This window comes from Paenibacillus sp. Marseille-Q4541 (assembly GCF_018310695.1).
GTDB lineage: Bacteria > Bacillota > Bacilli > Paenibacillales > Paenibacillaceae > Paenibacillus.
Map to the genome: position 1 here is coordinate 173,015 of NZ_JAGXCY010000007.1, position 46,239 is coordinate 219,253.

Annotated in this window: 48 protein-coding genes, 2 pseudogenes and 2 riboswitches (1 of these 52 running past the window's edge); of the genes and pseudogenes, 39 read left to right on the plus strand and 11 right to left on the minus strand. The window is 44.1% G+C overall.

What is annotated here, in order from left to right; translation table 11 throughout:
* The 8 genes from KFT32_RS10950 to KFT32_RS10985 all read left to right on the plus strand — a co-directional run.
* Window positions 1-19: the final stretch of an MTH1187 family thiamine-binding protein gene (locus KFT32_RS10950; protein WP_211747224.1), read on the plus strand. 284 nt of this gene lie to the left of the window's left edge; the window shows 19 of its 303 coding nt (coding positions 285-303); its start codon lies off the left edge, out of view; its stop codon occupies window positions 17-19.
* A 194-nt stretch (window positions 20-213) separates the two neighbouring features.
* Window positions 214-336 (plus strand): YjcZ family sporulation protein, encoded by a 123-nt coding sequence (locus tag KFT32_RS10955; RefSeq protein WP_211747225.1) that lies wholly within the window; start codon window positions 214-216, stop codon window positions 334-336.
* Between the two features lie 303 nt (window positions 337-639).
* Complete coding sequence (locus KFT32_RS10960) at window positions 640-1,800, plus strand: ROK family protein (protein WP_211747226.1); 1,161 nt, start codon at window positions 640-642, stop codon at window positions 1,798-1,800.
* Between the two features lie 38 nt (window positions 1,801-1,838).
* Entirely contained in the window at window positions 1,839-2,843 is a 1,005-nt protein-coding gene (locus KFT32_RS10965; RefSeq protein ID WP_211747227.1) for an asparaginase, read from the plus strand.
* Between the two features lie 65 nt (window positions 2,844-2,908).
* Window positions 2,909-4,378, plus strand: coding sequence for a leucyl aminopeptidase family protein (locus KFT32_RS10970; protein WP_211747228.1), 1,470 nt, complete (start codon window positions 2,909-2,911; stop codon window positions 4,376-4,378).
* Between the two features lie 27 nt (window positions 4,379-4,405).
* Window positions 4,406-5,089 carry a copper homeostasis protein CutC gene (locus KFT32_RS10975; protein WP_211747229.1) on the plus strand — a complete coding sequence of 228 codons (684 nt, stop codon included), beginning with the start codon at window positions 4,406-4,408 and terminating at the stop codon, window positions 5,087-5,089.
* A 61-nt stretch (window positions 5,090-5,150) separates the two neighbouring features.
* A riboswitch (guanidine-I (ykkC/yxkD leader) is annotated at window positions 5,151-5,264 on the plus strand.
* A gap of 110 nt (window positions 5,265-5,374) precedes the next feature.
* On the plus strand, window positions 5,375-5,713 hold the full coding sequence (locus KFT32_RS10980; protein WP_211747230.1) for a DMT family transporter: 339 nt from the start codon (window positions 5,375-5,377) through the stop codon (window positions 5,711-5,713).
* A gap of 1 nt (window position 5,714) precedes the next feature.
* Window positions 5,715-6,029: a DMT family transporter gene (locus KFT32_RS10985; RefSeq protein WP_211747231.1), complete on the plus strand. Its 315-nt coding sequence runs from the start codon at window positions 5,715-5,717 to the stop codon at window positions 6,027-6,029.
* A 139-nt stretch (window positions 6,030-6,168) separates the two neighbouring features.
* Here KFT32_RS10985 and KFT32_RS10990 read toward each other — a convergent pair whose 3' ends face one another.
* The gene (locus KFT32_RS10990) at window positions 6,169-6,369 is read right to left on the minus strand and encodes a hypothetical protein (RefSeq protein ID WP_211747232.1); all 201 of its coding nucleotides are present in this window, start codon (window positions 6,367-6,369) and stop codon (window positions 6,169-6,171) included.
* A 183-nt stretch (window positions 6,370-6,552) separates the two neighbouring features.
* The gene (locus KFT32_RS10995) at window positions 6,553-6,807 is read right to left on the minus strand and encodes a hypothetical protein (RefSeq protein WP_211747233.1); all 255 of its coding nucleotides are present in this window, start codon (window positions 6,805-6,807) and stop codon (window positions 6,553-6,555) included.
* A 279-nt stretch (window positions 6,808-7,086) separates the two neighbouring features.
* On the opposite strand from KFT32_RS10995, the pseudogene KFT32_RS11000 reads away from it, so the two are divergent.
* The 5 genes and pseudogenes from KFT32_RS11000 to KFT32_RS11020 form a co-directional block, all read left to right on the plus strand.
* Window positions 7,087-7,188 (plus strand): annotated as a pseudogene (locus tag KFT32_RS11000) (YjcZ family sporulation protein); the annotation flags it as partial.
* A gap of 184 nt (window positions 7,189-7,372) precedes the next feature.
* On the plus strand, window positions 7,373-7,597 hold the full coding sequence (locus KFT32_RS11005; protein ID WP_211747235.1) for a hypothetical protein: 225 nt from the start codon (window positions 7,373-7,375) through the stop codon (window positions 7,595-7,597).
* Between the two features lie 592 nt (window positions 7,598-8,189).
* Window positions 8,190-8,393 carry a CsbD family protein gene (locus tag KFT32_RS11010; RefSeq protein ID WP_211747236.1) on the plus strand — a complete coding sequence of 68 codons (204 nt, stop codon included), beginning with the start codon at window positions 8,190-8,192 and terminating at the stop codon, window positions 8,391-8,393.
* Window positions 8,394-8,544: 151 nt separating this feature from the next.
* Window positions 8,545-9,234 (plus strand): oxidoreductase, encoded by a 690-nt coding sequence (locus KFT32_RS11015; protein WP_249435808.1) that lies wholly within the window; start codon window positions 8,545-8,547, stop codon window positions 9,232-9,234.
* A 76-nt stretch (window positions 9,235-9,310) separates the two neighbouring features.
* A complete protein-coding gene (locus KFT32_RS11020) occupies window positions 9,311-9,691 on the plus strand; it encodes a RidA family protein (protein WP_211747237.1) in 381 nt (126 codons plus the stop codon).
* Window positions 9,692-9,757: 66 nt separating this feature from the next.
* Here KFT32_RS11020 and KFT32_RS11025 read toward each other — a convergent pair whose 3' ends face one another.
* The gene (locus KFT32_RS11025) at window positions 9,758-10,516 is read right to left on the minus strand and encodes a tryptophan-rich sensory protein (RefSeq protein WP_211747238.1); all 759 of its coding nucleotides are present in this window, start codon (window positions 10,514-10,516) and stop codon (window positions 9,758-9,760) included.
* Between the two features lie 269 nt (window positions 10,517-10,785).
* Between KFT32_RS11025 and KFT32_RS11030 the strand changes: the two genes are divergently transcribed.
* The 7 genes from KFT32_RS11030 (at window position 10,786) to KFT32_RS11060 (ending at window position 19,733) form a co-directional block, all read left to right on the plus strand.
* Entirely contained in the window at window positions 10,786-11,664 is an 879-nt protein-coding gene (locus tag KFT32_RS11030) for a carbohydrate ABC transporter permease (RefSeq protein ID WP_211747239.1), read from the plus strand.
* Window positions 11,664-12,500, plus strand: a complete 837-nt coding sequence (locus KFT32_RS11035) for a carbohydrate ABC transporter permease (RefSeq protein WP_211747240.1) — start codon at window positions 11,664-11,666, stop codon at window positions 12,498-12,500. Before KFT32_RS11030 ends, KFT32_RS11035 begins: the two co-directional genes overlap by 1 nt.
* Window positions 12,501-12,531: 31 nt before the next feature.
* Window positions 12,532-13,797: an ABC transporter substrate-binding protein gene (locus tag KFT32_RS11040; RefSeq protein WP_249435809.1), complete on the plus strand. Its 1,266-nt coding sequence runs from the start codon at window positions 12,532-12,534 to the stop codon at window positions 13,795-13,797.
* A 131-nt stretch (window positions 13,798-13,928) separates the two neighbouring features.
* Entirely contained in the window at window positions 13,929-14,567 is a 639-nt protein-coding gene (locus KFT32_RS11045) for a histidine phosphatase family protein (protein WP_211747241.1), read from the plus strand.
* Window positions 14,568-14,775: 208 nt separating this feature from the next.
* The gene (locus tag KFT32_RS11050) at window positions 14,776-17,943 is read left to right on the plus strand and encodes a DEAD/DEAH box helicase (protein WP_211747242.1); all 3,168 of its coding nucleotides are present in this window, start codon (window positions 14,776-14,778) and stop codon (window positions 17,941-17,943) included.
* A 30-nt stretch (window positions 17,944-17,973) separates the two neighbouring features.
* On the plus strand, window positions 17,974-18,702 hold the full coding sequence (locus KFT32_RS11055; RefSeq protein ID WP_211747243.1) for a hypothetical protein: 729 nt from the start codon (window positions 17,974-17,976) through the stop codon (window positions 18,700-18,702).
* A 149-nt stretch (window positions 18,703-18,851) separates the two neighbouring features.
* The gene (locus KFT32_RS11060) at window positions 18,852-19,733 is read left to right on the plus strand and encodes a M15 family metallopeptidase (RefSeq protein ID WP_211747292.1); all 882 of its coding nucleotides are present in this window, start codon (window positions 18,852-18,854) and stop codon (window positions 19,731-19,733) included.
* A gap of 127 nt (window positions 19,734-19,860) precedes the next feature.
* On the opposite strand, the gene KFT32_RS11065 is transcribed toward KFT32_RS11060, so the two are convergent.
* From KFT32_RS11065 to KFT32_RS11080, 4 genes are all read right to left on the minus strand, one after another.
* A complete protein-coding gene (locus KFT32_RS11065; protein ID WP_211747244.1) occupies window positions 19,861-20,892 on the minus strand; it encodes a copper amine oxidase N-terminal domain-containing protein in 1,032 nt (343 codons plus the stop codon).
* 413 nt (window positions 20,893-21,305) lie between these two features.
* Window positions 21,306-23,594 (minus strand): Ig-like domain-containing protein, encoded by a 2,289-nt coding sequence (locus KFT32_RS11070; protein WP_211747245.1) that lies wholly within the window; start codon window positions 23,592-23,594, stop codon window positions 21,306-21,308.
* Between the two features lie 231 nt (window positions 23,595-23,825).
* The gene (locus tag KFT32_RS11075; RefSeq protein ID WP_211747246.1) at window positions 23,826-24,182 is read right to left on the minus strand and encodes a hypothetical protein; all 357 of its coding nucleotides are present in this window, start codon (window positions 24,180-24,182) and stop codon (window positions 23,826-23,828) included.
* Between the two features lie 128 nt (window positions 24,183-24,310).
* Complete coding sequence (locus KFT32_RS11080; protein ID WP_211747247.1) at window positions 24,311-26,665, minus strand: UvrD-helicase domain-containing protein; 2,355 nt, start codon at window positions 26,663-26,665, stop codon at window positions 24,311-24,313.
* A gap of 324 nt (window positions 26,666-26,989) precedes the next feature.
* Between KFT32_RS11080 and KFT32_RS11085 the strand changes: the two genes are divergently transcribed.
* Entirely contained in the window at window positions 26,990-27,748 is a 759-nt protein-coding gene (locus KFT32_RS11085) for a zinc ribbon domain-containing protein (protein ID WP_211747248.1), read from the plus strand.
* Window positions 27,749-27,859: 111 nt separating this feature from the next.
* Entirely contained in the window at window positions 27,860-28,645 is a 786-nt protein-coding gene (locus KFT32_RS11090) for a TrmB family transcriptional regulator (protein ID WP_211747249.1), read from the plus strand.
* Between the two features lie 83 nt (window positions 28,646-28,728).
* Here the strand turns inward: KFT32_RS11090 and KFT32_RS11095 are convergent, their stop codons facing one another.
* Window positions 28,729-29,364: an NUDIX hydrolase gene (locus tag KFT32_RS11095; protein WP_211747250.1), complete on the minus strand. Its 636-nt coding sequence runs from the start codon at window positions 29,362-29,364 to the stop codon at window positions 28,729-28,731.
* A gap of 138 nt (window positions 29,365-29,502) precedes the next feature.
* Between KFT32_RS11095 and KFT32_RS11100 the strand changes: the two genes are divergently transcribed.
* Entirely contained in the window at window positions 29,503-29,808 is a 306-nt protein-coding gene (locus KFT32_RS11100) for a hypothetical protein (protein ID WP_211747251.1), read from the plus strand.
* On the opposite strand, the gene mscL is transcribed toward KFT32_RS11100, so the two are convergent.
* Window positions 29,805-30,302, minus strand: coding sequence for a large conductance mechanosensitive channel protein MscL (gene mscL, locus KFT32_RS11105; protein ID WP_211747252.1), 498 nt, complete (start codon window positions 30,300-30,302; stop codon window positions 29,805-29,807). The genes KFT32_RS11100 and mscL overlap by 4 nt on opposite strands.
* Before the next feature lie 204 nt (window positions 30,303-30,506).
* Window positions 30,507-30,607: riboswitch (purine riboswitch) on the plus strand.
* A gap of 190 nt (window positions 30,608-30,797) precedes the next feature.
* On the opposite strand from mscL, the gene KFT32_RS11110 reads away from it, so the two are divergent.
* Together KFT32_RS11110 and KFT32_RS11115 are read left to right on the plus strand one after the other, a co-directional pair.
* Window positions 30,798-31,385, plus strand: a complete 588-nt coding sequence (locus KFT32_RS11110; protein ID WP_211747253.1) for a xanthine phosphoribosyltransferase — start codon at window positions 30,798-30,800, stop codon at window positions 31,383-31,385.
* Window positions 31,385-32,722, plus strand: coding sequence for a nucleobase:cation symporter-2 family protein (locus tag KFT32_RS11115; protein ID WP_211747254.1), 1,338 nt, complete (start codon window positions 31,385-31,387; stop codon window positions 32,720-32,722). Before KFT32_RS11110 ends, KFT32_RS11115 begins: the two co-directional genes overlap by 1 nt.
* Window positions 32,723-32,844: 122 nt before the next feature.
* Here the strand turns inward: KFT32_RS11115 and KFT32_RS11120 are convergent, their stop codons facing one another.
* Window positions 32,845-33,183 (minus strand): DUF4870 domain-containing protein, encoded by a 339-nt coding sequence (locus KFT32_RS11120; RefSeq protein ID WP_211747255.1) that lies wholly within the window; start codon window positions 33,181-33,183, stop codon window positions 32,845-32,847.
* Window positions 33,184-33,361: 178 nt separating this feature from the next.
* On the opposite strand from KFT32_RS11120, the pseudogene KFT32_RS11125 reads away from it, so the two are divergent.
* Window positions 33,362-33,481, plus strand: a pseudogene (locus KFT32_RS11125) (RNA polymerase factor sigma-54); the annotation flags it as partial.
* 204 nt (window positions 33,482-33,685) lie between these two features.
* On the opposite strand, the gene KFT32_RS11130 reads toward KFT32_RS11125, so the two are convergent.
* A complete protein-coding gene (locus KFT32_RS11130; protein WP_211747256.1) occupies window positions 33,686-33,970 on the minus strand; it encodes a transposase in 285 nt (94 codons plus the stop codon).
* 405 nt (window positions 33,971-34,375) lie between these two features.
* On the opposite strand from KFT32_RS11130, the gene KFT32_RS11135 reads away from it, so the two are divergent.
* The 13 genes from KFT32_RS11135 to KFT32_RS11195 all read left to right on the plus strand — a co-directional run bounded on the left by KFT32_RS11135 (window position 34,376) and on the right by KFT32_RS11195 (window position 46,057).
* Window positions 34,376-34,564 (plus strand): hypothetical protein, encoded by a 189-nt coding sequence (locus KFT32_RS11135; protein WP_047911489.1) that lies wholly within the window; start codon window positions 34,376-34,378, stop codon window positions 34,562-34,564.
* 163 nt (window positions 34,565-34,727) lie between these two features.
* The gene (map, locus tag KFT32_RS11140; RefSeq protein WP_211747257.1) at window positions 34,728-35,477 is read left to right on the plus strand and encodes a type I methionyl aminopeptidase; all 750 of its coding nucleotides are present in this window, start codon (window positions 34,728-34,730) and stop codon (window positions 35,475-35,477) included.
* A gap of 499 nt (window positions 35,478-35,976) precedes the next feature.
* Window positions 35,977-37,062, plus strand: coding sequence for a cytochrome c oxidase subunit II (coxB, locus tag KFT32_RS11145; RefSeq protein ID WP_211747258.1), 1,086 nt, complete (start codon window positions 35,977-35,979; stop codon window positions 37,060-37,062).
* A 56-nt stretch (window positions 37,063-37,118) separates the two neighbouring features.
* The gene (ctaD, locus tag KFT32_RS11150) at window positions 37,119-38,969 is read left to right on the plus strand and encodes a cytochrome c oxidase subunit I (RefSeq protein WP_211747293.1); all 1,851 of its coding nucleotides are present in this window, start codon (window positions 37,119-37,121) and stop codon (window positions 38,967-38,969) included.
* The gene (locus KFT32_RS11155) at window positions 38,966-39,592 is read left to right on the plus strand and encodes a cytochrome (ubi)quinol oxidase subunit III (RefSeq protein WP_211747259.1); all 627 of its coding nucleotides are present in this window, start codon (window positions 38,966-38,968) and stop codon (window positions 39,590-39,592) included. Before ctaD ends, KFT32_RS11155 begins: the two co-directional genes overlap by 4 nt.
* Window positions 39,593-39,595: 3 nt before the next feature.
* Window positions 39,596-39,916: a cytochrome C oxidase subunit IV family protein gene (locus tag KFT32_RS11160; protein ID WP_211747260.1), complete on the plus strand. Its 321-nt coding sequence runs from the start codon at window positions 39,596-39,598 to the stop codon at window positions 39,914-39,916.
* A gap of 92 nt (window positions 39,917-40,008) precedes the next feature.
* A complete protein-coding gene (ctaG, locus tag KFT32_RS11165; RefSeq protein ID WP_211747261.1) occupies window positions 40,009-40,920 on the plus strand; it encodes a cytochrome c oxidase assembly factor CtaG in 912 nt (303 codons plus the stop codon).
* Between the two features lie 52 nt (window positions 40,921-40,972).
* Window positions 40,973-41,437, plus strand: coding sequence for a DUF420 domain-containing protein (locus KFT32_RS11170; protein ID WP_211747262.1), 465 nt, complete (start codon window positions 40,973-40,975; stop codon window positions 41,435-41,437).
* A gap of 309 nt (window positions 41,438-41,746) precedes the next feature.
* Complete coding sequence (locus KFT32_RS11175; protein ID WP_211747263.1) at window positions 41,747-42,478, plus strand: hypothetical protein; 732 nt, start codon at window positions 41,747-41,749, stop codon at window positions 42,476-42,478.
* A gap of 40 nt (window positions 42,479-42,518) precedes the next feature.
* Window positions 42,519-42,920, plus strand: coding sequence for a GntR family transcriptional regulator (locus KFT32_RS11180; protein WP_211747264.1), 402 nt, complete (start codon window positions 42,519-42,521; stop codon window positions 42,918-42,920).
* Between the two features lie 2 nt (window positions 42,921-42,922).
* Window positions 42,923-43,849 carry an ATP-binding cassette domain-containing protein gene (locus KFT32_RS11185; protein WP_211747265.1) on the plus strand — a complete coding sequence of 309 codons (927 nt, stop codon included), beginning with the start codon at window positions 42,923-42,925 and terminating at the stop codon, window positions 43,847-43,849.
* Complete coding sequence (locus tag KFT32_RS11190) at window positions 43,846-44,748, plus strand: ABC transporter ATP-binding protein (protein ID WP_211747266.1); 903 nt, start codon at window positions 43,846-43,848, stop codon at window positions 44,746-44,748. Before KFT32_RS11185 ends, KFT32_RS11190 begins: the two co-directional genes overlap by 4 nt.
* A complete protein-coding gene (locus KFT32_RS11195; RefSeq protein WP_211747267.1) occupies window positions 44,741-46,057 on the plus strand; it encodes an ABC transporter permease in 1,317 nt (438 codons plus the stop codon). The genes KFT32_RS11190 and KFT32_RS11195 overlap by 8 nt, the downstream gene beginning before the upstream one ends.
* The last annotated feature ends 182 nt before the right edge of the window (window positions 46,058-46,239 follow it).

Consider the following 46,239-nt stretch of genomic DNA (forward strand, 5'->3'; position numbering starts at 1 on the left):
CAAAGAAAAGTTAAAATAAAGCTACATTCTGGACATTTTCTTCAATAAACAGTTATATATTCAGCCTTCCAAAAAGGCGTGTTCATGTATAAGTCCTGCTATCCGTATTCAGCTTCTAAAAGCCCAAATTGTATTCTTTTTCCTTTGAACCCAGTCATCTTCTCGAAACCCGCATAAGATGAATTGTACCTTAGCAAAAAGGAGGAATTACAAATGAGTGAAGTTGGATACGGTGGCGGAAGTTACGGTGGATTTGGTGGAGGTTTCACTTCCACAGCAGGAATCTTGGTATTGTTTATCCTTTTGGTAATCATCTCCAAAGCATTTCTTTACTAAGAAATTGCATTAGAAAATTTCTTAAACGCCCGTTCGGTTTTTACCGAATGGGTGTTTTTTATTATTATGATCAAGCGATAATAGCAGATAGGAACGAGCATGGGTGCAGTAGATTGCAGTCCTGCTTTTTTTATGTTACATGAAGATTGACACACCTCTAAAACAAACTTTATTATTAAACCCATTGGAGCAAAAAAAGAGAATGATTGAATTTTTTAGCTATAGAATGAAGTTAAATTCTTATTTTTTGTTTTGTATTTACATTTTTTGTTCCAATGGTGAAATTAATTAGGAGAAATGAAGATGAACAAGCACGATCAAGATTTTTTGAAGCAACAAAATCGTCTTACCGTCTTTCAGATCATTAAAAAAGAACAACCTGTTTCTCGTGCTAGCATTGCAAAGAGAACAGGGATGAGTGCAACCACGATCAGTCGAATTATTTCTGAGTTTATAGAGGAAAGACTGGTGCAGGAAACCGAGGAACAAACTTCTACTGGCAGGGGAAGGAAATCAACCCTCGTTCGGCTTCGAGATCACGCTATTTTATCCATAGGAGTTGAGCTGGATCAGAGTCAGGTACTCGTTGGTATTGTTGATGTACTTGGTCATATCGTCTGCAGGTGTTGTTTTTCAAGAACAACAGAGGATGACGCAGATGCCACCATGACATCAATCTCGGTCCATATTAACGAGCTGATTGAGCAACATGGGATTGATCGTACTCGTATCGTAGGCATAGGTGTGGGTCTTCCAGGAATTATTGATATCGACAGTGGAACGGTTCAATTCTCTGTCCAGCTCGGATGGAAGAATGTGAATTTGACGACAAGACTTGAGGAGTTAACAGGATTCAAGACGGTTGTAGATAATGAACTGAAGCTCAAAGCACTAGCTGAACAGCGAAATGGATCTGCCTATGGATCTGAACGTACCGTGCTTCTCGGTTTTGGTAACGGTGTAGGCTCTGCTCTTATTCTTCAAGGAGAGATCTACCGCGGGGCAACGAACAGTGCCGGAGAGATCGGTCATACGACGATGGATCCGGATGGGATGATATGTGACTGCGGAAAAGCAGGGTGTCTGCAAACCTATATCACGATTCCCTCTCTCCTAGCGGAAGCAAGTAAGGCACATCCGGTAAGGAACATCGAAGAATTGTTTAAAGCCAGGGCGGAGGGGAAACGCTGGGCGTGTTATTTAATTGACCGAGCGTTAGCTTACATGGCCATTACTATTAATAATGTGGCTACAACGTATAACCCGGACAGCATTATTTTGAGTGGTGAATTTCTGGACAAGTTTCCTGAAGTGTACGAAGAAATTATCGATTTATGTTACACCAGATATATTTGGGAGCCGATCCGTGATTCTTTTACTATCGTTACGTCTGAGCTACACGAAGACGGAGTATTAATTGGATCAGGCCTTGCGGCACAGGATCGTTTCTTTATTTTGCATTAATAAACAGCACGATCAAGCGAAAATAGGGGGAGTTAAATATGGGTTTTGTACCTTTGGCTTACGAGTATCGCGGAGGAATTTTGGAAAATGTGCATTATGGTGCAATCAGTATTGTAGATGAGCATGGAAATGTCATTCATGCAGCTGGAGATGCACATCATATGACTTTCTTAAGATCAGCAGCGAAACCTTTTCAGGCTATGCCGGCCATGAGACGTAATATCGATCACCTATATGGGCTTAGCGATAAAGAAACAGCGTTATTCGCAGCATCCCACCGAGGAGAAGCATTCCATATTGATGCTCTTACATCTATCTTGGAGAAAACGGGAATCGAAGAGTCACAGCTTCACTGCTGTGCTACTTATCCACTGAATGAAGATGCAAAAGCAATACGCCATCAGAACCATGAAAGCAAGCGTCGCATTTTCCATAACTGTTCAGGTAAACACAGTGGACTTATTGCAGCCTGCAAACAAATGGGCTGGGATGAAAATACATACTATAAGCCAGAGCATCCGGTACAGAAAGAAATTCGCGAAACCCTTGCTTATTTTGCAGAGGTGCCGGTGTCGTCCATCCCTGAGGGAATCGATGGCTGCGGATTGCCTATTCATGCGCTCCCACTTGATAAAATCGGCTACAGTTTCTTGAAACTAGCTTGTCCAGACCTGATCGAAGATCAAGAGATCGCAGCAGCTGCCGAGCGGATGGCAAAACGGATGAATGAATACCCTGAGATGATTGCAGATAGCCACTTTGTTTGCACGGAACTACTGAAAGATTCAAATATAGCTGCTAAAGGCGGTGCCAAAGGTGTTTATGGTATCGGACTTCGAAAGGAACGAATTGGAATTTCGCTTAAAGTATCGGATGGATCGGAGCAAGTGTGGCCATGTATTATCGCATCTATCCTTGAAAGAATCGGATATGAGAACCAGTCGACGATCGACAGACTGTACAAGCTTGTTCCGAATGAGATCGTAAATGACGGGGGAACACCGGTCGGAGAACGTAAAGCCGTATTTGAGTGGAATAAGTAAAAGACCGCTGCTGACCTACGGTGAGGCCAAGAGGATAATGCAGGAGATCAAGGAGGGAACCTATAATGCATATTATTATCAACAGACTGGACGAAAAAGATGTACATATCCAGCCCGTATCCATAGGAGCGGAGACTTCTTTTCGCCTGCCTGAGCATCGTAAACAACAACAGGTGTTAACCTGGCTTTATGGACGTACAGAAATGGAACAGGACATTCTAAGTGTCGGTTTGGGCAAGGAAGAGAAGCTCTCTTACGAAGCGATTCGCAGGGCAGGAGCGAGCAGTGCAAGAGAATTGCTACGGGAGAACAAGACTAGCGGAAGTCTGAAACGGATCATACCTTGGACAAGTCATCTGACAGCTCGGGAAGAGCTTAGAGCATGGGCAGAGGGTTGGCTGTACGGATCGTATCAATTTAATAAGCATAGAGGAATAACCGCGAGCAAGCAGGTAACAGAACTCCACCTCCAAAGTAATGAATGGCCAGAACTATCTTTAGAAGAAATGGAACAGACGATTGCTGAGGCAGCTATTCGTAATGAAGGAACTAGCCTGACCAGAGATCTGGTTAATGAAGCGCCGGAATCGCTCCATCCAGAAGCTTTTGTGAAGAGGGTAGAGGAATTATTCCGTGATGCTCCTGGTGTAAAACTCCATGTGTATCAAGGTGAAGAACTGGTACAGCATCAGATGAATGGCCTCATCGCCGTAGGTGGGGGCAGTAAATATAAACCGGCTCTAGTGGAAATACAATATGATGGAACTGTTCATGGTGCGGTATCCTCAAATGAAGAATGCCAGGCAGAGCCTCTTGTACTCATTGGTAAAGGGATTACTTTTGATATGGGCGGTATGAATGTGAAAACCGGACATGACATCAGTGATGCACGGATGGATATGGGTGGTGCTGCTGCGATTGTAGGCGCCATGAACATACTAGTCCAAACAAAAGCTTCTGTTCAGGTTACGGCCCTGTTAGCTATTGCCGATAACCTGTCCGGTTCGGATGCGATGATGCCTGCTTCTGTCGTTACTTATCCGAATGGAATGAGTGTGCAGGTTGCCAATACCGATGGGGAAGGTAGACTTATTATTGCAGATGCGCTGCTGCATGCGGAGCGTATAGGCGCCCGGAAAGTAATTGATATTGCGACATTGACTGGGAATGTCGGTGCAGCTCTTGGACTTGAACTTGCTGGCATATGGGGCAACGAAGAACTTACTTCCGAGCTGGTCGAGCTAGGCTTGTATAATGGGGAGAAACTGTGGCCTATGCCGCTTGTAGACGAATATGAATCCGAGCTAAGAAGCGATTATGCGGATCTACGAAATATAGGTACCGGCAGTCTTGCAGGGGCCATTACAGCGGCATTATTTATTCGCCATTTTGTAGCAGATACAATGAAGTGGGTCCATATAGATATGGCCGGAACTGTGCAATATAAAAGAGAATATCCTTATGCAGCAGCAGGAGCAACGGGATATGGTGCAAGATTGCTTGCTGATTATGTAGAGCGACAATATAACGCATAACAAAATTGTAAATAGGGAGAGATAGCTTTGCTGTTAGAAGTGATTGCTACTTGTATGGACGATGCTCGGAAAGCTGAAGCAAGCGGAGCAGACCGTTTGGAGCTGATTACAGCCATAACCGAAGGAGGGCTGACTCCAGGGATTGGACTTGTTGAAGAAGTGGTACAGAAGATTAACATTCCTGTCCACGTTATGGTAAGACCTCATAGTCGCTCTTTTGTATATGATGAAGATGATGTGAATACGATGATTGCTGAAATCAAGGCCATTCGCAGAGCAGGTGCGGCAGGGGTTGTGCTCGGCGCATTGACAGAGGCAGGCAGGATTGATGAGCAAGCGCTTGCTGCATTACTTGCCCACACCGGAGAGATGCAGGTTACGTTTCATCGAGCCTTTGATGAACTGAAAGATCAATTTGCGGGACTTACTGTTCTTAGCAAGTACAAAGAGATTACAAGAATCCTCACTTCAGGCGGTACACAGCCAGCTCCTCAGGCCATTCCGCAAATACAAAAACTGGTGGATCATTCACAGGGCAGTCATATTAAAATACTTGCTGGGAATGGTCTTACTCCGGAAGGGATTCGTCAATTTGTCACGCAGACAGGCGTAGAAGAAGTACATTTTGGATCGGCTGTGCGTCTGGAACGTTCCGGACTTTTGCCAATTGATTCCGATGCTGTACGTCGTCTTGCAGACAGTTTGAAATAAAATGTAAGAATAGCCTTGAACCTGATCTGCATCTGTGCTAGATTATAGGGAATTCAATAAGAGAAACGTTTTCTAGGGTTCCGCAGATGATAGATGATCATCTGGACTGGTCCGAGGGAAAACGCACGAACCAACTGGATTCGTGTTATCACGGAGGGACAAAAGCCCGGGAGATCTTGTCATTATGACAAGTCTCCCGGGCTTTTTTTATTTGGACCTTGAACAGTGTGTCCTCCGGTACATTTTCTTGATATGAATACGATGAAATGAAAGGGTGAATGAAAAATGAATTCAAATTGGTTGAAAGTGCTGATAGCTGTGTTTTTTGAGATTGGATGGGCTGCGGGACTGAAACATGCACAAAATTTCTGGGAGTGGGGCGCAACAGGAGTAGCTATCTTCCTGAGTTTCTATTTACTCATCTCCGCAACTAAAGTTTTGCCTGTGGGTACAGCCTATGCCATATTTGTCGGGCTAGGGACAGTGGGCACGATGCTTGTTGATGTCATGATTTTCGGCGTAGCACTGAATGCCGGGAAAGTTCTATTCGTGATTACATTGCTGACAGGCGTCGTAGGCTTGAAGCTTGTGACCAAAGATCATACAGAAAAGGAGGTGTCCTGATATGGACTGGGTCTATCTAATTTTGGCTGGATTGTTTGAAATGGCGGGCGTCGGAATGATCAATCAGTGGAACCAGAAACGTAGTGCTCGTGTGCTACTGTTTTTGGTTGGAAGTTTCGGACTCAGTTTTGCTTTCCTTGCACTTGCTATGATGACACTGCCTATGGGTACAGCCTACGCAGTATGGACAGGGATTGGCGCTTCTGGGGGAGCCTTGCTTGGGATGATATTTTATGGGGAAGCTAGAGATACAAAACGTATCTTGTTTATTGCACTGGTACTCGTTTCTGCCGTTGGTCTGAAGTTCGTATCCTAACCTATGTTGTCCGGAATAATATATCTGTATAAAAAAGGAGCCAGGATCAGTGTTCGCAAGGAATCACCGACTGGCTCCAAAGAGGATAACTTCATCTATGTTGGATTTCATGTATTTAAGCTCGTTTGGTCCCCTGAGACTAGAAGTGTGCTGCAACAATGGTTGAAGAATGTTTGATCTGATTCAGTGGTGTCCATATCTTTCCTTGATCGCAATTGATAACAAGGCTCTCCGAATTGTTATTGATTTCGATCTCGCCTACGTAGGATTTGCCGTTCTGCATAACGAGACACACAGTATATCCCTTGTCCTCCGCATATTTAAGCGAGTCCAACAGCATATGATCCCTCCATTCCAAAGAATAAGGCCTACGATATGTATCGACCAAATGGTCGTAAATGATAATATTGGAACAAAAATAAGGTAGTGGATAAACCTTACAATATACAATGTATCATTTTTATTTTTATAAAGTAAATGAAAAAATTGGTTGAATTGAGGGATAAATTTATATAGATCTATATTAAACGTCCGAAGGGGATGACCGTGTAACAATTACGTCTTCGGCTTGTTCTTCACCGGGTTCGGGTTGAGACAACTGTTTCAAGGCAATGAAAAGCCCTATGCCAGATACAATAAGGCTGAGAATGGCAGCAATCACCGTAAGTTTATCCAGTGAAACAAGTGTGGATTCCTCGCTTTTGTTATTTTGTCTGCTAGATGTTTTACTTTTTTTGTTTTTGACAGAGGCCTTCACATGATTCACCTTCCCGCTCATCAAGTTCTTTCTTCTATATCTTATGTGATTAAGTGGTAGGAGTTCATAAAAAGGGTGATCTCCTACGCCTTGAAATATTGCGTTTATTAGCGTACGTACTGCATTTTTCATGAAGCGAGATAAAAGTAAGTACTTGGGTAGTGGCCCAAAATGAGGAAGATGGGAGAAACGCCCGGTCCGAAGAGACCTGAATGACATAAGTTATGGTGTAGGAAGCGGAAAGGAGGAGTTAAAATGGGTGAATACGGATACTGTGGTGGCAACAACGGATGCGGAAACGTAGGCGGAGTTGGATACGGAGGCGGAGGCTGGACATCGACTGGCGCAATTCTCGTACTGTTCATTCTCTTGGTTATCATCTCTAAAGCATTTCTTTGCTAGTCACATTCCCTAGTTTTAACTGAAAAAGAGTCTGCCTGTAATCAGGCAGACTCTTTTTTATAGAAAAAATCCAAGTGGATTACCTATTTTTTGCGAGTTCAAGGCAGGAGCCCGGACGCAATGAAACCATTTTACATATGTATAGGGGGAAGCCTAATAGGCAGACATAAAGGGAGGAAGACAAATGAATGAACAATATGGCTATCAGATGAATTACGGTTATATATCAGGCTACCCTGTATCCGATTATGATCGGATGTATCAAACTTATGGAGGCAACTGGCAGGAACCCGTGCATTGTATGTCAATGCCTGTAGCTCCGTGTGTAAATAAACATGCAGACTATATGGCAGGAATTCTGCTCGTATTATTCATCTTGCTCGTTATCATTACAAAAACCTTTTTCTAGAACGATTGCTATATAAAATTGGATAGCCCCCGTACCTTTGGTTCGGGGGCTGCATTGTATGCTTGCAAGGTCACCCGCGTCATGATCGATCACGAGCAGCTTGCGCTTATTTTTAGATTTAACCTGTGGTTGCTAACTGTAGCAATTACAGCAAGCTAACGATTCCTCTGGTGAACTTGATGTTCACTCTTGCCGAGAATAACTGACTTTCACACAACAAAAGCCCTACCTCTCTTTTGTCCTTGCGGCTCCGAAGACCGCGCCAGTTTGAATGAAAATAAAAAATGAAATCTGTGTTTGGGTTATAACGCGATTCTTACTCTTCATGGGGTTAAAATGAAGGAATTATTCTACTTTGAGGAATATAAATGGGGTTAAATACTACAACAGGACTTATTATACCATAGTACAAGCTATATTACAAATCCACATCAAATGCTATACCAGATTGATATATTGTTCGATTCACATTTATGTTCTCTGGTTAATAATAAAACAAGCAAGTAATGACATCCCTTGAGCTCAGGGTAATGGATTACAAATAAAAATATTACAGCAACATTACTATAAATAGACGAGGAGATGAAGGATCATGGATAACAACGTAATGAAAGGGAAATGGACCCAAATGAAAGGTGAAGCCAAAAAACAATGGGGTAAACTGACAGATGACGATCTGGATGTGATTAACGGTGAGAAAGACAAGTTGATCGGTAAACTCCAAGAAAAATACGGTCATACACGTGAGCAAGCTGAAATCGAGTATAATAACTGGAATAATACGAGCGTACGCTAATAATCCATACGTTATGTACCTTATATATACAAAGAAAAGAGTAGGTTCTACGGAATCTACTCTTTTCTTTGTTCTGTTATGGAAAGGGATGTGTTCATGATATGATTTGTTCAAAATAGGAGAAACTCAGCCTACTAGGAGGGAACCAATTTTGGAATCGACTCGTAAAGCAGTTGTTATCGGAGCAACCGGGATGGTTGGAAAACAATTGGTTACACAGCTGCTTGAACAGCATACCTACGCTGAAGTCATTATTTTAGTAAGAAAACCGACGGAAATGACTCATCCCAAGCTGAAACAACAAGTGGTCGTAAATTGGGATGAGCTTCAAGAATATGAAGCTGTATTTCAGCAAGCCGATGTATTGTTCTGCTGTATAGGTACAACCATCAAGAAGGCTGGATCACAAGAGGCTTTCCGCAAAGTAGATTTGGAATATCCAGTTGCAGCTGCGAAGATCGCATATCGCCATGGAGTGCGGCAATTTATTGGAATTTCTTCTATGGGTGCGAATTCCCAATCTCGCATTTTCTATTCGCGCACGAAAGGTCAGTTTGAAGAAGAGATTGCAAAGATCGGTATACCAGGTGTACATTTTGTACGACCTTCCTTATTGCTCGGAGAACGTAAAGAACGAAGAGCAGGGGAAAAGTTTGGTGAAGTTATCTTAAGGTGGATGGATCCTCTTTTGAAGCTTGGAATAGGTCAGAATTATCGTGCTATATCCGGGACGATGGTCGCGAGAGCAATGATTTGTATTGCGCGGCGTGACCAGACAGGAGTATATCATTATTCCAACCAACAGATTCGTAAGATAGCGGAAGAACTTTCCCAGGAGTAGAAATAGACAAGCATCTATCAATTGACTACAATAAAGCGTATAGAAAAGTGTGGAAAAATAAAGGAGGATCATCCAGATGAGTAAAAGCACAATCTCGACTGAAAAAGCACCAGGCGCAATTGGGCCTTATAGCCAAGCAGTAGAAGCAGGCGGTTTTATTTTTACATCCGGACAGCTCGGTATCGACCCAGCAACAGGAGAATTTGGGGCTACTGTAGAAGAGCAGACTCGTTTGTCCCTTGAGAACGTAAAAGCAATTCTGGAAGCAGCAGGTGCAAGTTTGAACCAAGTTGTGAAGACAACTGTTTTCTTAAAAGATATGAACGATTTTGTACGTGTTAACGAAGTGTACAGTTCATTTTTTGAACAGCCGTATCCAGCACGCAGTGCAGTAGAAGTGGCACGACTGCCGAAAGATGCGCTCGTAGAAATCGAGACGATCACGTTAAAAGGATAAGTACATTCATTAATACAGTACTTTATTACAGACAAAAGACCATCGCTTAAGCGATGGTCTTTTTGCTTATTTTCTCTTCCGAAGGAAAATCCAAACCGCAAACAGGAAGATCAGAATGGCGAGTCCAATGGAAGTATAGGAAACGGAAAGAATATCCGATTGTTTTACACCGATAGCGATGTAAGCCCATACGAATACAAGTGGCATGACGAAATCGCTGTACCGATAGCTGATTACGAAGGCTACAATGCTTCCTAGCAGAAGCAGAATGATCGCCCATGTCTCGTCTCCAAGATTGAATCCGCGAAAACCTACTTTACTGAGCCACACGGTCACGTTAATGAGCGTAGCCACACTGACCCATCCTATATAAACGCTAAAGGGGAGTTTTACGAACCAAGTTTCCCCCATTGTAGGTGAAGCGAGATTACGTGTACGTAAATACATTTGAATGAGAGAGAGTAATAAAATAAAGATGACTATGACCGACCAGCCAGTCAGAAGATTCTGCCAAAGAATAATCCAGCCTGCATTAGCGATGCAACTGATCAAAAACCAAATCCCCGTACGCTCTGTCGTATGCCGCTGTCGCTGAGAAGGCAGGAATTGTAGAATGATAAAACCGGCAAGAAGGATATAAATGAAAGACCAAATCATAAATGCGTACCCTGCTGGAGTAATGAGTACCGGATATAGTTCTGAAACTTCACCCGTTGTTCTTCCTCCGATCGGCAAAATATTCGCAAGTGCGTTAACTACAACAACAAGAATAAAGCCGATCACATTCAGCCACTTATAGGGGCTGTGTTTGCTGCTTAACTGCATCTTATGTCCTCCTTAATTGTTTATGTAAAGGATATGCTGAATGACCAAAGGGTCATGAGTTTACTTACCCATAACCTATGTTTCTCAACCTGATAAGACTTACATTCAAGCAATGCGCTCAACTAATATAACCCGCAAATTGCCTGCAGAAGAAGGACCTTTTTCTCGAGCTATTTCTATATTATGTAATTATTTACCTTAAATATCATTCATTTCCCTTCATATGGGTTACATATACAATAAAGTGGTCAAGAAAAGGGGGTTCAGCGATGAATCGAAAGTCGTCACAGATGATGCAGCAATGGGTTTTTGTTGGTCCGGCTTTATTTTTCTTTTTACTTATTATTGCGGCTCCGTTTTTGCTAGGGATGTATTACTCCTTCACTGAATGGAACGGAGCGACCAAAGATCCAACTTGGGTGGGGTTTGCTAACTTCACCAAAATACTTACGGATGACCCGGCTTTCTTGAAATCGTTTACATTTACAGCTTGGTTCACACTAGCGGGGGTTGTACTTACCAATGTCATCGGATTTTTTCTAGCGTACTTCCTGACCAAGCCGCTAAAGACGAAAAACGTGCTGCGAACTGTTTTTTTTATGCCGAATGTCATCGGAGGGTTGTTACTCGGGTTTATCTGGCAGTTTATTTTTGTTCGCGGGTTTGCTTCTGTCGGGGAAGTAACCGGACTGTCCTTTTTCAACCTACCGTGGCTTGGAGATGAAATAACAGCTTTTTGGGCTATTGTCATTGTATTCGTATGGCAAACCGCAGGTTATCTGATGGTCATCTACATCTCCTCACTGAACAATGTGCCAACAGAAGTTATCGAAGCGGCGCAGATTGATGGGGCGAGCAGAGGCCAGATTCTAAAAAGCATTATTGTACCGCTCATTATGCCGGGGGTGACCGTCTGTCTGTTTCTTGCCATCTCTTGGTCATTCAAAATGTTTGATCTAAACCTTTCCTTGACCAAAGGAGGACCGTTCCGTTCAACAGAGTCTTTAGCTCTGAACATTTATAACGAGGCATTCGTTAACGGAAGGTACGGACTCGGTACGGCGAAGGCGCTGATCTTCTTCATCGTTGTTGCTGTCATTACGAGTATTCAGGTCCGCCTCACGAAGAGTAAGGAGGTGGAAGCCTAATGGAGACGAGTAAAAATTATCGTTTTGGAACTCTGCTTACGGAAATTGTCATGATTTTGATAGCCATCCTGTTTCTCGTTCCATTTTACTTTCTGTTTGTGAACTCGGTCAAAAGTTTTGGGGATTTGTTATCCAATGCAGCTGCGTGGCCGCAAGCTTTTGAATGGGGGAACTACCAGCGGGCTTGGGAAATTACAAAGTTTCCGAAAGTGCTATTCAATTCACTCTTTGTCACCGTAATTAGTAACTTGTTGCTAGTTTTGTTTAGTTCCATGACAGCTTACCGGATGGTAAGGCATAACTCGAGATTTAATCGTGTGCTCTTCACACTGTTTGTTGCCGCAATGGTTATTCCATTTCAATCTATTATGATCCCGCTAGTTAAGGTGACAAGTACCGTTGGGCTAATGAACAGCCACTATGGGCTCATTATTTGTTACCTAGGTTTTGGTATACCGATGTCCGTGTTTCTGTTCCATGGTTTTGTAAAATCGGTTCCAATGGAGATTGAAGAAGCGGCTAAAGTCGATGGCAGTAACGCGTATGGCGTATTTTTTCGGATCGTTTATCCGCTGATGCGCCCCATGTATGTCACGATCATTATTCTGAATACATTGTGGATCTGGAATGACTATCTGCTGCCGTCCATTATTTTGCAGAACAGTTCGCTTCATACCATTCCGATTGCCACCTATGCCTTTTTTGGACAATACACCAAACAATGGGACTTGGCGTTGCCCGCATTAGTGCTTGGAATTACGCCCATCATTATATTCTTTTTGCTAATGCAAAAATATATCATTCAAGGGATCACCGCAGGTTCTGTAAAAGGCTAACCACCATTTTCCAATACGGGAGGGATTTATTTTGAAGAAAAAAGGGATGCTTGCACTTACTTCATTATTACTATGTTCACTGGTTGCAGCGGGGTGTAGTGGGGATAATGGTAGCGGAGCTGAGGCTGGAAAGAAAACGATTAAAATCTTTCAATATAAGGTAGAGATCGCCGCAGCTTATGATCGCCTGATCGCCGAATATGAGGAAGAACATCCAGATATCAATATCGAGATTGAAACCGTCGGAGGCGGAAGTGATTATGGCGCAGCGCTGAAAACCAAATTTGCAGGTACTGAGCATCCGGATATTTTTAATGTCGGGGGTTATCGTGAACTGGATACGTGGATTGACAGTCTGGAGGACTTATCTGGTGAACCTTGGGTAAGTGATGTACTGGACGTTGCTAAAGAGCCGATGACTAAAGACGGCAAACTGTACGGTCAGCCTTTGGGACTTGAAGGGTATGGGTTTATCTATAACAAAGATTTGTTTGAGAAAGCAGGGATTACGGAATTGCCGAAGACGCTGAGTCAGCTGCAGGCTGCGGCTCAGAAGCTACAGGATGCAGGAATTACTCCTTTTTCGAATGGATATCAGGAATGGTGGGTACTTGGAAATCATAATGTAAATGTACCGTTTGCCAATCAGGCGGATCCCGTTGCCTTTATTCAGGGATTAAATGATGGAACGGAAAAAATTCCGGGCAATCCTGTATTTCAGGATTGGATCAAGCTTTTGGATTTGACGTTGCAGTACAGTAACAAAAATCCCCTGACGACAGATTACAATACACAGGTTACGACCTTTGCCACAGGAGAGGCAGCCATGATGCAGCAGGGGAACTGGACACAGGTACAAATTGACGGAATTAATCCAGATTTAAACCTAGGTATCCTCCCGATGCCAATTGGAGAAGATGCAGCGGCTTCAGATAAACTGTTCGTCGGTGTACCCAATAACTATGTAGTGAATAAAGAGTCTGAAGTGAAGGAAGAAGCAAAAGATTTTCTAGAATGGCTAGTTACCTCAGAAACAGGGAAAAGATATATGACGGAAGAGTTTAAATTTATTCCTGCTTTCAAAAGCATTTCAGCTGATACAGAGGCTCTTGGGGATCTTGCCGCTGATCTCATTAAATATAGTGATGAAGATAAGGTACTAAGCTGGAACTTCAACCGATTCCCAGAGGGAGTGCCACAAGAATTCGGATCTGTAATGCAAGCGTACATTGCGAAACCTGATCCTGTAAAATTACTCGAAGATATGCAGAAAAGCTGGGATAGTCTAAAGCAATAAATATTACAACGTGAAGATGGTTTCGGTATTGGTCCGGAGCCATCTTCTTTAAAAGACTGTTTTATATTTTTTCTTCTTGCGCATACTAAACCTTACAAATTTTGTACTCAAGCAGGAGGGAATTTAAGTAGATGAAAAAGTTGATTTTTATGTGTATGTTTGCTCTACTCCTTATCATACAGACTCCCGTCGTCTCGGTAGCAGAAAGTACCACGAATGCTGGTTTAGTAAACCCATCACTCGTGAATTCACTCCGTCAGGGAGGATATATTCTTTATGTAAGGCATGGGGAGGCCACTATCGGAGAAGATCAGCCGAATCTCATTTTCAGCGACTGTGCAACTCAAAGAAACCTTACGGAGGAAGGAAAAAGACAAGCCTCACTTTATGGGCAAAAGCTAAGGGTTTTGCAAATACCGGTACTAACTCCAGTATCGGCGAGTCCTTTTTGTCGAACAAGGGAAACCGCAGAGCTTGCTTTTGGAGCAGGAAATGTTCAAGTCGATTCCTTTTGGACTAAAGTTTACAATTTAAGTGGGAATGTAACCACAGAAGAACGGGAAAATACATTAGCCACTCTTACCACTATATTAGAGAAGGAGCCCCCTACTGGATTGAATAAAGTGATCATTGCTCACAGTTTCCCTTCGGGGACTGGATTAGGTGAAATTCCTTTCTTAGGTACCGTAATCCTCAAACCTAAAGGACAGGGCAACGGATACGACATTGTAGATAGACTTTCTTTTAACGAGTTGTCGAGCTTACAGTAATAAACTTCACCGCTACAAATAAGGTCTTCCAGATAACAAGCGAACTGCATTTAATAGGTATGAGAAATACAATCGGTTCAAGCTTAAAGGCTATAGCCGATTGTTTTTTCGTATTCTTTTGGAAAAAATGCAGTTTCGATTTTTAAATTGATCGATTTTCGTATATGATGGAGAGTAACAATCTAAAAGGGCTAACGGGTGACTTGCGATGAATCAACCTCTTTATGGAATTTGGCTCGGAGACGTGTTTTTTTGTTTTTCTGGAGAAACGTCTGAACCCAGGGTCGATGCCTGGAGCCATGGAATACGGAAAATGAAATTAAAGGGCGGTACTTACCGTCCGTTTCAACATGCAGCTTTACGTCTTGCTGAGCTGAGATGGCAGACAAAGGTACAGAACTTAAGCGCAGATACAACGAAGAAAAAACGAGCAGGAATGGGGCGAACACTGGAAGGGCTTGCTTTAGCTCCGAAAGATACGTTCGAATTGTTGATCCATTGGAACAAAGAAGAGGCTGCAGGAGCAGGATTTGAAGCAGGAGAGGAAATGGAATACTGGTCCAAAGCGGCTTTATTTGCATTGGATCTGCTTCTTCGCGGCCAGATCGCTCCAGGAGTAGCTCCGGTAACTGCTACCGGAGGAAGAAGACGTGGCAATCAATCTGCAATAAAGGGAGCATGGCTCCCTAGACTTACAGAGCAAGAAGATGTGGAGCGTTTCGCTATTCTTGCGGAATCCATCCCTCCGATCGCACTGACGTCTACCGTGGTTTATACCGAAGTGGAGGCAGAATCAGTGAAAGAGGCAGGAGCAGCGGTACTTTACTCCTTCCTTTGCCAGATGATTCATGCCGCTGTTTCTTCCGAGGTAGCTGCGGTCGAAAGCAGTCTGTCTAAATATCGTGTGAATTATCGCAGAGGGTACTCTCCGTTGTCTGAACTGTGGTGGAATAGTCTGCTTACCGGTTCTCGAGAGCTGAGTGTGCAAGGAACTATACAGGAAATTGAGGAACTATCTGAGGCTGTCAGAGAGGCGGGGGAGAGTTCCCCTCCACTGATAGAGAATGAATCCTCTGGCCCCGAACCTGGGAGACTGCGGCTTGGACTTCGATTAGAACCTCCAGAGAATGGAGGAGGTTCGATATGGAATGTAAGCTTCTGGGCTGAAAGCGAAAGTGAGTCCGATTTTCGTCTGCCTATTCAGGCAATCTGGTCGCACCCGTCGAAGGACGTTGACCGGGGCTCGACCTTGTATTTATCTGTACAGGAACAGATGCTAATCGCGCTTGGGAAAGCCTGTGAACTAGCCCCTGCTTTAGTACCTGGAATGGGAGCTTCTCCAACTTCAGTTGAAATGAATACAGAGACGTTCTATGATTTTATGGCAAATTCTGTGCCCAAACTGCAAAAGAGCGGCGTTACGGTTATGATGCCATCAAAATGGAGTAAGGAAGGCAAACGCAGAACGGGACTTAAGCTGAAGATGCTGCAAAATGCGGATGGAGGCGGAGCTGTGAAACGCAGTTCTGCACTCGGGATGGAGCAGCTTGTCACTTTTGAAGCAGAAGCGATGCTGGATGGGATTCCTGTATCTCAGGAAGAACTAGCGAGAATTGCGGCTTCGACTTTTCCTTTAGTGGAATTTCGTGGTGAGTGGATTGAGATTGATCCCAAAGAAATTCGCCAGGTGCTCAGGTTCATGAAGAAGAATGACGAAGGTACGATGGCTTTATCGGAATGGATGCATCTCGTTGCCGAAGATGAGGAAGATGCAAACTGGAAGGGACTTTCTATATTCGATACAGAATCCTATGGGATGTTGTCTTTCTTGCTTGAAGGGCAAGTACTCAAAGGGATAGAGCCTAGATATATACCGCCTTCCTTGCACGGGAATTTACGGCCGTATCAGGAACGTGGATTCCAGTGGCTTGCTGCGATGCGTGATCTTGGATTCGGGGTATGTCTTGCTGATGATATGGGGCTAGGAAAAACCATACAGGTTATTACATGTTTGCTTGATTCCAAGCTTGCAGCTAGGGCGATCAGGGAAGAAGAACGGCAGCTCGAAGGAACGACCGAGGATGAATTCGATGCGGAAGGTCCTGCGCTCATCGTATGTCCTACTTCGCTGCTCGGAAACTGGCAGCGGGAACTGGCTCGGTTCGCACCGGATTTCAAATTATATATACATCACGGCACTCAGCGTTTGCATGGGGACCGCTTTCGCGAGCAGGCGGAAGAACATGATATTGTGCTGACGACGTATCATTTAGCAGGTAGAGATGGTTCGGACCTAGCTTCTATACATTGGTCATCCGTTGTACTCGATGAAGCACAATATATTAAGAACTACCGCACGAAACAGGCACAGAGTGTGATGAAGTTGTCTGCGCCTCACCGCATTGCGATGACGGGAACTCCAGTGGAGAACCGACTGAGTGAGCTATGGTCTATTTTTCAATTTCTTAACCCAGGGTACCTCGGTACTGCCGCCTCATTCCGCCAGCGTTACGTTGCCGGAGGTGAGGAAGGGGCTCAGACCCTTCGTGAACTGCACAAGCTTGTGTCTCCCTTTATGCTAAGAAGGCTCAAGAGTGATCCTGATATACGTAAGGATCTTCCAGAGAAGTTGGAGTTGAAATCGTATTGTGCTTTAACGGTTGAACAAACAGCGATGTATAAAGGTGTGGTGGATCAGCTGCTTACGGGTATTGAAGGTCAGACCGGCTTTACCCGCAAAGGCGTCGTTCTGTCTTCTCTAACAAAACTCAAGCAGATTTGTGATCATCCTGTTCTGCTAGAGCAGAATCGTAAGGAACATAGTGGACGTGTGGAGCTGTCAGGCAAGCTGGAACGTCTGATGGAGCTCACCGATGCCATACGGGATAATGGAGAGTCAGCGCTTATCTTTACGCAATATGTATCCATGGGCGATATTTTGGTTCATCAGTTGACTCAGCGGTACGAAGAGAAGCCTTATTTCCTTCATGGCGGTATCTCTAAAGCAGAACGTGATGCGATGGTAGAGAGCTTCCAAAAAGGAGAAGGCCCATCTATCTTTGTCCTGTCATTAAGAGCAGGGGGCGTGGGTCTTAACCTTACTCATGCCAGTCATGTAATTCACTATGATCGCTGGTGGAATCCGGCGGTAGAGAATCAGGCTACAGACCGTGTGTTCCGAATTGGACAGAAGAAAAACGTCCAGGTTCATAAATTAATATGCCAGGGAACATTAGAAGAGCGAATAGATGAACTGATCGAAAGCAAGAAACAGCTGTCTGAGCAAGTCGTAGGTTCCGGTGAAAACTGGCTTACCGAGATGTCCGATGATGAACTGAAGGGTCTTGTTACCTTACAGGGAGAAATGTGGATGTAAGTATAGATTTTGATTCAGGAAAGGGGTGAGGTGAAGGTGAGCATCGAAGTGAAGGAATTTCAGCTGGAGCCTCACGGATGGAAGGCAATCGTGTCTGATTCACAAGGGGTAGAGACAGGCGATGTGGAATGCAGCGGAATGATTAAACCGATTGATGAGGCAGACAGGGCTGAGCTATTGGAACAGCTAGCTGAATCCGCATATACCGTGTATACGCTAATTCAGCAGCGGCCGCTTCCATCAGCAGCAGCCGAAACCTTGGTTCGCTTCGCCACAGAGGTGCAGGTGACCTGCACTTGCGGTGACGAAGCTTGTCCGCACATAGAAGCGGCAAAATTAGCGGCCGCTTCCTGGGCAATGGCCGAGCCGCTTGCGCTGCTCGGTGCACTGGGCATTGCACGCCCTATGCTGCTCGATGGCGTATTCGGCTCCTGGGAGGCCGAATCGGCGGGAGCATCGCTTCCTCAGGCAACGATGCTGCAACGTCCGGCTGCGCGGGCGGGCGGAAACGTCTCTGCGATCATGGATTATATCGCGGAGAGTGTCAAAGACAGCGCACTCCATAAGCCTGGCCATAGGCTGGCAGAGGTGGAGCTGCGCTTAAAGGCACCGGCTAAGTTTGTGCCTCCTCAAGACCTAACGGCTTTGCTGCCACAAGCACCTACGAAGGCGGCGCTTACACACTTGCGCGAGCAATTGTCTAAGCGTGCTTCAGAGTGGCTGCCTACAGCAAAGACCGGGAGTAAGAAGAAGCAATAGGGAAATAGATAGAGCATTAGGAGGTTTGCGTTCATGACAACCGTTGTCATGGAGTGCCAGCCTTCTTTTGCTCTGTTTATTTTTAGGCTACAATAGAATGATGGACAAGCCACATGTGGATAGGAGAGTAAGACATGACAATAACAAAAATGAAGAGACACCGCTGGACGATCGTCCTGCTGTCCACATTGCTGCTCGGCTCCGTTCTATTAACGGGGTGTGAAGAAGGCGGGCAAGGGCAGAAGGAAGGGCAGAACCTGAATTCCCCATCGACAGGTGATACTTCGCAGGAAGTAACGCCGGAAGCGCCGACAGAAGGAACAGGCAATACCTCAGACGGATCTGAGATCGGAGAGGGCGATACAGAAGTAGACAGCATCATGGCTATGCGTGCACAAAATTCGTTACAGAGCAATGTTGAAAAGCAAGGTGACTTAAGTGTTGTAACGAATGCAGAAGCAATGACGGTCATTGTAAATAAACAGCGAAGCTTACCTGAGGGGTATGAGCCAAGTGATTTAGTGGAGCCGAATGTTCCGTTTTCCTTTGACGGGCCTCATGAGAAACGTCATTTACGTAAGGAAGCAGCAGGCGCACTCGAACAACTGTTTGCTGCAGCAGAGAATGATGGCATAGAGCTTCGTGCTGTATCCGGGTATCGTTCTTACCAGCGACAAGTTTCCGTATACAACAGCAGTGTAGAACGCAACGGTGAAGAATATGCAGCTAGGGTAAGTGCGAAACCAGGTTATAGTGAACATCAGACGGGGTTATCGATTGATGTATCCAGCCCAAGTGTCGGCAATGTGATCGAAGAGGTGTTTGGCGACTCAGAAGAGGGCAAGTGGCTGAAAGAGCATGCGCCGGAGTACGGATTTGTGATTCGTTATCCAGAAGGCCGGGAAGAGACGACAGGCTATGTGTATGAGCCATGGCATATCCGATATGTGGGTAAAGAGCTTGCTCCGGATATCGCGGAGAGCGGTCTTACACTCGAAGAGTATTTTGATGAAGATAACATTAAGCTGTAATCTGAAATCCAGTGACACAATTCAAAAAAGCAGCCCCAATGGGAGCTGCTTTTTTTATCTGGATAGGAGAAATTTATGATTTCACCTTTCGTATAGCTAGTTCGAGTACAATGTTACGAATTTTCAATTATTCAGCTACTCTATCTTGATCTACTACAATTTTCATCGCATTCGCAATAGGAGGCAGGCTACGGGTAGTGACTCCGTTATGGAATCCAATCACGTAATCATCTTTTTTAAGAGTAGAAGGGTCAACTTCTTCCCCTTTTGTATTCACTACTTTTGTATTTTCACCAATTTGGAATACGATATCATTAGCAGCTTCTTCTCCTGTTCCCTTCACGAGGAAACTAAGTTCTCCTGCATCAGAATTGCGAACTTCACCGATGGAACCCTCGGCAACGACCATTTCCGCATCCGCTTGTTCCGTTACTGTAATTTTGTAAACAGGAGATTGCGGCGGAAGGCTGAGTGTAGAAAACATTGCATGCTCAACGTCTACTTGATCTCCTACTTTAAGATCTTTGAGTTCCAGTTTGTTTCCATTAGAAAGTACGAACTCCGTATCTTCCCCTACGTTCAATACGATCCCAGTAGAACTATATCCGTTAATATGAATACTGGAGTTTCCATTATAGTTATTCAGGGAAGTAATGACGCCACTAGCTTTCGTCACTTCTTGTTCGGATTCATTTCCGTTATCTGTTGTGATTGTAACTTTACTCCCTTCTACATTCACGTTTCCGTGTAGCACTTTGCTAACAAAGTTCAAAGGAACATATTGTATATTATTAACAATTTCAGGAGCTTGGCCTAGAGTAACAAGCATCTTATTTACGTTATATTGATCTTTCCCCGTTGCGATCGAAGTCCATACATTTCCTTTGGTAAGTTCACTTGCTTTGGTGTCTTTTACCCAAGTGAGTTCCATTCCGAGTGCTTCTGCCAGAGAGCGAACCGGGATCATCGGCTGATCTGCTGTAGAAATTTGGTAACCGTCTTCAATTGCTTGTCCATTTACCGTAATCGTAACCGTCTCTTGAAGGTTACTTGAGATAGGTACAGGGGTGCTAGCGTCTGCGTAAGCGTAGAGGGAACTACCGCCTAAAGCCACGGTTAAAGCTGCAGCAGCTACGCCAGTTTTCATTTTGTTTTTCATGTGTCTTCTCTCCTTCACTGATGTTTTGTCATAAGCTGATGACATGTTCTAGACGACCACAATTTGGATAAAGTTGCATGTTGACAAAAGTACATATATCTAAAACTACCAAGCTAGGGAGACTTAGTATGTAATTAACCTGCTCATAAGAAATGAATATTTTATTTGATATTGTTCGCAAAATTGCCACATGAAATGACCGTGTCTTAGAATGAGATATTTACATACTGCGTAAAACAACTTGTTGACTAAGCATATAAATGCCTATTGAAGACTCAAAAAAAGTCCAGGCTGGGTAGCCAGCCTGGACGAATCGATTACGATTTTTCACTTTTGATAAATAGTTGCTAAATGATCTGCCATGGAATTTATTCCTCGCATTAAATACTTTCCAATCTTAATTTAGAAGTCAACTACGGTTCCCAGACTATGGTTTCATAAGGGAGCTGATCATAGCTGCTGGCCCAATAATATCCTGGGGCCATGATCCGGCGGGGGAGAAATCCAATTTCTCCTGAAGGGGTGGACACGGCTTCGGATGATGCCTGAAATATACCACTTGCCGTAGTTTTGGCTGTAACATATTTCCCAGCCATTTGTGTAAATCTGCCGCTGATCGTGGCGCTCACTGGCGCTCCGGTGTCAAGGTCCACCACTCGCAGTGTAACACTAGCTTTGCCCCCGGTGTATTGAAATAACATCTGGTCAACAACCATAGGTTTCAATGTGGATGCGCTTGTCGTGGCAGATACAGCTTCACTAGGGACACTTTCATTTCCTTGCAGGTCGACGGCAGTGATTTTGTAATAATAGGTGGTATCCGCTAGGAGCCCTCTATCTTCATAGGACAAACCTTTCGCAGTTCCGGCATATGTTAGAGGTCCAGTTGTAAAATCAGCATCCGTGCTTCGGTAGATGCGGTATTCGTTTACTGCTGTATTGTCCTGTGACATCCCATAACTCAGATCTATTCGTTCATGGTCAAAGGCGGTTGCTGAAGGGGGACCGCTAACCAAGCTGGGAGGATCAAGGTCGGCAGGAGGGGACCATTTCACTCCTCCTGGACCCCACTTACTAGGGAAGTCTATGAGAGAAGTGTAGTGATGAAGGGCGATACCTCCAAATGATGTATTGTCTTGAAAAGCCGCGTACACTTTGTTTAGTTCCTCTTCCATATAAGCTCTACCTTCCTCATGGAAGCTAATCGTTTCGGGATCTCCACCGTCCGCAATATCTTTGGTTTCCACTCCGATGATGACCGAGTTTGGTTTACCGATGGAAGCTGCGTAGGCAAGCTCACCGAGTGCATGCTGAATAATTCCTGCACTTCCTTCCGCCTGATCACGGTAATCCATAATGGAAATATAATCAGCTGTATCCTGAATGTGCTCTGAGAGCCATTTTGTTGACCCCTTCCACGGAATTGCACTGGCATCAGCTGAGCTGTCATACCATCTTGGAATTGCCGCGCCTACCGGGAAGCCTATGCCTGCAGCGGTTTTTCGTTCCATCAGTGCAGCCAGCATGTCAAGGTACTGGATTTGAACAGAAGGTTTATCGGTTTTGAAATCTGGAAGAATGTATGGCTCTGTATCCAGATTGATTCCGTCAAATTGTGCAGAAGATTCTGAAGCAAGATTGTAATTCAGTACTTTTTCAAATTCTCGGATCGCTTGGGTGCGGTATCTTTCGTATGTTCCATAGTAGGGCGGCGTTGTACCTCCAGCGATCAGTGCCTGCACTTGGTATCCGTTATTGTGTGCCCAGGTAACAAACTGCTGCACTTCATCACGATAATCCTCAAGCATCGAAGCGCCATTATACTTATCTACCCCAAGGTAGAGTGTGGTAATAGGATGTTCACTGAAAGTGGTTGTATCGGAGGTGAATGCAGCAAAGGTGTCCCAAGAATTCGGATTTAACACCAGATGATAAGAGGCGGTTTCCCAAATCCAGATTGCTCGATCTTGATAAGGTAACGGCGTATTTTCTTCATACACGCTGTTCGTTACTGTGGTTTGACCTAGTGACAGATAGGTAGTAAGGCTATACCCTGTGTTCCCATTTTGATCCGTAGCTCTTGCTTCTAGGCTGTATTTTCGCTCCTCTGTTAGTTGAGTCGTGTTCCATGAATAAGTGTACTTTCCATCTTCCTCATCTAATTGAAGAGGCTCCCAAGGGCCTCCATTAATGCGCAGTTCTACCTGAGAAATCGCATTTTTGCCTTCTGCTGAAATATGAATGGGCACAATCCCATTTTCGTTGGGTAAGACAGCACCGGATTCGGCCGGATCGACAATGAACACTTCTGGTGAACTGGCATCGGGATTATTTACAACCAGGTGAATAAAAGAGGACCAGATACCGTATCTCGTTTCCTTATCTTTTGATTTCAATGCAATCTCAACAGGTCCGTCAAGCTTCGTCGTATCCAGTGGATACGTCCATGTTCCGCTATTATCTGCGTCAGGGTCATTCATGTGTACGTCTGCCACCCATTGTCCATTAACTACAATTTCAACATCAAATACATTGGTATAGGTCCCGTGAAGCTCTTCTATACCGGGGGAAACGATTTGTCCATCCTGATGAGAATCAAGGGTAACACGGTCCGCGGCCTTTGCGGAAGGAGAGGGGACTAACATAGCAACGAGGACGAATGCCAAACACAGTAACCCACACTTTCGCGAAAGTGAAGTCATATTCATCTCACATCCTTGTCAATATGATGTAAATCTTATTGACGACATATACAGCAAAAATCACTGGTATAACGAAGATGCGATCGCTAGTGTCAGCTTAAAGCGGTTACTTTTAATTATTACGAGAAAATAGGGAATAGAACCGATTGTGGATTCATGTCAGGTTATTTTTGCAGGAACATGAAAAAGTCCGATTCATAATCGTGAATCGGACTTTTTTGTTTATAAAAGCTACTTGTTAAGTGGGGAATTCTCATATCCCTTGTTGTCATAATCGGTATGATCTAGCTTGGTGAGAACTCTTTGCTCACGAATGGTCTCACGCGTTTTTTCGGTTCCGTTGTCATATATGAGCTGGTACAGTTCCTGGATTCGGTCCGTAAACTTTTCGTTGGCATCATCATGATCAGCTGATTTATATGGTACCGGAGTACGCTTAAATGTATATTCGTCTTCATTTCCAATCGACGACATTAAATCTTGCATCCGGGAAAGCTCATCTTGATTCAGCTGTACCTCATAGTCATTTGCTTCCGTTGGTTCCTGATGAATGAGCTGTTGTGTAATGGAAACGTAATAGGTGTCCATGTTTTACCCTCCTATAGTGATTATCCAGATAAAAGATGATTTACCTGTTTAATACACTTATAAGATGGAAAATGAATCATCTTGAACCACTCATAGAGGTATCAAAATCATGTTTGCTGACGGACAGTTTACTTAAGATGCCTTGGCAAAGCAGGGACTTCCCGCATCGATTTTTTCATTTTGGATTTACAGAGCGGGCAGGCTGGCGGTTCATCCTTGGCTTTTCCGGTATGCTGCCGAATCCAAGCAGGACAGCTGTTTGACGTACATGCCCATACCGGGACAGTTTCCATCCGTTGTGGCTTCCCTTTTGTACTGGTAGAGGTGCTGCTTTGCACCTTTATTTTTGAATGGAATCGGTCTTTATCTGTATTCAGACGATCTTTTGCACTTTGTTTCTTATGTCCCGTATCTTTCACCCCGAAGGCTTCGAGCAAAAATCGAGATACGGGAGCTGGCTTGCCGTGCTGACTTGATGGTGAGGTAATGAACAATTGCTGCTTGGCACGTGTTACCGCGACATAAGCAAGCCTGCGCTCCTCTTCAAGCAAAGCTTCGTCGACTTCGTTCGTAGAAGCCCCTACCAAAGCCGCTTTCCGATCTTCAGGGACCTCTTTGGTCAAGGCCGAACTATGAGGCAGGATGCCTTCACTTGCACCAATCCAATAGACGCAAGGGAACTCAAGACCTTTGGCCCGGTGGATCGTCATGAGCTGCACAGCATCTTCATTGGCCGCCTGGAGTGCTTCCATTTCCTTATGTCTTCTAGACAGTTCATCAGCAAAGGTGACAAAACTCTCCACCGTTTCAAACCGTTTCACAGAGGCCTCAAGCTCATCCAGCGTCTCCATGATCGTTTCTTTATAGTGAGTATAGATGGTCGGATCGCCACTCTCTAGGTACGAGTCATAGAACTGCCTGCGCATTTCCTGAATGGCAGCCAGCGGTGTCATCGTCTGCAATTGCTTGATCAGCTTAATTCGTTCTTTGACCTGTTCCTGTTGAAAAGGTTTCAGCCGCTCCCATCTCGAAAAATGAATGAGCGGATATTTTTTGGATTGCTGCTTCTCTTGTTCTGCCAAGTATTGAAGACCTGCTTCACGCGATATATATAAAGGTCCAAGCGTACTTGGGATAGCATCAAAATTACGTGGATGAAGAGATAACCTTAGGTGATCCATCAGCGGTTTCACCAGGGTTTGATCATAGAATACCGGTGCAGCTCCATATTGTACAAAAGGGATGTCCTTTAATACCAATTGCTCAAAAATAGCCCGGCTGCTACTCGCAGTCCGGTGCAAGATGGCTATATCCTGATACGATGTTTGCCCAGCTTCGATAATCTCCTGAATATGACTAACAACAATGGCAGCTTCTTCTTCCGCTCCGGAAGGGGTAGCGAACATCGGCTGGTATCCGGGTTTCCCTGCAGAGACCAATTTCTTGTATCGACGCTTCTTGTTATAACGAACGATCTCTGTGCCAAGCCCGAGAATTCGTGAGTCGGATCGGTAATTGATATCAAGCGTAACGACGGAAGCCCCAGGATACACTTTATCAAAATCTAGAATAGATTCCTGTTTGGCACCATTAAAGGTATAGATCGTTTGATCATCATCGCCAACGACCATGAGGTTACGATGGGAAGCGGCAAGTTTACGTACAATTTCATATTGGAGGCTGTTGGTATCTTGAAATTCATCCACCATTATATATTGAAACCGCCTTTGTAGCGGACGGAGAATGGCAGGGTCGGATAACAGTTCTGCGGCTCGCAGTAAAATGTCATCAAAGTCCATCTTGTGGCGCTCTTTTTTCCACGCTTCATAACCTGTAAGAATCTGTTTAACGTCTCTTTCTTCCTGTGACGTGTCTGGGAGATCTTCGGTTCGTTTTCCTTCCATCTTCCACGAGGAGAGAGAAGAGAGCAGGCTTTCCGGTTGAAAAGCGTCACTTAAGCCATGCTTGCGCTGAATCATTTTAATAACAGTATGTTGAGCTCTCGTCTCACCAAAAATATCTTCCGTTATTCCATAGTGACGTAGCAGCATCAGGGCAAAGGAGTGGAATGTTCTCGCTTGTACCGCGCGTGCAGTGGCAGAACGGATTCCTGGCAGTGTAGAAATACGTGATTTCATCTCGGAGGCAGCTTTGCTTGTAAAAGTAACGAGCAAAATACTGCCTGCCGGAACGTTTCGAACTTGAATTAGGTAACCTGCTCTCGCAGCGAGTACGGTCGTCTTACCGCATCCGGCACCTGCAAGGGTTAACAAAGGTCCTTCTCCATGTCTTACGGCCTTGATTTGCGGACCATTCAGAAGGATACCTGCTTCTTCCAACGAACGAAAGTATCCGGCATCGGGTTCTGAATTACGTACGAGTTCAATACTTGTTTTATCCGGCGCTTCTTTGGCCTCGGGAAGTCTAGCATTCGAGGGGACCCCAAGAGGGCGAGGATAAAAAATAGGATTTGTGCTATACATAAATGGTGTACACCTCATCTAAAATCAAAGTAAAACATTGCCCTTTTCACAAGAGGGTTGTAAATTTGGTATGATAGAGTCGTAAAAACATCTGATGATTGATAAACTCAAAGGATTACATAAGGATTGTTCATCGTCTGCATGTAACAAACTGTTCTCTATTATACCGAAACTATCAATTCAAGCGAAGCATACGGTATAATTTGACGGTAAAGTTTAGCCTAGGGTGTTATTGTTGTAATAAGGTACTGAAAGCTTTAAGTTGCAATACTAATAAAGTATATCGTTGCAGCTTGTTACATGGAATGAGGAGGAATTTATCGCATGAACTTTTTACAACGAATTAAAGACGGGGCAGGCCGTGCGACTGAGAAGGCGCAGCATGCTGTAGAGATTAACAAAATCAATTCGCAAATTGCGAACATCAAGCATGACATGTCCGTACATTATACAGAAATGGGTCGCATTTTCTACGAAGGATACCGTGCACAGGATATGTCCTTAGCTGAAGAAAAAATGATGGAACTTTCCGCGGAGTGTGACACACTTCAGGATGAAATTGATGAACTGCGTGAGAAGATTGCACTGCTCAGAAATGAACGAGTTTGTGTCTGTGGTCATGTTTCAGATCTGGACGCTAATTTCTGTCCTAAATGCGGTCGCGCGCTCACGGGTACGGAGCAAACAGCTCCTATTTCCCACGCACAAGCGAAACCGGAAGCAGCGGCAACTTCTGCTGATGAAGAAATGCGGGAAGAAGAGGAAGAAGATTTATTTCCAGACCTGCTTTTGTCGGAGGAAGAAATTCCTACTGAGGATTACGATCTAGGAGATTTCTTGCCAGAAGAAAAAGAAGAGTTTGATGCAGAGTGGGAGCGCAGACGCCAGGAAGAGATGCAGCGTGAAAGCGAAAGGCAGCAGGAACTGGATGAGCGTATAAGGTACTGGAAAGAGAATAATCAGAATCAAGGCACGTCAGTGGAGTCCGAACTTCCACGCGAGACCGTGAAATGTCAGATTTGTGCGGCAGAGCTGCCGAAGGGCTCGAAGTGGTGCCCACATTGCGGAGCGGAGCAGATCTAGTCTGTCCAAGATGACAAATCTACGGACATTACGAAAGAAACGATAGATTACTTATTGCTTATGGAAACAACAAGCATCAAGGTTCCTGAACAGCATGGGAGGACAGTCGAAATGGACCAGTTGCTGCAGCACCTCAGAAATCTCGGTTTTACGGAGATGGAATCAAAGATTATGGTTCACTTGTCACAGGAAGGGGCATCTTCCGGATACGAAGTGTCCAAACGACTCGGGGCATCCCGCTCTAATGTGTACGCAGTGCTGCAGCGCCTGCATGCCCGCGGATTTCTTCATTGCAGTGATGGTGAACCTGCGAGGTACACCATGCTTCCACCGGAAGAATTCACACATATGATTTCTAATCATGTAAGAGATTCGCTTCAATACGTTGAACAGACCATGCCAATGCAAAGGACCCGTCGTCCTGATTTTGTTACTTTGCAAGGAGACGGACAGGTCATGGAGACACTGGCCAAAGAAATTGCTAGAGCAAAACATGAGATTATTATTGATCTGTGTGCGGATGAAGCATCTCTATTCCATGATGAATTAAAGGAAGCGGAAGAGAGAGGGGTTCGGCTTTTGTGGTCCTGCGATGCAGGAAATGTAGAACCCAGTCCTTTTATTCATTGGCAGCCTATCACAGATGAAGAAACGCAATCCCTTTCTGAAGGTCGTAAATTTTCATTTGTTATCGATCGGAAATGGAGCCTGCTCGGGAGCCGTGGGGATCACGTTGGTACACTTGGTCTTGTAACAGAACACCCGGTTATGATTCGGCTTTTGCTCGGATATTTTGCCCAGGAACTCATTATATATGAACTGGAACAAGATCTCGGTCAGGAGATCGGCGTAAGATATGGTCCGCATTATGAACATGTATGGAACAAATATGTATAAACATTATAAAAAGCCCTTCTGTTCTATCCGATAGGATAAAGAAGGGCTTTTCACCTATTTGTATCATTCATGATGAAGTTACATTACAGTTCCTTCAGTTTCTCGAATATTGACACATAGTAGCTGAACGGCCTGGATACAAATTGTTCGGCTTTAATGGTTTCTGCAAAAAGTTCGGAGGCCTTCCCTTCGCCCAGACTTTGAATACCGATTGTCTGCACTTCCTTCACTTTTCCTTGGAACAAGTCAAGCATCTCCGAGAGAGGGGCCTCATAGAGTCCTTGGACTTCACTATGCTGCAGGCGGTATTCATGTAATGGAAGAGAACTGTTGAGACCAAATACGTTACTAATTTCACGGTCTAGGAAAGGAACTCCGTGAACCTCACCATGTAACTCTTCTTTCACTTCAAGCAGAGGGGTGAGCTGTGAATAGGAAACGACAAGTCCGAGTTCTTCCTCAAGTTCTCTTGAGGCATCTTCCAGTGTTTCTCCAGCGGAGAGGTGTCCGGCCGCCGTAATGTCAAAACAAGAAGGGAAAGTATCCTTGCTGGACACCCGTTTTTGAAATAGCACCATTCGGTCATCATTTGTATCGCGAACAAGCCAGCAGTGAAAAGATTTATGCCAATATCCGCTTGCGTGGACCTCGGAACGCGGAGCTGTGCCGATCCATTCACCTTCCGGATTGTAAATATCAAACTGCTCTTCAGTTGACATACGTTGGGTACCTCCAGTTTGCTTAAAAACAACGAAATCCATACTATGAATTAGATTGTTTTTCTGTTAGCATGATCACATTCATTTTAGGGAAATATAGCTATTATATAAGTTTACAGAGATAAGGGGGAGATAAGGATGGAATGCATCGTTCGTTTTCAAGTTATCTACAAAAATGAAGAGCCTAAGTCACTGAGGGGCCTCATCCTAATTGGAGACAATAAGGAACCTTCTACCGAACAATTAATCCCAATGTTTAAAAAGATAGGTTTTGACGTCATCGTAGAAAACCAAGATGATCTTACTTTTAAACCGGTAAGTCCGGATGCACCCTATACCCGAATTCGTGTTACGGAACTCGATACCGGGGAAGAAGTCTACAGGGAAGATGCGAATCTTAAACAAATCCTGGAGAACTTACTTCCTAGGTCGCCGGGTCTTTAAGCCCTTGCTTTCTCTTCATCCGTCACGGGTTCTACGTGAGAGGTGCAGTGCGAGCAACGCGTTGCTTCAAGCGGTATATCGGATAGACAATAGGGACAGGCCCGCGTCGTTTTCTTCGGCTCGGGTTTTTCTTCTTTTCGTTTAAGGCGGTTAATACCCTTGACGAACATAAAAATACAGAAAGCCACAATGACAAAATCCAGAATGACATTAATGAACTGACCATATCGCAGTACGGGAATTCCCGCTGCTTCTGCCTCTGGGAGTGTTGTATACTGGCTTCCCCCACTTGCGAATATCCCCTTCTCCAAGGGTAGGAACAGTTGTTCAAAGCTTCGATTTCCGAGAATGAGTCCGATCGGGGGCATCAAAATGTCATTAACAAAGGAGGTTACGATTTTGCCAAAAGCCCCCCCGATAATGACACCGACGGCTAGATCAACCACGTTGCCCTTTACAGCAAATTCTTTGAATTCATTCAATATTCCTTTCATTAATTACGCTCCCAACATCAAATTTATTTTCTTATAAACTATTTAATCATTCGGTATCCCCTTTTGAAAAGCTTGTCTTTGAAAAATTTACTGAAAATAACACTTTCTTTTGCAGTATCAATTCGTTATACTTCTACCGTTGACCTTACACGGGCTGTCTATACCTGAATCCAGGTAGATAAAGAGACGGCTTACATTATTTACTATTATACATTTAAGTTATCTCGTATATGTGCTGGAATAGGCTAGCATGTCTCTACCTGATCACCGCAAATGATCGGACTACGGGAGAATAAATATAAGGTGATGATGAAACGAAGTAGATTCCTTTCTCGCGTTGCTACCTGCTTTGACGATAATAGGAGATTCATTCTTTGTTTTCATAGGAAACCTATGTTCTTCTCCCTTACTTTTTTACCGGATGTACCGGTAGAAGAGAAGGGACTTTTTGCGTTTACGGATAACAAAGAACGATAGCATGAGGAGGAACAGGTTATGAAATTGTTAAAAGAAAAGGTATTGAATGAAGGAATCGTATTGTCAAATCAGGTACTTAAGGTGGATTCTTTCTTAAATCATCAGATGGATCCGGTACTTATGAAAGAGGTTGGCCGTGAGTTTACAAGAAGATTCGCAGGAGAAGAAATTACGCGTGTGTTGACGATTGAGTCTTCAGGGATTGCACCTGGCATCATGACGGCACTTGAACTTGAAGTACCACTTATCTTTGCTCGTAAGCAAAAGTCACTGACACTCCGTGAAGATATACTCGTTGAGAAGGTTTATTCCTTCACTAAGCAGGAATCCAATGACATTACGGTGGCTAAAAAATTCATGAAGCCTGGAGACCGCGTACTCATTATCGATGACTTCCTAGCTAACGGAGAAGCGGCTTTTGGACTCGCCCGTATCGTGGAGCAAGTAGGAGCAGAAGTGGTTGGCATTGGAATTGTCATTGAGAAGGCATTCCAGCCTGGTGGAAGACTTCTAAAAGAGAAAGGGTACCGTGTAGAGTCACTTGTTCGTCTTGCGGCGCTTGAGAATGGTGAAGTTACATTTGCAGATGAAGAGGTTGAAATCTAATGGCCCGGGAACGGATTTTTGACCGTCGTCGTCATCCTGCGAAAACTTTTTCCCTTGGGGTTCAGCACGTCTTGGCTATGTATGCCGGGGCTGTCATTGTTCCTCTCATTGTGGGTGAAGCACTGGGCTTATCCCCTTCGGAACTGACCTATCTGATTGCAATTGATCTTCTAGCATGTGGTCTCGCAACTTTGCTACAGGTCTGGGGAGGCAAATATTTTGGGATTGGCCTTCCGGTTATGCTCGGTTGTGCATTCCAGGCTGTAGCTCCTATGATTCTAATCGGACAAAACTTCGGTATGTCAGCCATCTATGGCGCGATTATCGCATCTGGACTTTTTGTTATCATTTTTGGCGGATTTTTTGGTAAGTTAATTCGGTTCTTCCCTCCTGTTGTAACGGGTTCTGTAGTAACCATCATTGGTCTGACCTTGATTCCTGTAGCCTTGAACGATCTCGGGGGCGGTCAAGGAAAAGAGGACTTTGGAAGTATATTAAATTTGTGTCTCGGATTTGGTGTTCTTATTTTTATTATTCTTATGAATCGATTCACAAAGGGCTTCCTGCAATCCATTTCTATTCTGCTCGGCCTTGTCGTCGGGACATTTGTAGCAAGTTTCTTTGGTAAGGTAGATTTGTCGCCGATGCTTTCAGCAAGCTGGTTTCGTGCGCCTCAGCCGTTCCACTTTGGAGTACCGACCTTTAACTTGTCTGCGATTCTTACGATGATCCTCGTGGCTATCGTTAGTATCGCGGAATCTACAGGTGTATTTATGGCGTTGGGTAAAATTCTAGATAAGGATTTGGATTCCAAAGACTTGTCCCGTGGATACCGTGCAGAGGGTCTGGCTATTGTGATCGGCGGAATATTTAATTCATTCCCTTACACAACTTACTCGCAGAACGTTGGCCTTCTGCAAATGAGCCGTGTTAAGACACGTGATGTCATCGCTGTTGCGGGTGGTTTACTTATTCTGATCGGGTTTGTACCGAAAATCGCTGCAACGGCTCAGATGATTCCACCTGCTGTCTTGGGAGGTGCTACAGTGGCCCTCTTCGGAATGGTTGTCTCTTCCGGTATTCGTATGCTAGCAGATCAGGTAGATTTTAACCGCTACGAAAACTTACTAATTATTGCTTGTTCTGTAGGAATGGGTCTTGGAGTCACCGTCGTTCCAAATCTGTTCGCCCAGCTTCCGGAAGAAGTAGGTATCCTATTAAACAACGGAATTGTGGTAGGTAGCTTCACAGCTATTTTGTTAAACCTCATCTTTAACGGACTGGGTCCGGCGAGAATGGATCAGAAGTCTATTCCTTCTGACGAAAAAGCGGCTTAGGTTCTGTTATATTGTGCAATAAGAAAGCCAAGTACAGGTCATGTACTTGGCTTTTTTTTGTTTCATTAACTAAGTGGTCTGATAGAGAGATTTAGTTAAAGAAGTACCATTATTGTGTTTCTTTACAGCTTACGCATTTGTTTATCTGCAAGGTCCCCCACAAGAGGCAACTTCAGCCATTTCCCTTGGAGTGTAGCTATTAACATGACAATCCATATCGCAAATCCGAGAAGGGATAGTAGAGCAGCGAGCAGGGGACCAAACAAGGGGATAAGCCCGCACAGAATGTGTCCCACTACAATAAAGCCAAAGGCGAACAATGATTGCAGGGCATGGAACATGACAAATCGGCTGCGTTTCTCAAGCGCCAGCATTACAATTGCCCCTATAAAAGTAAACAGGTAGCAAACAGCACCAGCGATATTCTCATCAATACCTGTAGAAGATTTGAATGGGGACATCGTTTTCTCCTCCCTTTGTCCAACACTATAAATTAGCATATGACTCAGGATTCAATATTTGAACAAGAATGCTTAAAAATTAGTTGTTTTCGGACAGGGTCCCCGAGTACGAAACCATCAGGTGATTAAACTGAACTTTTGGTAGCTTGGACATGTGAAAACCGAGCAGCCTTAGAGGATTCGGGATCAGCTGAGTGTGAATAAACAATACCTCAAGCCGATGACCATGAAGGAAGTTGCGGACGAACTAGCAATTCAGGAATCTACAGTAAGCCGGGCGGTGAATGGGGATTATGTACATATGCCTTAGAGGAGATCTCAGATCTGAAGGCAAAACAGTGGTTGGCTGATATGATTGATAACTGGAAATAGCTTCTGCAACTCCTTCTGAAATCGATCAATATATCTTTGTTCAAGACTTATAAAAAAGTGAAGAAGCGACTCTCATAGAAGAGAATCGCTGTTTTGTGTACTCTTTTCTATACCTGAAAAGGATGAAATTTTAGGAAGGGTCTCCACCTTGGCGCTGGCGTCTTGGATTCGTGATCTTTCCTTGTTTGTCAGTATCATTTTCCTTGGGAACCAATCTTGGGTCAGTTATGCCTTCATGGTGATTCTCGAATGTAAACTCCGTAAGTTCCCACTCTGTAGACCCTAGGGTTGGATCTGAAGGGAAATGTTGGCCTCTGTGAAGATGTTCTGTGAGTCCTCGTTCATTCGTATATACTCCGTCAACCTCAACCGTTTCTTTGGATATCGGGAGCATCTCCTTGTCGTTTCCGTTCATAGATGAAGTGCCTCCTTAAGGATATAGTTACCATTATTTCATGAAGCTTCAGGCTTCTGGCTTTTAACATAACCCGATTCAGGCATAACTATCCCCGGTTAAAGAGATAATAAAAGCAATTCAGAACAGATCAGGGCGGAAAATCGAACTTTGGTAAAAAAATGTAAAGAAATTACTTTTTTGATTTTGTAAAGCTGTACGTCTGCTTTGAATATGATACAATAGAAGTGTGATTCAAAAGGAATCATATCGGGTATTTATAGTGTCAGGTACCTCTATTCGCAGGAGTTCCCGGCCTAAAGCTGAATATTGCTGAGCACACTTCTTCATGGTATCACTTTAGATCTTTTTTTTCGCATTCTCTAAACGGAGCATTCACTTTCAACGTTTTGGGAGGGAGTTATCATGGCAACAAAAGGTCATAATGAGGTCAAAGAAAGTTTGCGGGAGATGACCCGGATTTTCAGGCCGAAGGATCCTAAAAAATTCGTGAAGGAGTATGTGAAAAAATACCGGATAACAGGAGGGTATGAAGAGGAACTGACGCTCGTTGTAGAGCGCGAACTAACCAGACTGAATTCCTCAGTCTCCTGATTCGCTTTTTTTGTGCAACACTCGAGTTGTAAATGCTGATTATATTGCTTTGATTTTTATAGAACCGCCATCTGTCTTGTATAGAAACAGAGAGGCGGTTTTTTTTGCGTTCTCCTTTGCATATACATGGAGAGGTAGCCATGAATGTGGAGGGGGCGGCCATATGTCTGTAAAACTGAAAACGAAAGAAGAAATCGGGTACATGCGTGAGGCCGGACGAATCCTGAAGGCATGCCACACTGAGATTGAGAAGAAGCTGGCACCAGGGGTTACGACAAAGGAGATTGATGAATTCGTAGAGACTTTTTTGGCAAAGAAAGGAGCTACCCCAGAGCAAAAAGGGTATAGGGGATATCCTTATGCCACTTGTGCATCTGTAAATGATATCGTATGCCACGGCTTTCCCAACGAAAAGCTACTCCAATCTGGGGACGTCGTCACCATTGACATGGTTGTTAACAAGGATGGGTGGCTTGCTGACTCCGCATGGACCTATCCTATAGGGAAAATTGATTCCAAAACAAATCGTTTTCTTCGCCGGACCGAGAAGGCTATGTTTACGGGAATTGCAGAGGCTGTATCTGGAAACACAGTGGGAGACATTGGGAATGCCATCGAAAGAACGGTAAAAATGTGGCGATACGGGATTGTTAAACCTCTTGTCGGTCATGGAATTGGGCAATTAATGCATGAGCAGCCGGATGTGTTTCCTTATGGGCAGAAAGGGACAGGAATAAAGCTCGTTGAGGGAATGGTTATTACGGTAGAGCCGGTATTGACGATGGGAAGAACCGGTGCTGTGTATTGGGAAGATGACGGATGGACGGTGAGATCCGCGGATGGAAGTATTGGAGCACAGTATGAGCACACGGTAGCAATTACTAGGGATGGACCGGTGCTACTAACTAGCTAGTATATCTATCTAATGAAAAATCAGAGGAATCCCGCTCTGTATAGAAGCGGGTTTTCTTTTTTTTTGTGGTAAATGATGGATAGAATTACAAATTAGTTGGAAGATAAAAGCGCATCATAGCAGAGGATAGGGAGTAGACTCTATAAAATTATACTAGCTTTCATCTCGATTAATTTGCACTAAACTACATAAAATGAGGAGTTGGTGAAACTGCTCGAATTCTCCCGTTTTATCCGTAAATTGGAAGAAAACCATGGACAAACCCCTGTTTATTCAGAGATGGAATCGTTAACAAATAGGGCAGTGACGCGGTTTTTTTGACTTCGTGAACAATTTGTGAACATGTGTCTAAAGATTGACAAAAAGTTGACGTCAACTTATATTTAATAAGTGATTGTATTAATTTACAGGATTACAACAAAGGTACTAGAGCAGGTAGAATACTCGCTTTTTGGAACCAGATGGTAATCAGCGAAAATGGGAAAAGTGGGGTAGATAGGTGATGAAAAGGTGGCAGTACGGAAAACGAATCCTCCTTTTACTGACAGCATTCTCTTTATTGTTGTTGTCCGCTTGTGGTCGAGAGGATTTATCTGTAATGAACCCGCAAGGTCCTGTAGCGCAAGGTCAACTTGATTTGATGAAACTTGCCATTACGATCATGATCGTTGTACTGCTCGTGGTTTTTGCGATTGCAGCCTACGTATTGGTCAAGTTCAGACGTAAAAAAGGGCAGACCGAAGTTCCAGAACAAGTAGAAGGAAATTTCAAGCTTGAGGTTATCTGGACTGTGATTCCACTCATCCTTGTTATTGTATTGGCCGTTCCTACTGTTCAACAGCTCTCCGCATTAGGTAAAGACTACACCAAAGACGAAAATGCCCTTCAGGTAAAAGTAACTGCTCATCAGTATTGGTGGGAATTCAGTTATCCTGATCTGGGTGTGACGACCGCACAAGATCTTATTATTCCAACCGACAAGACCATTTCATTTGTTCTTAACAGTAGTGATGTAGTTCACTCCTTCTGGGTCCCATCCCTATCCGGTAAGATGGATACGAACTTTGCAGGGGATGAAGACAAGAAAGGGACTACGAACAAATTTCATTTCTCTGCACCGAATGAAGGCGTTTACCGAGGTAAGTGCGCAGAGTTATGCGGTGCATCTCATGCTTTCATGGAATTTAAAGTGAAATCGGTAAGCCCTGACGAGTTCGACAAATGGGTTGCTTCTATGAAAGCACCAGCAGTGCTTCCAGAAGATGCACAGCTAGCAGAGAAATTCAAATCCGCTTGCCTCTCTTGCCATGCTGTCGGAGATCAAGGGATTGCAGTTGGCCCGAATTTGACAGGAATCGGCAGCAGAGAGTCTGTAGCCAGTATGCTTCTGAACGAACGTGAAGGCCAGGAGGGAGCTTCTGTAGAGGATAACCTCAAAGAGTGGCTTCATAATCCGCAGAAGGTTAAGCCAGGAAATCAGATGCCTGACCCAAGCGAACTGGGACTAACTACAGATGAAGTTGATGCAATTGCTGAATACTTGGCGGGCTACAAGCTTGATTATGAAACGAACAGCGCGGATTGAGAAGGAGGTACACAACGTTGGCTCACGCTCATACGGTTAAACGGCATACCGGACTGATGGATTGGATTACGACGGTAGACCACAAGAAAATTGCAGTACTTTATTTAGTAGCAGGCGCACTGTTTTTTGGTATCGGCGGTATTGAAGCGATCCTGATCCGTATCCAGCTGATGGAACCATACAACACGCTAGTTTCTACACAGGTATTTAACGAACTAATCACAATGCATGGTACGACGATGATCTTCCTAGGTGTCATGCCGATCATCTTTGCTTTTATGAATGCAGTCATTCCTCTCCAAATTGGGGCTCGGGACGTAGCGTTTCCATTCCTTAATGCACTAGGTTTCTGGACCTTTCTCTTCGGAGGAATCCTGCTGAATCTGAGCTGGGTGATGGGCGGTGCCCCGGATGCGGGATGGACTTCCTATGTGCCGCTGGCAAGTTCAGCCTATAGTGAAACTCATGGGGTTGATTTTTATACCATTGGGCTGCAGATTGCCGGTTTGGGTACGCTGATCGGGGGGATTAACTTCCTCGCTACGATTATTACGATGCGTGCACCAGGTATGTCCTTCATGCGGATGCCGATGTTTGCTTGGACTACATTTATTACATCTGCTATCATCCTTTTTGCTTTTCCAGCGATTACAGTAGGACTTGTCCTACTTACTTTTGACCGGATTCTGGGTGCTAACTTCTTCAGTGTAGAAGGTGGCGGTAACCCCGTATTATGGCAACATATTTTCTGGATCTTCGGTCATCCAGAGGTGTATATCCTGATATTGCCGGCGTTCGGTATTATTTCAGAAGTTATTCCTACCTTCTCTAGAAAAAGATTGTTTGGCTACAGCTCCATGGTATTTGCAACGATCCTGATTGCGTTCCTTGGATTCATGGTATGGGCGCATCATATGTTTACAACAGGGCTGGGCACCATTGCTAATGCATTGTTTTCCATTTCAACCATGTTGATTGCTGTGCCAACCGGAATTAAGATATTTAACTGGCTGTTTACGATGTGGGGAGGACAGATCCGCTTTACAACAGCAAACTTGTATGCGATCGGTTTTATACCTACTTTTGTAATGGGTGGGGTGACGGGTGTAATGCTTGCATCAGCGCCTGCAGACTTCCAGTTCCATGATACATATTTCGTTGTAGCACACTTTCACTATGTTATTGTGGGTGGTCTCGTTCTGGGGATCTTCTCGGGCCTCCACTACTGGTGGCCAAAAATGTTTGGACGTCTTCTTAACGAGACGCTCGGCAAGATTACATTCTGGTTCTTCATTATTGGATTCCATCTTACATTCTTCGTGCAGCATTTCCTCGGTCTCTTGGGAATGCAGCGCCGGGTTGCAACCTATGCGCCAAATCAAGGATTTGACGAACTGAACTATATCAGTACCATCGGTGCGTTCCTGATGGGTGTTGGCGTTATTTTGTTCCTGATCAATGTGGTGATTACTTCTAGAAAACCAGCTGATGCACCTAACGATCCTTGGGAAGACGGTCGTACATTGGAATGGTCTATTCCATCTCCGCCTCCGGAACACAACTTTACGCAAATTCCGCTGGTGCGTGGTATCGATGCATGGTGGAAAGAAAAAATGGCAGGCAATACAGAAATGACACCGGCAGAGCCGATCGGTCCTATTCATATGCCTTCTGCAACACCACTTCCATTCCTGATGTCAGTAGGGATATTTATTGCAGGTTTGGGTCTGATGTTCTCGAACGATGATTTTGGCAACGGATTTATGAACTTCATGTTCAACAACTATATCGTTGTTATTATCGGTCTTGTCGTTACGTTCGGTTCAATGGCAGCACGTTCCTTGTTCGATGACCATGGATGGCATATTGATCCGGAGGAACTGGAAGATAAGGGGGCAAAAGTATGAGTGCACCACATACAGAAGCTGTAAACGGTCAGCTGCCTCACGAGCCTGAAAAAGCAACACTGGAGGGCCGCAACAAGGTACTAGGTTTCTGGCTTTTCCTTGGAGGAGAATCGGTACTGTTTGGTACATTGTTTGCTACCTTCCTTGCACTGCGTAATCAGACAGTAGAGGGACCAACAGCAAATGAACTGTTCCATCTGCCCCTCGTGGCAGCAGCAACATTTATCCTATTAGTCAGTAGTTTAACGAGCGTTTTCGCGATTCAAGCGATGCACAAACATAACGTTAAGAAGCTTATCCTTTGGCTTATCGTCACTGTAGTCCTTGGACTTGGTTTCCTTGGTTTAGAGATTTATGAGTTTTACGAATATGTGGTACACAAAAACTTCGGTATGACGACCAGTGCGTTTAGTTCCGCCTTCTTTACACTCGTTGGGTTCCACGGGGCTCACGTAGCGTTTGGTATAGCTTGGATTGGCATGCTAATTGGACAGCTGTACAAAAAAGGATTAACGGTCGTAACCGCACCAAAGATATATGTGTCCGCAATTTACTGGCACTTTATCGATGTGGTCTGGGTGTTCATCTTTACGGTCGTTTATCTGCTGGGAAAGGTGGTTTAATCCATGGCAAGTCATGATCAGGCTGGCAATGACAGCGTCAAGCATCGCCACCGCCCGGAAGGGCCGCAAAAGCATGTGGTCGCCTTTATTTTCTCCATTGTCTTAACACTGATTGCCTTTGGAGCTGTTGCTGCAGGAGGAGTTAACAACTCCTTTACCGTCATTCTTTTGCTTACCATGGCGATACTGCAGGTTATTATCCAACTGGCTTACTGGATGCACATGAAGGACAAAGGACATTTTATTCCCATTCTCTTTCTGGCATTCGGATTTTTCGTGGCCTTTACGGCCATTATTACCGCGTTACTTTGGGTATGGTGGTAAGTACAGTAGAAGGCGGCGAATCTTTTCGCCGCTTTTTCTCATTTTCATAAAGCCATTTATTTACTGTCATGATGTAAGGCAGGAGGGAAAATATGCTCGGTTTACAGTATTTCAGTTTTGAGGATTTATGGAGCCCTTTGTTTTTGGCCTTCATGCTCATACTTATTGCTCTTTATTTTGTTCTGGTAGGACCACTTGCAGATCGTGTACCTAGGAGTGAGAAAGCGACCAACTGGCAAAAGTTCATGTTCGTCAGCGGCATATTCATTCTCTATATGGCGCAAGGAGGACCCATTAGTTTTCTTGGACACACCATGTTTACCTTTCATATGATCAGTATGGCGTTATCGTACATCGTAGCTCCGCCGCTTCTGATGAGAGGGATTCCGGCTTGGGTCTGGAGAAAAGTACTGGACTATAAGCCACTACAATGGTTTTCTTTTTTGGCAAAACCGATTGTTGCGGCACTCGTATTTAACGGATTATTTTCGATCTATCATATTCCGGTTGTACATGACTACGTCATGCTGAACTTTACGGTTCATCGGCTTTATTACATCGTACTGTTCATTGCTTCGATACTCATGTGGGGATCACTTGTGCATCCCGTACCTGAACGAGACAGAGGATCAGGCCTAGCCAAAATCGGGTTTATTTTTCTGAACATGGTACTGCTTACGCCTGCTTGCGGACTCATTATTTTTGCTACGGAACCGCTTTATGAGACGTACAGCAATCCGAATGTTTGGGTCGCTGCCATGGGCTATTGTTTCTCAGGTGATCCTGCGGTATTGCTGCAAACGTTCGGGGGACCGTCTTACTTCAATTTGTTACCAAATGCACAGCAGGATCAACAAGTAGGCGGGGTTATTATGAAGATGATCCAGGAAGTTATTTTTGGCATTATGCTCGCATACGTCTTTTTTCAGTGGTACAAGAAAGAACAGCGTGAAGAGGAAGATATCATGCCAACTGCATCTGTATCAGGTAAATCTGAAGGATAACTTGAAGTCATCATAAAAGTCTCCAGCATGAAGGACACAAGGGGGAAGGAATATGGATTTATATTTTTGGCTACCGACACTGAGTACGGCTTTTATCGTGATTAGTGCCGTACTCGTGGGGATTGGCTGGGTACTGATTATCCAGGGGAAACGAGAGGCGCATAAGAAAATGATGCTTGCAGGTGCCTGGGCGGCTATTTTGTTCTTCATTATCTACATGTCACGAACCGTCATCGTTGGAAATACAGCTTGGGGTGGACCGGATCATTTGAAAACATTCTATCAAGTTTTCCTAATTTTCCACATCGTGATGGCTACTGTAGCCGCTGTTTTTGGAATTACAACGCTCGTCTGGGGTTTCAAAGCAAAGTATGCGAAACATAGACGACTTGGAAGAGTAACGTCCATGATCTGGTTTTTTACGGCAATAACAGGTGTTATTGTGTATACTCTGCTGTACGTGTTATATCCGGGAGGACATACCAAACCAGTGTGGGAAGTTATTATAGGCGCTTAATGAGCTTAAAGATTTATAGGGTGAAAGGTTTAGCTAATTGGTAATTAACTAATTGAATAATAGAAGCAAATGAAAAGGGGACAAGAGTCCCCTTTTTTTATGTTTGCAATCAGAGACATGGTTCTAATTGAGAGTATCGACGGTAGACACAACGCAATTTGCTTGCCCGGCAACTCCGCTCAAAGAACGCGAGATGGGATATTTGTTTTTTATTGGAAAAAGAAGTTGACATGGATAAGTTTTGGTTTGTATACTGTGTATAAAGATATATACAGTAATCACACCTAGTTTGATGGAGGGATTCACATCATGACTTCAAGAGGTTGGAAACAGGCTTGGTGGGTGGCCAAAAGTGAACTGAAGAGAGATCGGCTGAATTGGATATGGACGATCCTTTTTACGCTATACACCGCTGCAATTAGTGGTAGTTTCATTTCTGGTATCGGAACAAGAACCGTAGAAGATAAGATACATACGGTGGTTTCAGACAATATGTTCTTATTTTTTGTTCCGTATCTAGGCTTTTTTTTATCGAGAAGGTCATTCCGTTATTTACAAGATGATTCGTATACGCAGATGTTATCGTATATGAGAAGACTGCCAATTCCGGCAGTAACCATTCTGTGGAACCGCATATTTCAAATGTTGATTACTTTTGTGGTGAACAGTGTTTTCTTTTTTACCGTGATCTATTTTCTTGTACTTCGGGCAGAACATTTTCGGTTGGATCAGGTTCTAGCCTTCGCACTACTATGGATTGGATATGGAGTTATCTTGAACTCATTTTTCATCTACTGGGAATTCTTAGTGAGAGGGAAAGTTTATTTTATTTTTAGCATGTTAGGTCTATTTGTAATCATCTTGTGTACCATCGTAACAGCCATTCTGGATTGGAACTTGATTCAGTTCACGGTAGATCACAGCAAACAGTGGGGACTACTTGCTCCAGGGATGTGGATCATGATCCTAGCTGGAATCCTCATGATGGCACTGGTCTTCCAAATGGTTAAGAGACAACTGTTAAGACGCGACTTGAGCTAATAAAATCAATGAATTATCAAGGCAAAGGGGGGCGCATCCCGTGAATATACCTATACAGATCAATGAGAATAGCGCTGAGCCCTTATATCACCAAATTGAGAGTCAATTACGTTCTCTTATTATTACAGGCCAAATCAAGGAGGGGACATTATTGCCTTCCATTCGGGAATTTGCGGGTGATCTCAGTTGTAGTGTCATTACCGTCCGAAGAGTATATCAGGATTTGGAGAATGAGGGATTACTTCGTACCAAGCAAGGTACAGGGACCTTTGTTGCCCAGGTAGGGATAGAAAAAAGGGACAATTATAAACAATCTGCAGTAAGGCAGGCGCTAATTCAGGCGGCTAAAGTAGGCATATCCGTTGGTAGCTCACGAGAAGATCTGGAACGCTGGTTCTCTGAAGTGATTACCGAAATCTACGAGGAGAAGGAGGAGGGATAGGGATGACAGAAGAGTTAGTAATCTCCATGAAAGGCGTATATAAATCACGAAAAGACAAGACGATCGGTCCCATTCATTTGGAGCTGCTGGCAGGATATATATATGCAATCGTCGGGCCAAACGGTTCAGGAAAAACTACGCTCCTCAGTATGCTCCAGAAGGTCGTGCTGCCTGAATCAGGACACATTATATGGTTTGGTGAACAGTATGATAAGGAAGAGCTTCCAACTTCCGTTCGTGAAAGAATAGGCTGGGTTACCGAGTATTCAAGCCCTGAGGAAGATAGACTCACCGTAGAAGAAGCGGCTGCATTTCGGGCATTCTGGTATCCGAATTGGGATACAGATCTTTTTGAAGAGTTACTAACGAAGTTTGAAGTTCCCCGCACGACCCGATTAAAGAAAATGTCTAAGGGGGAACGGCGAAAGTTCGAAATTGCGGCTGCGCTTGCGGTTCGGCCCAAACTGCTTATTTTGGATGAGCCATCTTCTGGGCTAGACCCCTTCTCGTGGAAACAGATGATAACGGAACTACAGTTATTCATGCAACAAGGGAATACCACCATTATTATTGCGACGCATATCGTGGATGAGGTTAAAAAGCTGGCCGATTACATTATCCTGATGTATAAGGGACAGACGCTTGGCATGGTGGAAAAGGATCTTTTGCTGGATAGCTGGCGAGAGATCTGGTACGAAGGGGATATTAAACCGGCCCATTTGCCAGGTGTTGTGGAATGGTCAGAAGAAAGTGAACGTATCCGTAGTATTGTAACAACGCGTGCAGGAGATGTCCTTGAAGTACTTGAGGAGTCGGGAATCCTACCGCTAAAGGCAAGAGTACTAGAACTCGACGAAGTGTTAATGTACTGGATTCAAGGTCATGGACCTGCAGGCTGGGAAATGAAAAAGGGGGAGAATATCGAATGAATCGACTTGAACTGAACCATGTAATGAAGCAATATGGAGACAAAACCGCTGTGAATGGAGTAACCCTGTCTGTAGAAGAAGGAGAAATCTACGGATTACTTGGTGCCAATGGCGCTGGAAAAACTACGACGATGCGTATGGTTCTTGGTCTCATTTATCCTGATGGGGGGCAGATCAGATATAACGGAAAAGAATTTAGTCCCGAATTGCAGCAGTTAATGGGATATTTACCGGAAGAACGCGGGATGTATCCGAAAGTAAAAGTAAGCGAACAGATCAACTACTTGGGACGTCTGCGCGGCATGTCAGCAAAGGATGCAGATGATAGTCTGAAATACTGGCTTGAGAAATTTGAAGTGCCTGAATATTATGACAAACGAATTGAAGAGCTCTCCAAAGGGAATCAGCAGAAAATGGGGTTCATCGCAGCGGTAGTACACCGCCCGCAAATTCTAATCTTGGATGAAGCATTCAGTGGTCTTGATCCGGTTAATGTAGAGTTGCTCAAATCTACAGTAAAAGAAATGCGGAATGAAGGTACTTCTATCTTGTTCTCCACACACCGAATGGAGCATGTCGAGGAATTGTGTAAAAATATTACGATTCTGCATCGTTCAAATACGGTGGTGGAAGGAAGCATTCAGGAGATCAAGACAAGGTATCCACGCGAGCATGTACGTCTTATAACATCGGAAGAAGTAAGTGGTCTTGAAGCGATTTCTGGTGTTTCCAAAGTAGAACGAATGGAACGGGGTTATCTTATTACGATTAGTTCCCCGGATGCGGCCCAACGTGTTCTGCAAAAGGCGCTACAAACAGCGACCGTGGAGCATTTTGAGATCAAAGAACCTACATTGAACCAAATCTTTATCAAGGAGGTAGGAACAGGACATGAATAAACTCGGGACGATTATCGGATTTACCTACAAGCAGAAGGCCAAGACGAAAGCTTTTAAAGTAACGACACTCATTCTCGTCATTCTGATGACAATCGGCATGAACCTTCCCTATATCATCAGCTCTTTTAGTGGAGGAGATAAAGAAAGCAGTGGTGCTCCAGGTGCAGATGTTCCAGCTATTGGTCTTGTGGTAGCGGACCCAGAGCAGCAGGAAATAGGGGATGAATTAAAGCTTTACAATGACGGTCTTTTGAATCCTACATTTAAGCTCATATCCTATGAGTCAGCAGACGAATCAAAGCTAAACCAAGATGTAGATAATGGGGTTATTGACGGCTATGTGACACTTCAGAATATGGAAGGTTCGGTATCACCTATCGCTACCTATTATTCTCCGGATGGGGATGTATCTTCCGAAGTGCAAACGACGCTGCAAATGGCGATTCAAAATGCAAAAACAAATGTGATTGCACAGAACTTGCTCACAGATCAACAAATACTTGATATAAGTGCTCCGGTTTCTCTTGTAACCAAGGAAATTAACCTCGGAGAAGGCACAGGAACTGCTTCCAGTGAAGATGATCCGGCTGCAGCAGGTGTAAATTACGTATTTGTATATGTCCTTATGATTCTGTTCTTCTTCTCTACCATTATGACAGGGAATATGATTGCTTCTGAGATTACAGCAGAGAAGAGTTCCCGTATCATGGAGATTCTTATCACCAGCGTGTCTCCACTTACGCAGATGTTCGGTAAAATCATCGGTATTTTCCTGCTGAGTTTGACACAGATTGGGATCTTTGGACTTACGATCTTCGCCAATCTGATGCTACCTCATAACAAAGAAATGTTAAGTTCTATGGACATTGATCTGTCTTTGCTTAATTTAGATGTCCTTGTTTATGGACTGCTATTCTATATTTTCGGTTACTTCTTGTATGCGGTACTATTCGCTGCGATTGGTTCCATCGTCAGCCGTACAGAAGATTTGGGTCAGGCGCTTACGCCGATGACGATGCTGTCTCTGGCTGCGTTCTATATCGGGATCTTTAGCATGGGGACGCCGAATAGTCTGCTTGTCAAAATAGCAAGTTATGTTCCGTTCACTTCTCCAACGGTCATGATTTTACGAGTGGGTATGGGTGAGATCGCAGCGTGGCAGATTTGGATATCGTTAGTCATTCTTATTGTATCGATCTTTGTCTTCGGATGGTTGTCAGCGAAGATTTATCGTACTGGTGTACTAATGTATGGTAAGCGTCCGAGTATTAAGGAACTTCGTAAGGCGATGAAGGCTTTTAAAATGTAATTAGTTGTAGTCATCATCAATCAATCAATAATTCAATCAATTCATTATATATATCGCACTCTTGAAGATTCTTCTAAATTCAAATAACAAGTAAATATAAAGTTGTTTGAATTTAGAAGATAGAAGAGTCATCGGAGTAGTGCATAGATTTATAAGAAGAATGATTTTACATAAGAACGATC

What these genes read in the sequence shown, in the direction of transcription:
- KFT32_RS11110 (WP_211747253.1), top strand. Translation starts at nt 30,798, where the DNA reads ATGAAATTGTTAAAAGAAAAGGTATTGAATGAAGGAATCGTATTGTCA.
- KFT32_RS11010 (WP_211747236.1), top strand. Translation starts at nt 8,190, where the DNA reads ATGGATAACAACGTAATGAAAGGGAAATGGACCCAAATGAAAGGTGAA.
- KFT32_RS11195 (WP_211747267.1), top strand. Translation starts at nt 44,741, where the DNA reads ATGAATAAACTCGGGACGATTATCGGATTTACCTACAAGCAGAAGGCC.
- KFT32_RS11120 (WP_211747255.1), bottom strand. Translation starts at nt 33,183, where the DNA reads ATGTCCCCATTCAAATCTTCTACAGGTATTGATGAGAATATCGCTGGT.
- KFT32_RS11185 (WP_211747265.1), top strand. Translation starts at nt 42,923, where the DNA reads ATGACAGAAGAGTTAGTAATCTCCATGAAAGGCGTATATAAATCACGA.
- KFT32_RS11025 (WP_211747238.1), bottom strand. Translation starts at nt 10,516, where the DNA reads ATGCAGTTAAGCAGCAAACACAGCCCCTATAAGTGGCTGAATGTGATC.
- KFT32_RS11155 (WP_211747259.1), top strand. Translation starts at nt 38,966, where the DNA reads ATGAGTGCACCACATACAGAAGCTGTAAACGGTCAGCTGCCTCACGAG.
- KFT32_RS11050 (WP_211747242.1), top strand. Translation starts at nt 14,776, where the DNA reads ATGAATCAACCTCTTTATGGAATTTGGCTCGGAGACGTGTTTTTTTGT.
- KFT32_RS11035 (WP_211747240.1), top strand. Translation starts at nt 11,664, where the DNA reads ATGGAGACGAGTAAAAATTATCGTTTTGGAACTCTGCTTACGGAAATT.
- KFT32_RS10955 (WP_211747225.1), top strand. Translation starts at nt 214, where the DNA reads ATGAGTGAAGTTGGATACGGTGGCGGAAGTTACGGTGGATTTGGTGGA.
- KFT32_RS11190 (WP_211747266.1), top strand. Translation starts at nt 43,846, where the DNA reads ATGAATCGACTTGAACTGAACCATGTAATGAAGCAATATGGAGACAAA.
- KFT32_RS11100 (WP_211747251.1), top strand. Translation starts at nt 29,503, where the DNA reads ATGGAATGCATCGTTCGTTTTCAAGTTATCTACAAAAATGAAGAGCCT.
- KFT32_RS11075 (WP_211747246.1), bottom strand. Translation starts at nt 24,182, where the DNA reads ATGGACACCTATTACGTTTCCATTACACAACAGCTCATTCATCAGGAA.
- map (WP_211747257.1), top strand. Translation starts at nt 34,728, where the DNA reads ATGTCTGTAAAACTGAAAACGAAAGAAGAAATCGGGTACATGCGTGAG.
- KFT32_RS10995 (WP_211747233.1), bottom strand. Translation starts at nt 6,807, where the DNA reads ATGAGCGGGAAGGTGAATCATGTGAAGGCCTCTGTCAAAAACAAAAAA.
- KFT32_RS11030 (WP_211747239.1), top strand. Translation starts at nt 10,786, where the DNA reads ATGAATCGAAAGTCGTCACAGATGATGCAGCAATGGGTTTTTGTTGGT.
- KFT32_RS11080 (WP_211747247.1), bottom strand. Translation starts at nt 26,665, where the DNA reads ATGTATAGCACAAATCCTATTTTTTATCCTCGCCCTCTTGGGGTCCCC.
- KFT32_RS11115 (WP_211747254.1), top strand. Translation starts at nt 31,385, where the DNA reads ATGGCCCGGGAACGGATTTTTGACCGTCGTCGTCATCCTGCGAAAACT.
- KFT32_RS11085 (WP_211747248.1), top strand. Translation starts at nt 26,990, where the DNA reads ATGAACTTTTTACAACGAATTAAAGACGGGGCAGGCCGTGCGACTGAG.
- KFT32_RS11045 (WP_211747241.1), top strand. Translation starts at nt 13,929, where the DNA reads ATGAAAAAGTTGATTTTTATGTGTATGTTTGCTCTACTCCTTATCATA.
- KFT32_RS11070 (WP_211747245.1), bottom strand. Translation starts at nt 23,594, where the DNA reads ATGACTTCACTTTCGCGAAAGTGTGGGTTACTGTGTTTGGCATTCGTC.
- KFT32_RS10970 (WP_211747228.1), top strand. Translation starts at nt 2,909, where the DNA reads ATGCATATTATTATCAACAGACTGGACGAAAAAGATGTACATATCCAG.
- KFT32_RS11170 (WP_211747262.1), top strand. Translation starts at nt 40,973, where the DNA reads ATGGATTTATATTTTTGGCTACCGACACTGAGTACGGCTTTTATCGTG.
- KFT32_RS10985 (WP_211747231.1), top strand. Translation starts at nt 5,715, where the DNA reads ATGGACTGGGTCTATCTAATTTTGGCTGGATTGTTTGAAATGGCGGGC.
- KFT32_RS11090 (WP_211747249.1), top strand. Translation starts at nt 27,860, where the DNA reads ATGGACCAGTTGCTGCAGCACCTCAGAAATCTCGGTTTTACGGAGATG.
- KFT32_RS11160 (WP_211747260.1), top strand. Translation starts at nt 39,596, where the DNA reads ATGGCAAGTCATGATCAGGCTGGCAATGACAGCGTCAAGCATCGCCAC.
- ctaG (WP_211747261.1), top strand. Translation starts at nt 40,009, where the DNA reads ATGCTCGGTTTACAGTATTTCAGTTTTGAGGATTTATGGAGCCCTTTG.
- ctaD (WP_211747293.1), top strand. Translation starts at nt 37,119, where the DNA reads ATGGATTGGATTACGACGGTAGACCACAAGAAAATTGCAGTACTTTAT.
- KFT32_RS11005 (WP_211747235.1), top strand. Translation starts at nt 7,373, where the DNA reads ATGAATGAACAATATGGCTATCAGATGAATTACGGTTATATATCAGGC.
- KFT32_RS11060 (WP_211747292.1), top strand. Translation starts at nt 18,852, where the DNA reads ATGAAGAGACACCGCTGGACGATCGTCCTGCTGTCCACATTGCTGCTC.
- KFT32_RS10980 (WP_211747230.1), top strand. Translation starts at nt 5,375, where the DNA reads ATGAATTCAAATTGGTTGAAAGTGCTGATAGCTGTGTTTTTTGAGATT.
- mscL (WP_211747252.1), bottom strand. Translation starts at nt 30,302, where the DNA reads ATGAAAGGAATATTGAATGAATTCAAAGAATTTGCTGTAAAGGGCAAC.
- KFT32_RS11130 (WP_211747256.1), bottom strand. Translation starts at nt 33,970, where the DNA reads ATGAACGGAAACGACAAGGAGATGCTCCCGATATCCAAAGAAACGGTT.
- KFT32_RS10965 (WP_211747227.1), top strand. Translation starts at nt 1,839, where the DNA reads ATGGGTTTTGTACCTTTGGCTTACGAGTATCGCGGAGGAATTTTGGAA.
- KFT32_RS10990 (WP_211747232.1), bottom strand. Translation starts at nt 6,369, where the DNA reads ATGCTGTTGGACTCGCTTAAATATGCGGAGGACAAGGGATATACTGTG.
- KFT32_RS11020 (WP_211747237.1), top strand. Translation starts at nt 9,311, where the DNA reads ATGAGTAAAAGCACAATCTCGACTGAAAAAGCACCAGGCGCAATTGGG.
- KFT32_RS11135 (WP_047911489.1), top strand. Translation starts at nt 34,376, where the DNA reads ATGGCAACAAAAGGTCATAATGAGGTCAAAGAAAGTTTGCGGGAGATG.
- KFT32_RS10960 (WP_211747226.1), top strand. Translation starts at nt 640, where the DNA reads ATGAACAAGCACGATCAAGATTTTTTGAAGCAACAAAATCGTCTTACC.
- KFT32_RS11175 (WP_211747263.1), top strand. Translation starts at nt 41,747, where the DNA reads ATGACTTCAAGAGGTTGGAAACAGGCTTGGTGGGTGGCCAAAAGTGAA.
- KFT32_RS11065 (WP_211747244.1), bottom strand. Translation starts at nt 20,892, where the DNA reads ATGAAAAACAAAATGAAAACTGGCGTAGCTGCTGCAGCTTTAACCGTG.
- KFT32_RS11095 (WP_211747250.1), bottom strand. Translation starts at nt 29,364, where the DNA reads ATGTCAACTGAAGAGCAGTTTGATATTTACAATCCGGAAGGTGAATGG.